At 48.4% G+C, this 57,671-nt stretch carries 59 protein-coding genes and 2 pseudogenes (2 of these 61 cut by a window edge); 41 read left to right on the top strand and 20 right to left on the bottom strand.

Annotated features, from left to right (window positions below; translation table 11 throughout):
• Positions 1-746, bottom strand: partial view of a plasmid segregation protein ParM domain-containing protein gene (gene parM, locus JBO43_RS18190; protein ID WP_202668485.1) — the 5' portion only. Its footprint begins 298 nt before the window's first position; the window shows 746 of its 1,044 coding nt (coding positions 1-746); its start codon is at positions 744-746; its stop codon lies beyond the left edge, outside the window.
• Positions 747-1,067: 321 nt separating this feature from the next.
• Here parM and JBO43_RS18185 point away from each other — a divergent pair, with 321 nt between their 5' ends.
• The 6 genes from JBO43_RS18185 (at position 1,068) to JBO43_RS18160 (ending at position 7,179) form a co-directional block, all read left to right on the top strand.
• Positions 1,068-2,015 carry a metallophosphoesterase family protein gene (locus JBO43_RS18185; RefSeq protein WP_202668484.1) on the top strand — a complete coding sequence of 316 codons (948 nt, stop codon included), beginning with the start codon at positions 1,068-1,070 and terminating at the stop codon, positions 2,013-2,015.
• Complete coding sequence (locus JBO43_RS18180) at positions 2,012-2,833, top strand: hypothetical protein (RefSeq protein ID WP_202668483.1); 822 nt, start codon at positions 2,012-2,014, stop codon at positions 2,831-2,833. Before JBO43_RS18185 ends, JBO43_RS18180 begins: the two co-directional genes overlap by 4 nt.
• Entirely contained in the window at positions 2,830-3,348 is a 519-nt protein-coding gene (locus JBO43_RS18175; RefSeq protein WP_202668482.1) for a hypothetical protein, read from the top strand. Before JBO43_RS18180 ends, JBO43_RS18175 begins: the two co-directional genes overlap by 4 nt.
• A gap of 2 nt (positions 3,349-3,350) precedes the next feature.
• On the top strand, positions 3,351-3,737 hold the full coding sequence (locus JBO43_RS18170; RefSeq protein WP_202668481.1) for a hypothetical protein: 387 nt from the start codon (positions 3,351-3,353) through the stop codon (positions 3,735-3,737).
• A gap of 1,190 nt (positions 3,738-4,927) precedes the next feature.
• Positions 4,928-6,181: an AAA family ATPase gene (locus tag JBO43_RS18165; protein WP_202668480.1), complete on the top strand. Its 1,254-nt coding sequence runs from the start codon at positions 4,928-4,930 to the stop codon at positions 6,179-6,181.
• Complete coding sequence (locus JBO43_RS18160) at positions 6,178-7,179, top strand: ParB family protein (protein WP_202668479.1); 1,002 nt, start codon at positions 6,178-6,180, stop codon at positions 7,177-7,179. Before JBO43_RS18165 ends, JBO43_RS18160 begins: the two co-directional genes overlap by 4 nt.
• Positions 7,180-7,628: 449 nt before the next feature.
• Here the strand turns inward: JBO43_RS18160 and JBO43_RS18155 are convergent, their stop codons facing one another.
• The 10 genes from JBO43_RS18155 to JBO43_RS18110 all read right to left on the bottom strand — a co-directional run bounded on the left by JBO43_RS18155 (position 7,629) and on the right by JBO43_RS18110 (position 17,161).
• Complete coding sequence (locus tag JBO43_RS18155) at positions 7,629-10,307, bottom strand: TraC family protein (protein WP_202668478.1); 2,679 nt, start codon at positions 10,305-10,307, stop codon at positions 7,629-7,631.
• An 8-nt stretch (positions 10,308-10,315) separates the two neighbouring features.
• Positions 10,316-11,260, bottom strand: a complete 945-nt coding sequence (locus tag JBO43_RS18150; RefSeq protein ID WP_202668477.1) for a TraV family lipoprotein — start codon at positions 11,258-11,260, stop codon at positions 10,316-10,318.
• A gap of 9 nt (positions 11,261-11,269) precedes the next feature.
• On the bottom strand, positions 11,270-12,016 hold the full coding sequence (locus JBO43_RS18145; RefSeq protein ID WP_202668543.1) for a thioredoxin domain-containing protein: 747 nt from the start codon (positions 12,014-12,016) through the stop codon (positions 11,270-11,272).
• Positions 12,017-12,117: 101 nt separating this feature from the next.
• Complete coding sequence (locus tag JBO43_RS18140; RefSeq protein WP_202668476.1) at positions 12,118-12,615, bottom strand: transcriptional regulator; 498 nt, start codon at positions 12,613-12,615, stop codon at positions 12,118-12,120.
• Positions 12,616-12,623: 8 nt separating this feature from the next.
• Positions 12,624-13,988 (bottom strand): TraB/VirB10 family protein, encoded by a 1,365-nt coding sequence (locus tag JBO43_RS18135; RefSeq protein WP_202668475.1) that lies wholly within the window; start codon positions 13,986-13,988, stop codon positions 12,624-12,626.
• Positions 13,975-14,439 (bottom strand): plasmid transfer protein HtdO, encoded by a 465-nt coding sequence (htdO, locus tag JBO43_RS18130; RefSeq protein ID WP_202668474.1) that lies wholly within the window; start codon positions 14,437-14,439, stop codon positions 13,975-13,977. Before htdO ends, JBO43_RS18135 begins: the two co-directional genes overlap by 14 nt.
• Before the next feature lie 2 nt (positions 14,440-14,441).
• The gene (locus tag JBO43_RS18125) at positions 14,442-15,659 is read right to left on the bottom strand and encodes a type-F conjugative transfer system secretin TraK (RefSeq protein WP_202668473.1); all 1,218 of its coding nucleotides are present in this window, start codon (positions 15,657-15,659) and stop codon (positions 14,442-14,444) included.
• Between the two features lie 2 nt (positions 15,660-15,661).
• Positions 15,662-16,432, bottom strand: a complete 771-nt coding sequence (locus JBO43_RS18120; protein ID WP_202668472.1) for a TraE/TraK family type IV conjugative transfer system protein — start codon at positions 16,430-16,432, stop codon at positions 15,662-15,664.
• Positions 16,433-16,442: 10 nt separating this feature from the next.
• Positions 16,443-16,760 (bottom strand): type IV conjugative transfer system protein TraL, encoded by a 318-nt coding sequence (locus JBO43_RS18115; protein WP_202668471.1) that lies wholly within the window; start codon positions 16,758-16,760, stop codon positions 16,443-16,445.
• Between the two features lie 47 nt (positions 16,761-16,807).
• Positions 16,808-17,161 (bottom strand): pili assembly chaperone, encoded by a 354-nt coding sequence (locus tag JBO43_RS18110; protein ID WP_202668470.1) that lies wholly within the window; start codon positions 17,159-17,161, stop codon positions 16,808-16,810.
• 243 nt (positions 17,162-17,404) lie between these two features.
• Here JBO43_RS18110 and JBO43_RS18105 point away from each other — a divergent pair, with 243 nt between their 5' ends.
• The 3 genes from JBO43_RS18105 to JBO43_RS18095 all read left to right on the top strand — a co-directional run bounded on the left by JBO43_RS18105 (position 17,405) and on the right by JBO43_RS18095 (position 20,600).
• Positions 17,405-18,505: a ParB/RepB/Spo0J family partition protein gene (locus JBO43_RS18105; protein ID WP_202668542.1), complete on the top strand. Its 1,101-nt coding sequence runs from the start codon at positions 17,405-17,407 to the stop codon at positions 18,503-18,505.
• A 77-nt stretch (positions 18,506-18,582) separates the two neighbouring features.
• Positions 18,583-19,461 (top strand): hypothetical protein, encoded by an 879-nt coding sequence (locus tag JBO43_RS18100; RefSeq protein WP_202668469.1) that lies wholly within the window; start codon positions 18,583-18,585, stop codon positions 19,459-19,461.
• 290 nt (positions 19,462-19,751) lie between these two features.
• Complete coding sequence (locus JBO43_RS18095) at positions 19,752-20,600, top strand: hypothetical protein (RefSeq protein ID WP_202668468.1); 849 nt, start codon at positions 19,752-19,754, stop codon at positions 20,598-20,600.
• Between the two features lie 37 nt (positions 20,601-20,637).
• Here JBO43_RS18095 and JBO43_RS18090 read toward each other — a convergent pair whose 3' ends face one another.
• A complete protein-coding gene (locus JBO43_RS18090; protein WP_202668467.1) occupies positions 20,638-21,459 on the bottom strand; it encodes a DNA adenine methylase in 822 nt (273 codons plus the stop codon).
• A 340-nt stretch (positions 21,460-21,799) separates the two neighbouring features.
• On the opposite strand from JBO43_RS18090, the gene JBO43_RS18085 reads away from it, so the two are divergent.
• The 8 genes and pseudogenes from JBO43_RS18085 to JBO43_RS18055 all read left to right on the top strand — a co-directional run bounded on the left by JBO43_RS18085 (position 21,800) and on the right by JBO43_RS18055 (position 33,494).
• On the top strand, positions 21,800-22,933 hold the full coding sequence (locus tag JBO43_RS18085) for a ParB/RepB/Spo0J family partition protein (RefSeq protein WP_202668466.1): 1,134 nt from the start codon (positions 21,800-21,802) through the stop codon (positions 22,931-22,933).
• A gap of 174 nt (positions 22,934-23,107) precedes the next feature.
• Positions 23,108-24,769 carry a DUF4942 domain-containing protein gene (locus tag JBO43_RS18080; RefSeq protein ID WP_202668465.1) on the top strand — a complete coding sequence of 554 codons (1,662 nt, stop codon included), beginning with the start codon at positions 23,108-23,110 and terminating at the stop codon, positions 24,767-24,769.
• A gap of 14 nt (positions 24,770-24,783) precedes the next feature.
• Entirely contained in the window at positions 24,784-24,972 is a 189-nt protein-coding gene (locus tag JBO43_RS18075; RefSeq protein WP_202668464.1) for a hypothetical protein, read from the top strand.
• Positions 24,973-25,160: 188 nt separating this feature from the next.
• Positions 25,161-27,611: an Ig-like domain-containing protein gene (locus tag JBO43_RS18070; protein WP_202668463.1), complete on the top strand. Its 2,451-nt coding sequence runs from the start codon at positions 25,161-25,163 to the stop codon at positions 27,609-27,611.
• 358 nt (positions 27,612-27,969) lie between these two features.
• The gene (locus tag JBO43_RS23040; protein WP_331251901.1) at positions 27,970-28,401 is read left to right on the top strand and encodes a DUF4165 domain-containing protein; all 432 of its coding nucleotides are present in this window, start codon (positions 27,970-27,972) and stop codon (positions 28,399-28,401) included.
• A 40-nt stretch (positions 28,402-28,441) separates the two neighbouring features.
• A pseudogene (locus JBO43_RS23140) lies at positions 28,442-29,980 on the top strand (Ig-like domain-containing protein).
• 549 nt (positions 29,981-30,529) lie between these two features.
• Positions 30,530-31,240 (top strand): replication initiation protein, encoded by a 711-nt coding sequence (locus tag JBO43_RS18060; RefSeq protein ID WP_202668462.1) that lies wholly within the window; start codon positions 30,530-30,532, stop codon positions 31,238-31,240.
• 2,047 nt (positions 31,241-33,287) lie between these two features.
• A complete protein-coding gene (locus tag JBO43_RS18055) occupies positions 33,288-33,494 on the top strand; it encodes a hypothetical protein (RefSeq protein WP_202668461.1) in 207 nt (68 codons plus the stop codon).
• A 228-nt stretch (positions 33,495-33,722) separates the two neighbouring features.
• Here the strand turns inward: JBO43_RS18055 and JBO43_RS18050 are convergent, their stop codons facing one another.
• The 5 genes from JBO43_RS18050 to JBO43_RS18030 all read right to left on the bottom strand — a co-directional run bounded on the left by JBO43_RS18050 (position 33,723) and on the right by JBO43_RS18030 (position 37,119).
• On the bottom strand, positions 33,723-33,974 hold the full coding sequence (locus JBO43_RS18050) for a hypothetical protein (RefSeq protein ID WP_202668460.1): 252 nt from the start codon (positions 33,972-33,974) through the stop codon (positions 33,723-33,725).
• A gap of 71 nt (positions 33,975-34,045) precedes the next feature.
• Positions 34,046-34,795 carry a methyltransferase gene (locus JBO43_RS18045; protein ID WP_202668459.1) on the bottom strand — a complete coding sequence of 250 codons (750 nt, stop codon included), beginning with the start codon at positions 34,793-34,795 and terminating at the stop codon, positions 34,046-34,048.
• A gap of 58 nt (positions 34,796-34,853) precedes the next feature.
• Positions 34,854-35,618 (bottom strand): hypothetical protein, encoded by a 765-nt coding sequence (locus tag JBO43_RS18040; RefSeq protein ID WP_202668458.1) that lies wholly within the window; start codon positions 35,616-35,618, stop codon positions 34,854-34,856.
• Positions 35,619-35,783: 165 nt separating this feature from the next.
• On the bottom strand, positions 35,784-36,581 hold the full coding sequence (locus tag JBO43_RS18035) for a hypothetical protein (RefSeq protein ID WP_202668457.1): 798 nt from the start codon (positions 36,579-36,581) through the stop codon (positions 35,784-35,786).
• Positions 36,582-36,768: 187 nt separating this feature from the next.
• A complete protein-coding gene (locus JBO43_RS18030; RefSeq protein WP_202668456.1) occupies positions 36,769-37,119 on the bottom strand; it encodes a hypothetical protein in 351 nt (116 codons plus the stop codon).
• A 420-nt stretch (positions 37,120-37,539) separates the two neighbouring features.
• Here JBO43_RS18030 and JBO43_RS18025 point away from each other — a divergent pair, with 420 nt between their 5' ends.
• The 5 genes from JBO43_RS18025 to JBO43_RS18005 all read left to right on the top strand — a co-directional run bounded on the left by JBO43_RS18025 (position 37,540) and on the right by JBO43_RS18005 (position 41,826).
• Positions 37,540-38,010 (top strand): hypothetical protein, encoded by a 471-nt coding sequence (locus tag JBO43_RS18025; RefSeq protein ID WP_202674799.1) that lies wholly within the window; start codon positions 37,540-37,542, stop codon positions 38,008-38,010.
• Positions 38,011-38,057: 47 nt separating this feature from the next.
• A complete protein-coding gene (locus JBO43_RS18020; protein WP_202668454.1) occupies positions 38,058-38,354 on the top strand; it encodes a type II toxin-antitoxin system RelE/ParE family toxin in 297 nt (98 codons plus the stop codon).
• Positions 38,355-38,363: 9 nt separating this feature from the next.
• Positions 38,364-39,545, top strand: a complete 1,182-nt coding sequence (locus JBO43_RS18015; protein ID WP_202668453.1) for a flavin reductase — start codon at positions 38,364-38,366, stop codon at positions 39,543-39,545.
• Between the two features lie 675 nt (positions 39,546-40,220).
• On the top strand, positions 40,221-40,484 hold the full coding sequence (locus tag JBO43_RS18010; protein WP_202668452.1) for a hypothetical protein: 264 nt from the start codon (positions 40,221-40,223) through the stop codon (positions 40,482-40,484).
• A 7-nt stretch (positions 40,485-40,491) separates the two neighbouring features.
• A complete protein-coding gene (locus tag JBO43_RS18005) occupies positions 40,492-41,826 on the top strand; it encodes a DNA methyltransferase (protein ID WP_331251900.1) in 1,335 nt (444 codons plus the stop codon).
• Between the two features lie 575 nt (positions 41,827-42,401).
• On the opposite strand, the gene JBO43_RS18000 is transcribed toward JBO43_RS18005, so the two are convergent.
• Positions 42,402-42,851 carry a hypothetical protein gene (locus JBO43_RS18000; protein WP_202668451.1) on the bottom strand — a complete coding sequence of 150 codons (450 nt, stop codon included), beginning with the start codon at positions 42,849-42,851 and terminating at the stop codon, positions 42,402-42,404.
• A gap of 242 nt (positions 42,852-43,093) precedes the next feature.
• Here JBO43_RS18000 and JBO43_RS17995 point away from each other — a divergent pair, with 242 nt between their 5' ends.
• The 13 genes from JBO43_RS17995 to JBO43_RS17935 all read left to right on the top strand — a co-directional run bounded on the left by JBO43_RS17995 (position 43,094) and on the right by JBO43_RS17935 (position 53,207).
• On the top strand, positions 43,094-43,411 hold the full coding sequence (locus JBO43_RS17995) for a hypothetical protein (RefSeq protein WP_202668450.1): 318 nt from the start codon (positions 43,094-43,096) through the stop codon (positions 43,409-43,411).
• A gap of 573 nt (positions 43,412-43,984) precedes the next feature.
• Positions 43,985-44,770, top strand: coding sequence for a hypothetical protein (locus JBO43_RS17990; protein WP_202668449.1), 786 nt, complete (start codon positions 43,985-43,987; stop codon positions 44,768-44,770).
• A gap of 58 nt (positions 44,771-44,828) precedes the next feature.
• Positions 44,829-45,347: a hypothetical protein gene (locus JBO43_RS17985; RefSeq protein WP_202668448.1), complete on the top strand. Its 519-nt coding sequence runs from the start codon at positions 44,829-44,831 to the stop codon at positions 45,345-45,347.
• 108 nt (positions 45,348-45,455) lie between these two features.
• Complete coding sequence (locus JBO43_RS17980) at positions 45,456-47,873, top strand: phosphoadenosine phosphosulfate reductase domain-containing protein (RefSeq protein ID WP_202668447.1); 2,418 nt, start codon at positions 45,456-45,458, stop codon at positions 47,871-47,873.
• A gap of 86 nt (positions 47,874-47,959) precedes the next feature.
• Complete coding sequence (locus JBO43_RS17975; protein WP_202668446.1) at positions 47,960-48,163, top strand: hypothetical protein; 204 nt, start codon at positions 47,960-47,962, stop codon at positions 48,161-48,163.
• Between the two features lie 51 nt (positions 48,164-48,214).
• The gene (locus JBO43_RS17970) at positions 48,215-48,436 is read left to right on the top strand and encodes a hypothetical protein (protein WP_202668445.1); all 222 of its coding nucleotides are present in this window, start codon (positions 48,215-48,217) and stop codon (positions 48,434-48,436) included.
• Positions 48,437-48,473: 37 nt separating this feature from the next.
• Positions 48,474-49,082 (top strand): DUF6012 family protein, encoded by a 609-nt coding sequence (locus tag JBO43_RS17965; protein ID WP_202668444.1) that lies wholly within the window; start codon positions 48,474-48,476, stop codon positions 49,080-49,082.
• Positions 49,083-49,558: 476 nt separating this feature from the next.
• The gene (locus JBO43_RS17960; RefSeq protein ID WP_202668443.1) at positions 49,559-49,786 is read left to right on the top strand and encodes a hypothetical protein; all 228 of its coding nucleotides are present in this window, start codon (positions 49,559-49,561) and stop codon (positions 49,784-49,786) included.
• Positions 49,787-49,798: 12 nt separating this feature from the next.
• Positions 49,799-50,455 (top strand): hypothetical protein, encoded by a 657-nt coding sequence (locus tag JBO43_RS17955; RefSeq protein WP_202668442.1) that lies wholly within the window; start codon positions 49,799-49,801, stop codon positions 50,453-50,455.
• Positions 50,456-50,718: 263 nt separating this feature from the next.
• Positions 50,719-51,270 carry a DUF262 domain-containing protein gene (locus tag JBO43_RS17950; protein WP_202668441.1) on the top strand — a complete coding sequence of 184 codons (552 nt, stop codon included), beginning with the start codon at positions 50,719-50,721 and terminating at the stop codon, positions 51,268-51,270.
• Positions 51,271-51,562: 292 nt separating this feature from the next.
• Positions 51,563-51,919, top strand: coding sequence for a hypothetical protein (locus JBO43_RS17945; RefSeq protein ID WP_202668440.1), 357 nt, complete (start codon positions 51,563-51,565; stop codon positions 51,917-51,919).
• Positions 51,919-52,212, top strand: a complete 294-nt coding sequence (locus JBO43_RS17940) for a hypothetical protein (RefSeq protein WP_237730108.1) — start codon at positions 51,919-51,921, stop codon at positions 52,210-52,212. The genes JBO43_RS17945 and JBO43_RS17940 overlap by 1 nt, the downstream gene beginning before the upstream one ends.
• 449 nt (positions 52,213-52,661) lie before the next feature.
• On the top strand, positions 52,662-53,207 hold the full coding sequence (locus JBO43_RS17935; RefSeq protein ID WP_202668439.1) for a hypothetical protein: 546 nt from the start codon (positions 52,662-52,664) through the stop codon (positions 53,205-53,207).
• Positions 53,208-53,255: 48 nt separating this feature from the next.
• Here the strand turns inward: JBO43_RS17935 and JBO43_RS17930 are convergent, their stop codons facing one another.
• A complete protein-coding gene (locus JBO43_RS17930; RefSeq protein ID WP_202668438.1) occupies positions 53,256-53,894 on the bottom strand; it encodes a hypothetical protein in 639 nt (212 codons plus the stop codon).
• Complete coding sequence (locus tag JBO43_RS17925) at positions 53,882-54,217, bottom strand: hypothetical protein (RefSeq protein ID WP_202668437.1); 336 nt, start codon at positions 54,215-54,217, stop codon at positions 53,882-53,884. The genes JBO43_RS17930 and JBO43_RS17925 overlap by 13 nt, the downstream gene beginning before the upstream one ends.
• Before the next feature lie 514 nt (positions 54,218-54,731).
• On the opposite strand from JBO43_RS17925, the gene JBO43_RS17920 reads away from it, so the two are divergent.
• From JBO43_RS17920 to JBO43_RS17900, 6 genes and pseudogenes are all read left to right on the top strand, one after another.
• Positions 54,732-55,052 (top strand): hypothetical protein, encoded by a 321-nt coding sequence (locus JBO43_RS17920; protein ID WP_202668436.1) that lies wholly within the window; start codon positions 54,732-54,734, stop codon positions 55,050-55,052.
• 442 nt (positions 55,053-55,494) lie between these two features.
• The gene (locus JBO43_RS17915; protein WP_237730107.1) at positions 55,495-55,758 is read left to right on the top strand and encodes a hypothetical protein; all 264 of its coding nucleotides are present in this window, start codon (positions 55,495-55,497) and stop codon (positions 55,756-55,758) included.
• A 465-nt stretch (positions 55,759-56,223) separates the two neighbouring features.
• Positions 56,224-56,325 (top strand): annotated as a pseudogene (locus JBO43_RS23030) (DUF5431 family protein); the annotation flags it as partial.
• The gene (locus tag JBO43_RS17910) at positions 56,282-56,440 is read left to right on the top strand and encodes a type I toxin-antitoxin system Hok/Gef family toxin (RefSeq protein WP_202668434.1); all 159 of its coding nucleotides are present in this window, start codon (positions 56,282-56,284) and stop codon (positions 56,438-56,440) included. The pseudogene JBO43_RS23030 and the gene JBO43_RS17910, both read left to right, overlap by 44 nt.
• A gap of 635 nt (positions 56,441-57,075) precedes the next feature.
• A complete protein-coding gene (locus tag JBO43_RS17905) occupies positions 57,076-57,306 on the top strand; it encodes a hypothetical protein (protein ID WP_202668433.1) in 231 nt (76 codons plus the stop codon).
• Positions 57,296-57,671, top strand: partial view of a hypothetical protein gene (locus tag JBO43_RS17900; RefSeq protein ID WP_202668432.1) — the 5' portion only. The gene runs 239 nt beyond the window's last position; 376 of the gene's 615 nt are visible here — the first part of the coding sequence; it begins with the start codon at positions 57,296-57,298; the stop codon falls past the right edge of the window. The genes JBO43_RS17905 and JBO43_RS17900 overlap by 11 nt, the downstream gene beginning before the upstream one ends.

Here is a 57,671-nt window from a genome sequence, read left to right as displayed (position 1 = left end):
GCATTACTATTATTAAGATTGACTGATTCAAGCTTGCGGCGAATTTCATCGTATACGATAGAGCATCCAATACGATCATATCCACGCACTTTAGAAATTTGCTCAAGTTTTCCCGTAATACTGGCCACATCAAGCGTAGTACCGCCCAGGTCAACAACCAAGCTTACTTCAAACGATTCAAGCCCATTAATTTCTTCAGCCCGGGTTACAGCAGGTAAAGATTCAGGGAAAACAGTAACTGATAACACGTTGAACGAATGCCGAACACCATTTAAGTAGCGTTCAACAGGTTTCATGAGGTTGTCTTTTTTCCGTTGGATATTTTCATTATTTGTTTCTCCGAGTGAGGTATAGAACTGGCTCAGAGGCAGGGTCACGTAAAGATGCACATCCTGTGGCGTGATCCCTGAAGAATGAAGTGCATGATGCACGTTCAGACGGCTAATTTCATCGTACTGATGAGAAACGTCTGTCGTTTCAAGCGCGTTAGTAGCTTCGCTATGATAGGAGTATTGGCCTAAACCATCGATAAGATAGTTAAACGGGTTTGTCCCCTCATGCTTAACCCGGAATCCCTCAACAAAACTGTTATGTGTCAGCTGAGGCACCAGGTCACCATTCGCATCAAGGCTTACAAATTTCGCTGCTTTACTACCATCATCAATCACAACTTTTAAAGGTTCGGAAACTTGTTCTTTAATGTCCGTACCAGCCATAACGAGTTTTGCTTTTTGTAATTCTGTCATTTCAATTAACCCCGCAATTAGTTTTTTGTGTACGACTTCACAGCAATAGTTATACCTTATTGATTACTTAATGACAACAATTTGGACGCGCTAATTCACTGTAAGTGACTGTTATATTTGAATCTGTCCTTTTTATCTTTCATAAGCGATATATATTGGTTACTTAATGTAACCAGTTTGTATCGCAGGAATTATTGATTTCGAATCATTGATTTCACATTTAAATACTCAAAAATGCTTTAAGCCTTGGATCAACTGACATAGCAAAAAAAAAGCTCATTTTGCTCAGGTATGATTGATGAACTTCAACTAGGGGATGTTATGGCAGACGAGCATGTTCAGACTTTAGACCTAACTAATTTTTCAGGAAGAATTTTTTTTATTGCTGATATATATGCGCACTACTCATCTCTCTGTCATTTACTCAACTCAATTACTTCCGATAGCGATGAGGTTGTTATTTTGTCAACTGGCAACCTTTTCGATTACGGGCCGGAACCACTCGAATTAATAACGGCAATCGAAAGTAACTTTTTCGCAGCACGACATATTCATTTTTTTTCAGCGGCGGGTGCAGGTGAACTCATGCTGATGAAGCTGCTCCCGGAAAACCCCGACAGAAGAAAGTTCTATCCGAGCACTTTTGAAAACGAGCGTTGGGTCAGCCATGGTGGGAGTTGGCATAAAAACATAAATCGATACTATTTAGAAGGCTTGATCACCAGATTAAAGGCATCGCAGCTCCCTATTTTACTGCATGCCATTTTGCCAGGCTCCATCAGTGTTGGAGTCAGTGCTTCAGATTACTATCCTGTTAGAAACTCATTCCAAGACACATATAATGCATTGAAATCATTCAATAATATAAACATAACTAGCTTTCAGGGACAATTTTTCTATGGAATGGATCACTCAATCACTCCAAAAATAATTGAAGGGGTTAACTTGATGGTTCTAGGACGCAACCCAGTAAATAGCATTCGAAAAATTCATGATAAGCCATTAACCAATCAGCCATTAATAGTCGGAAACTCGCTTCATATAAACACAGGTTCGTTAGATTTTGATTCAAACATCAGGGATTCAAAAATGGCCCCGGGTATATCGGTAGAACATAACCCAGCGATTACATTAGTAGAACTAAAGACAATGAATAATCCATCGATAATGTCACATCAAATGACAAAGTTAAAAAATGGGTTAATGAATATCAAATCCACTTCATTAGACATCTTCTCTCCAGATAACCATGTGATGGATCAATTATGATTTTAATTAAACAGACTTGCGCTACACTGCTGGTTGCCTTTGTTTCCATGGTTTCAAATAGTGTTGTTGCCGACGATCAAAGTGCATCGCAACCTAGCACTGCTAAGCCGGTCCCAAAATTATTGACTCTGAAGGCCACCAAAGAAAATGGTGAATGGCTAATTAATGGGAGAAAATTGCCTATATTCAAGACAAGCCTCACTACCGAAAATATTTTAACAATCGAGAATGCTTCCAACGCAAGCTTTCTCAATTTAGTTATTCCCGCTTTATCATATTCAGCCATTGCAAAAAATGGGTTCCTATTTACTGCACCATTGGAAGTGAGTAAGGAGGATTCAGGCTCAAAAGTTCTTTGGCTTGAACCTTTATCAAAACTTACGATTGCATTCAGAAATGACCTTGGTGATACCCCACTTCAGGCAATTGTTGCAGTTACGAATAAAACCAAAAAGGTTTTGGCTATTTTCGGCCCTGATCAAGGCGGGAAATTCAAACTATCTGAAGCAATATCCCAGCATTCCAGCACTGACTATTCCAGTTACGGATTTAGTAAAAAACAGGTAATCCGGCCTAAAGATCATCCTGCCCAGGATTTGCCCACCGTCATTGGAACTGTGTTGGAGGGGGGACGAATGTTTTCTACGAGAACAATTACTAAAAAGCAACAGTTTCAATTCTCCGAACCTGTTTACGTGCTAGAACAAAACAGAGCAATTGGCGGTAGCAAATTTTGGACGAAAGAACTTTTTTCTCACTCCGGTGAAAACGTTTATTTTTTAACAGCCGGTAAAACAATTGTTATTGGTGTGAAATGAAAAAAATCGGATTTATTTTAGCTCTTGCCTGTCTATCCGGGTGTCAGAGCATTGAATCAAGGATTAGCCATCTGCCTTCAATTGATTTTGATTCCGTGAAGGTGGGAAACTCTGCTTCTCACGTGGATGGGAAGGTATCTTTTCAGGTAGCGAGTGCGGGAACTGAAGCCTGGATGATTGTTAGAAATGGCACACGTAATTTCATTGAATTCAGTGGGCTTAGCCTTGCAGGTAGTCGCTGTACGTATTCAAGCAGAAACAAATCGCTTGTGTCGCCTGGTACCGTTGAAACATACAGATTACCGACGCTCGGGCTATTAGGTTTATGTTTCAATAATGAAGATCAATCTCATTTTATAAATCAATCTTTCAGCAATATTTCAATCAAAGAAGAAAGCACTGAATCTCTGCAATTAGACTTTATGGTCTCGTATAACAGCCCAGGTATGCAGCCAACAAAAGCTGTCAAATTCACTCAAACATTTTACTTGAATTTTATTGAACCGGAGAGTTAATTATGAAAAATATACTACTATCTTTGATTTTTGTTGGCTTTCTTGCTCATTCCTATCCATATCAAATAATCTCTCAGCCTGCGGGAGCCCAAGTTAAGAATATTTTAACTAACCAAGTACTCGGTAATACTCCTATACAAGTTGAAGTGAGCAGTACTGAGGCGGGGTCGACATTCGGTGTTTCAATGTTTAGGCATGAGAATGTTGCTATTAAAATTTTCACTGTCCAACCTAGCGCTGAAAATAATTTCGCCGTCGCAGGGCCTGATGTGGCCACAATGGCATTGCCAGGTAAATCACCGTTGAAGGTCACGAACGATGCTAATGCTTCTGTTGTTTATCTTGAGCTAAGACCCTTCATGTCAGAACCTGTTACCAGCGTACAGTAGTAGAACACTATCTGTTGGCGCTTCTAATAGGGCGTCAACAGGTAAATGTAAACTCGTCATTCATATCAAATGCTTCTCCCAAATTATTTTCAAACTGTCGCGTTCACATTAAGCGCACTGACCATTGATTTAACCCCCTTAATCGCCAGCCAGCCCGGGCACATAAAGCACGCTCCCTTACGATTTAACCCCCTTAATCGCCAGCCAGACCGGGCACATAAAGCACGCTCCCTTGCGATTTAACCCCTTAATCGCCATCCAGCCCGGGCACATAAAGCACGCCCCCTTACGATTTAACCCCCTTAATCGCCAGCCAGCCCGGGCACATAAAGCACGCTCCCTTGCGATTTAACCCCCTTAATCGCCAGCCAGCCCGGGCACATAGGGCACGCTCCCTTGCGATTTAACCCCCTTAATCGCCAGCCAGCCCGGGCACATAAAGCACGCTCCCTTGCGATTTAACCCCCTTAATCGCCAGCCAGACCGGGCACATAGGGCACGCTCCCTTGCGATTTAACCCCCTTAATCGCCAGCCAGCCCGGGCACATAAAGCACGCTCTCTTTCGATTTAACCCCCTTAATCGCCAGCCAGACCGGGCACATAGGGCACGCTCCCTTGCGATTTAACCCCCTTAATCGCCAGCCAGCCCGGTCACGTAGGGCACACTCCCTAGCGATTTAACCCCCTTAATCGCCAGCCAGACCGGGCATATAAAGCACGCTCCCTTGCGATTTAACCCCCTTAATCGCCAGCCAGACCGGGCACATAGGGCACACTCCCTTGCGATTTAACCCCCTTAATCGCCAGCCAGCCCGGGCACATAAAGCACGCTCCCTTGCGATTTAACCCCTTAATAACCAGCCAGACCGGTCACGATAGATACAGTACGCATCGATTAAACCACTTAATAGCCACCCTTCAAGACTAAGTGAAAGAAGAAAGTTTGCGATTACTTCCATATTCTACAAAAGCCTTTGTTTCAAATCTTTAAAAAACCTAAACGAAATTACTTAAAACCGAGCAGCAAACGCGATAGCGGTTTGTGCTTTAAACATGTAAACTTTACGCATATGCACTAGATTTACGCTTTATACGTAAACTTTACGCATATGCGTAAAGTTGCCATACTATACGTACTCTGAATCAAAATGCGTTTAAACTCAGTAATAGAGCAATGGAGCCTGACAGTATGAATCTGATTGAAAAAATTGCCCTTGTTGGCCAGCGAATGAAATCGGAACAAATCTCACTGAAAGAATCGTTAACGATGGCTTCACGAGTCAATGTTTCAGATGACAGCGTCGATGGCGTTGACCGACTTATTTATAATCACTGTCTTAACAAAAAAAGCCTTTCTGATATTTTCGGTATGTCGCGAGTGACCTTTAATAAAGTCATTTCTGACTTAGAAGCAAAAGGCGTGGTGAACGCACCCATTTTTCAGAACAAAAACCATCTTTATACACGCTGGGATGTCCAGAATATTATGGAAGCCCTCGATTTCCCGCGATACAGCGATGTGTATACAAGCAGAGCTATCGTGACGCAGAACTATAAAGGCGGGACGGGAAAGAGCACCACATCAGTCGCTCTAGCAGTTGCATCGGCACTGGACCTACAATTGAACGCCAAAGTTTTATTGATCGAGTGGGACCCTCAAGGCTCAATCGGAAGCAATATGATTCAGAACATCCAGGAAGATGATGTTTTTCTCACAATCGTTGATGCCATGCTCGGGATTTACGAAGAAAATTCCGAATATAAAGAGTATCTCGATATGGGTCATTCTGAAGAAGATATAATTCGTAATATGCCATTTACGACCCACCTTCCTAACCTCGATATCATTACCGCATTCCCTACTGATGCCCGCTATAAAGATCACTTTTGGCAATGCTCAAAGGAAATGCGCACTGAACTCTTGTTGCGGTTTAAGGATGTCATACTTCCAGTTCTTAAAAAGAAATATGACCTGATCATTATGGATACACCACCTGAAGACTCCCCGATAATATGGGCTGCTGATGAAGGTGCCGACGGCATTCTAGTTGCAGTTTCACCGCGTGAGTACGATTATGCTTCCACCACTGATTTTATGCTCACTATAAGCGAACGTTTTAAACAGTCTCCAAGCAAAGGGGAGAATCTGAAATGGTTTAAAGTCTTGGCGGTCAATGTCGATGACAAGAGTCCATACGAACGAATCGTCTTGGATAAATTAGTTCGGACTGTCCAGGACCTGTTTATGACCACCAACATCAAAAACTCAGAGGCGTTTAAGGCAGCTGCATCACGTGGACGCTCTGTATTGGATATCAAAAAGTCAGAAGAACTCTGTCCTCCCAAACAGCTTGATATAGCTGAGGACTCTGTTAAAACCGTTTATCATCAATTTATTAATGAGATTAAAAGCTTCTCTGTAAAATCCCGGGAGGATGCATGAGCAACGAACAGCACATTGGTAGTGACAAATCCCGCTACGTCAGCACTCCTAAGCGCACAGAGATAAGACATGCATCTGGACTTGGCTCTCTCAAAACTAATGCACCGGCAAAGAGGTTTTTTAACCTCAATGCAGGAGAGAAGGTCGAAGCCACGTTTGTTTTGGTCCCGGCTGCGAACGTGCAGGCCACCACAGTCGTTCATCCATTAAACCCACGTAATCAGGAAGCACTAAATCCTGATGCTGTACGTGACATTTTGGAGCAAATAAAAGCACGAGGTGTTGATACTGAAGGGATTGCAGTAAAGCAAAATGATGTGTACTTGATAATTGAAGGGAGTCGCCGCCGTTACTGCTGCATTCAGGCAAATAAAGACCTGCCTTTGTGGGTCCTGCCTGAAACCATCACGGAAGACAACATCAGATCTATCATTGCTGCCACCCAAACATCACGAAAATTTTCATACCGGGAAGTTGGTTTGCAGTATTTGAAGATTATGCAGGAAAATAACTTTACTACCAATGAAGAGCTTGCTGCTTTTCTTGGCATGACGCACGTATCTGTTTCGAAGCGAACTCAGGCGGCTCATATTGATTATTCTTTAATTGAGCTTTTCCCTGATTGTGAAGCCATTCCGAATTCGTATTACGCAAAATTATCAAAATTTCAAAAATACATTGAGAGAAACAAATTCTTTATTGATGACGTTGTATCCAAAGTTAAATCTGAATTAAGTCAGACTGGCGACCTTGATATTGATGACGCACAAAGATTTGTCATGGATAGAATTCAGCAAGCAGTAAATAATTTAGATGATGAAAATCCAAAGAGCACATGGACAACTTGTGACCTAGCTGAATTTGAAAACAAAGATAAATACGCGAGAATTAGTACGAATAAAACTGGCCGAAAAGTTAAAATGGAATTTAATAGAATAAGTGCAGATAGTATGAAGAAAATAGAGGAATTCATCAAGTCTGTTTTATTGAACAATTAGTAGATTCATTTTAAAAACCGTGCTTTTGGCACGGTTTTTTTAACCTTTTGCTGTTATTTCGTTTTATTCCTATACAGGCCATTTCAAAGTACTTGTTGTTATTGTGTTTCCATATCGATTACCTAATCTTTCCTATCCCTTTGCACCCCCAACGAATCATCCATTATGGTTCATTTATGTAAACAAACTGGTTACATAATCAGCCAATTTTGTATCCCCATCATGCAGAAGTGCGCCACTTGAACATTTCTCATTCAATATGCAATCACTTTGGTTGCACTTTGTATTCATAATGATTTTGATACGCGTACAAATTGATGCATTAAGCGCAACTGGGATGATATTGGGATTTCAATTATTACCTAAAACCTAAAGGGACTCTGAAAAATGGATAAAAAAACGGCCACTGAAGGCCGTTTATCTATTTTAGCAATGCCATAATGCTAAATTTACTCTGCGACACCAGAGATTTCACGATTGTAGAGGATCTCAATTGCTTCACCATAACTGCAATTGAATTCTTCCTGAATATCCCAAAGTTTTTTTCTGTCTGTAGAATCCGTCGTAAAGCAGAGTTCCATTTTGCGGTCCACATAAAGACGGGCAATTTCCTGGTAGTTTTCAAACCGTACAAGCATTTCGGAAAAAGACCCTTTTACAGTTCGGATATTTTTCATACGCTCATACTCGGCATCGGATGTTGAAAAGTATTTTTTGGCTTTCATCGCTTCAATACTTTCTTTCTCCTGTTTCATGATAATCTTCCATGGTGAGTTTGCAGTAAGTGCTCGTCCCACCGATGAAGAGAAATAGTCCTCAAACGACTGAGTAATACAAATACCTGCACAGTTCGTTTTTCTGAAACGACGCCATGCGGCCTCCAGGAATGAAGAAAAGAACTGGTTTGCGTTGTTACCCGCACCATTTGAGTCATCAGGGCGTATGTACTCCCATGCTTCATCAAGTATGAATAGTCTGCGTCGGCCATCTTTTTTAATAAACATGGCATGTTGTGCAGCTTGAATGATAGACATCAAAACAACTGTTTGGAGGTGAGGTGTGCCCTTTAACTCTTCGAGCTCAAGCACGACGAATCGGCTGTCAAAGTTAATGGGCGGAAGCGTTTCTGTGAATCGGTGGCCATAAATTCCGCCATCGCACCACGATCTTAGCTGATTGCCCAAATCTCGGATACGCTGGTCTTCGTGGCTTAAACAACGTTCAGCAAAACCAGTGATCGAACCAGTTTTCCCTAATTTTTTTGATTCGTTGTACTCTTCGGCAATGAACTGGAGCATTACCGACTGCTGGAAATCACTGATTTGTCCGGTCTCTGACGCCATGATTTTAAGCTGGTTCAGAACCATGATCGTTTGTGAGACTTTGTCTTTCTCTGAGTCTTGTGACGTTTGCTCGCTATCATATTCAGGCGCATTCGCAAAGGCTCGCTCGTCCTGTACTACATCCGTAAGGAATGCGAATGGATTGAGTGTAAAGTCCGGACTTTTACCGAAATCGATAAACTGACTGTTACCGTATTGTTCGGCAATACCCTGGTAAGAACGACCGACGTCAACAACAAATACTTGGGCGCCATCAGGGTCAGTCGAGTTGTAGTCATTGTTTCGAAGATGCTCATAGGCTTGCCTGAAATGAACCAGATTATTTGCCCGTGGGCCTGCCCCGAGATAATTGTTTATCAGATAGGCCGTCCAGAACGATTTACCAGCGCCTGACGTTGCTCCGATGACCATATTGTAACTGGCTGACGTTTTGAAAATATCCAGCCCCATCATTTGCCCCTCACGCGAAACAAGAGACAAGACAGGTCGGTCAGTGTTGCCTTTCCAAGGCCCGAAAATAGGTGACATATGCGCTGCACCTAGATTACTTACGACATCAAATCGGTCCAGATCGTGTATTGTTTTGGGGTCATTACACATCGGCAAACATGACATTAATGATGGGAACACTATGTAAGAGTCGTCTGCGACGTTCACTCGGCTTTCCAGATAAAATGAACGCATCTGGTCAGCAGCTTCACTGACTTCCTCCTCACTATTTCCCATTACAGTAAACGTCAGGTAGTTATGAAGAAGTCTTGCCCCGTCTTCAAGCTCACGTGTCACGGCCATGTAATCATTATCCATGTCTTTTAAACGTGGACAGAAGGTGACTACTGAAGGGATGCTGGCCTGTTTGTTTGTGACCGCTTTATATCGCACATTTTCTTTCTTCAATTTCAATGGATCAGCGAATAAAACAGTTTGAGTTATCATGAAGGGGCTGAAGATTGTTTTCCGACCGTGCAACCAGTTTACTACCAGCTCATACATACAGCCAAAGTTGACGTATTCCGGAAATTTAACCACCGACAATTGCTTAAAATAGCGATGCTCTGTTTTATCGTTGCTCAGTGTCGTTGAAGAAAAGTTTCCTTCAGTCACTTTATACTGGCGACCTGGTACGTTTAACTGTTCGTTGAGCCGCCGGAAGGTGTTGACTTCAACGGCCCCCTCTGACCAACGGGAGCTCTGCCCCGGATTAATCAGCTTATCGATGCAATAAAGCCAGCTTTCGGCATTTGCGCAAAAAGCAGGCATGCCCATTGTCAGCAATTTACTTTTTATGTCGGAATAGAGGGAGTCTATTTTTCGATGTTCCAACTCCGTGGGCAATGCGCCTTTTAAGGGAATTGAGAATGAAATCCAGACTTGAAAATCTCGCAACGAAAGCGAGTCATGGCCCGGTTTGAGAGGTTCATGCATACTTCTCTCAAAATAGTCCAGTTGGTATGCGTTAAGGAGGTCTGTTTTCTCTTTATCATCACCTGTCATTCGTCCCCCACGGACGGAAGACCAGGCGCTTAATTGCAGAGTCAGATCGGGCAGGGCGGTCAGAGATACTTGGCAAATGGTGTCATTCGGGAAATCTATTTTGAACAATTCAGCCAATACGTCCTGCTGATTATCGAAAACACCCGGCGATGGGTTACAAATAAACATAAACCCTAGTCGATTGCCATCGATCAGGAAGTATGGCGTATCAATGAGTTGGTCAAATACTGGGACATATCCTCCGAGTTGGTGGCGAGCCAAACCATCATTATATTTCTTTATTGCTTCCATATTGGACCTCAGAGTTGTCTTACGACGCCATTAGGGGAGACCGCTTGTGTTGCTCTCTGCTGCTGCTGCATGTTCTCCCGGGCTGCATCCTGAACTTCAAGCGGCACAATTCGTGCTGGGTTGGCTGTTGAATTTTTACCGGCGATCCAGGTCTGAGGTTTAACGTTTACGTAAACATATCCGGGCAAGTTAAGCGCGTCATTGTCATCCGTATAAGGTGCGAACGTGATGCGCATGACTTTACCCTGCTGGAGCACAGCGAGAGGCTCTGGTGCGACCACGGCCTGCTTATAACCCTGACTTCTGTATTGCTGTATCTGCCCCGAACTCAAAGTCGGATTCACCGGCTGGCCATTGTTTTTTGAATAGAGATCTCTTCCGGGCGCAATGTCTGAATTGGGGGCAATGTATCGAGGCACAGGAGCAGGCTGATATGGGCGCACCGTTTTATCAACAATTTCAGCAGCCGGATGGTTGTACGGGTTAGCTGATGGCGTTGTGGTTACATAAGAGGAACCATTTTGTACGCGAGCAAAAACTGGCGTACCGGTGATAGGGCGCGGCGAAATCGTTGAGGTTGGCGCTCCATTTTTCAAATTCTGTTCGTACATAACCGGCAACTCGCCAGCAGGTTTCAGTGCCGTTTTGGTATATGTAACGGGCTGGTTTAGTAGTACCGGGGATTTTGGATATTTAATCCCTCCCGGCGGTGTTATTTGGGTAGGGTATTTACCGTCGTTGGCATTGCCACCATTCTTTCCCATATCAGCTTCCCCCCCCGAGCTGAAGAGATCATCCCGGTTGTTTGTCAACTCCATGACTTCGCGGGGCCCCTTACAGATGACACCTTTTTCGATCCCCGGGCATTCCGACTCAGAATTGCCGATACAACCGGTCAGATAACTGGAAGCACCAACGACAAGAAGAGCAAAAATTGATTTTTTAAAGTTCATACCGTGGCCTTATTTTGTATCAAATGGGTTTTTTAGAAGAGGAGTGATGGACTGTTTTAACCAGGCGTCAAAATCCCCAGGGACACCGTTACCCGCCAGGCCGTCTTCACGAACTACTGATGGCACACCCTGCAATTTATATATGCCAGCCAACATTAACGATGCGACTAATGGCTGGGCCTCGCACTGCGCAGCTTCTTTTTGTGATATTAAGCGCTTATTTACTTCGGTTTTATCTCCCATAATCCAGCGTAAAATATCAAGATTGTTTATTTTCCCTTTTTCCTTACTACACCAAAGCTGGCGCAAGTTTTCCTTTACTTCTGGCGAGGGGACCAGAACAATATCAACTCGGTACTTTTCCCGATTTTCGTAGAAATGCTTAACCAGTTCCTGGCAACCGTCGCAGTCGAGGGTAATAAACAGCGCGGCTTGACGGGCTAACTTAGGATTCCCGAGGGGAATAACAGAAGCTGTGTCTAGTTGAAAAGGTGCTTCACTAAGTTTAATGAAATAGCTTTTCCTAATTTCATCTACTGATAAAACAGGTGTTCTTTTGACAATATCAACGAGACTCCCACCTGTAATGGAATAGCGACCGTCTGTGGTAACTGCCATTAGTTGAGAGCGTTCGTCTTCAAAGATATACATGCCACCTGTTGGGATGTATATAGCATCATGAGGCTTATAATTTTTCATCTTTGACAGCATATTAGCCAAATCTGAAGAAACTCCGCCTTCTTTAGCCTTGGACATCAGTGCTGAAGCATCATTGTCATTAAAAACGCTGTCATCCGCCTGCACTCCCAGAGGGGAAAGCAACATCGACATTATCGCCATAGATAAAAGTAACTTTCTCAACGTGCCGCCTCGGTTTCGTCATGGGAGTCTATATCTGATGATGTTACGCTTTGAGAGAGCGTTTCGTTGTCGATATAAGTAACGATTTTAACCGTATTAGGAATTGAATAGGTCAGTGAATAATCAATAACTAAATAACCCTCACTACGATAAAATCGCATTAATTTTGAGAAATATTTCTCGAATCGGGCACTTGGGTTTTCATTATCTCCCGATGGTCGGGTGTTTTTATAAAATTCCTTTTTTAACCCGGGCATATCCAGTACGGCAACTTTGGTTGAGTTTCCAAAAGCCGAAGAAAAGTCGATGCTCTTTATCCCTTTGTAGCCATAAATGCACACCGCTATCAGGACTCCGAACACAATAATCCAGCGAAGTGCCTTTTCCACATCGATTTCAAAAGCTACTTTTTTGGGGATTTTAACACTGCCAATTCTGACATCACTGTCGACGGCTTTAATTTCAGGTAAGTCTTTTTTCTGTTCTTCGCTCATAGATCACCTCAGCGGCTGACTAAGTTCGTAGGGATCGTTGCACCAGTTTGCACGATGAACGTGATAGCACGGCCAGGGCTTACTTCAACAATTGGCCACTGCTGTTCAGCTAAGGAGGTATAGTAGTCAACAAGGCGATTTAACCCCCCAGTAGCTGCACCCGATCCTGCCAAAGCACCCAAAGCACCGAAATTAGGTGTCTGGTACTGAGCCTGTGAATTAGGGTCAATATTGAGGGAAGAGACCTTGCTAGGACTCAGACTTCCTGCCAGTGCCGATAAGCCGCCAGCAAATGCCGACCCGGCAATTGCATTGCCATTTCGACTGATAAGAGTGCCGCGAATGCCGTTTTTGCCATCATTTTCGCTAACTGCATACGCTTCAAGTTTTACATCAAAAGCTTTGCCTTTGGAGTTCACACAAGAAATGGAAGTAGCCCGAATATATGCCCGTTGCGAAGCAAGATCGCCAACAGCGGACCCCATAAGATTGCAGTCCCGTAAATCCATCGTGAAGTTGTTTGGCATAATAATGTCTTTCTTTATGCGCATCGTGACAGGCATGGGTTCAGCCTTAGACGAGAGGCTCGTCGGAGCTTCCAGTCCGTTGATTAACACACCCGTAATAATCGACGTTGCCGGTAAGAATTGTTCGTCCTTTCTGGCAGCATGCCGAGCCTTGCTGTCAATTGGGGTCGTGCCGTCAGCTCCATTACCTCTTTTTGAAGCATTTGAGGTGTTACCATCGACCTTTCCTTCCCGAATCCTGCTCTCTGAAACTGGCGTAACCTGAATGACCCCATCATTACCACTGGTCTTGATTGACCGCTGTGTAATGGTACGCATTGGGTTATTGCGAGTTGGCTCTATTACGCCGTTACCTGAAAATCGGTTGTTGACCGGTGAGTTGTTATTTAGCTGATACGGGGCAGGGGTTTGCTCATTAACCAGTTGCTGAGACCCACGTGGTTCTCTTGAATCAAGGCTACGATTACCGTTACCCCTGTTATTTTGCATATCACTCAGCTGTTGCGTTACCTGCTGCAATTGAGACTGTAACGTAGCCATCTGAGTTTTAGTTTCCTGCTGGGCTTTCTCAGCTTTTTCCCGGTCATTTTTAGCTTCGTTTTGGTCTATACGGTTTTGCTTAATCATTTCGTCATAGACTTTTTTGCTCTCGTCACTGCTCAGTTTATCGGCTTGCGTATCATCGATAAGCATATTAGTGACCATATCTTTTTTCTGTGTTTTGGTCTTTTTCTTTTCGGGTGTACTGAATATTGACTGGCTGATGATATAAATCAACGCCACAATTACCACACCCATCGTGCAGTATCGGAATGATTTATTTTCCCAAGCCTTATTTAGTTTCATATCCCGCTCCGCTTTGAGGTGGTAACAACCGTTTTATTTTAATACTTCGTTCCGCTTGAGACATTTGCGGGACTATATAAGGAGTCCCGGCGTGAACCCAAGTATCATGGCTTTCATGTGAATTCATTACTGAATTTCCGGCATGGTGACCAATTCCATCTAGCTCATTCTCTTTCCGGATTTGGGTTTTGCTGTTCAGAGCACCATTATCATTTCTGCTATTGGATGCAGGGCTTCCAACAAACTTACTTTCTAGTGTCGGGTCATTTAATACGACAATAGGTTTTTGATTTGTTGAATTTGCTACATCTTCTTGCCAGTACTCCGTTGGAATGATTGTCACAGAGGCTTTTGGTACATAAGTCGTTATGTAATAAAGTCGCGTGACACCAAAAACTGCTCCACCGAATGAGAGAAACAGAAGGAGCTTTAAAAAAGCTACTTTTCTCATCCTTATCTCTTAATTAAGCTTGGCCGCGTAGTCACCCGAGATTCACGCTCTTTGAATAATTTATCCCGGACTATATAGAGTTCGGTTTCTTCACCCGGTTGTAAAAATGCCTTGTCAAAAATGGCACTCGCAATAACACCGTCAGTCACACACTGCTGGTCAGGTACGACCTGACTGTAGGGCTGATCATTTTTTACCAAAATGACGTCAATAAGCTCTCGGGCGCCCACTAGGCGCTGGCCAAGTTTTGCGTACATGTTGAAATTGCATGGTGATTGTTCTTTCGCGGGAATTCTGGATAGCCTTTCTTCCTGAAGACTGAAACCTGACGGCACTTCACCAAGCGCTACCGGTGTGAGGATATCGATAACTCTCTGCTTGTGATCGTCTTGTTTAGGGTCACTTTGCTGCATATCTTCTTGTTGGGATTTTTCCAGCATTTCAGCGTATTGCTGTTGGTCCAGGGAGGTTTCTCGTTTCTCCTTCATGTTCGGACTCAACGAAGTCGTTACAGATATCATTGCCCCCGGCACATCCAGCGGTACCAACGTCAGGTTGTAAGTTGATTCAGGGACAGCATCTTCGGACAGCATGATGCCAATGGGCTTGTCGGTATTGGTCGAGATGAAAACATCTCCTCCGTTTACAAAGATGTTGGCATCTTTTTCTGACGTCGATGTACTGACTGAAGCATTTTTAAAAGAGGTTGAAATCCTGTTCTGCAAACCACGGGATACGGGTAAAACAATATTACCTCCCGGTGGCACATTTACGCGCTGTACTTCCCGGTATCTATTCCGGGCTTCCTCGTACAGCTCATCTGCTTTAGAACCTCCACCGGTCCCCTGTACATTTTGCTGGGCAACGGCACGGCCATAGGCATCTAATTGGCCAGATTGCTGCTGTGCTGTATAGCCCGGTAGGGTAGGGTTCTTCTCAAGGGCACTTGTGATCGCACTGACAGCCGGGGAACTGTTGCTTTCTTTAGAAAGTGTGACCGTTGGCAGGTCAGTTGTCGGCTTCGGTTGCTCGGCGGCCTGAGTTTTCGGCGCGATTGATTCAGTCATAGCATTTTTGAATGAGTCAGCTCCAACCGGCATTACAACTGGATTATTGATAGTCGCAGGCAGCTTATATTCATCAGCGTTTACCGCATGGGACGTTGCCAGTAAAATAGCCAAGGCCAAGGTACTAAATTTCGAAGTGTTGGATAATTTCATGACTATTTACCTGTCGACGGTGGCGGGTTATCCAGTGTTGCCAATTGCTCTTTGCCATTAACAGTGATTTTTTTGATGTTTGGCGTACCAGCGTACTGGTTTACGTGAGCAATGCGTGGACGACCGTTTTTCATACCGATCACCCATTCAAACGTCCATTTTGACGATTCTGATTTGTCTGGCACATTTAAAAGCGTTGTTGTTTTTGTGCCCCAGACATAGACCATATCGTTTTTGGGATCAAAGTAGATATCGTTAGCACGGAATGTCTGATCCACGCCACGAGCTTGCATAATACTGATTTGGCTTTCCAGAGCCTCACCTGTCTTAGCCTGGAGTTCCGGCGATAACGAATCCAGAATGTAATTCATTACGAACTGGATATTCTTAGGGTTTATATTCCCAAGCATGGTGCTGTAGAACATGGCCCACTGAGTCTTGTAGGATTCAGAAGCTTTATTGCCAACCAAAGTAACTTCTTCCGTCATATTAGGTGGCGTCACTATCGTGACTGGATTTGTCAAAAAGACGATTTTTATCACTAAAACGCCGATAATTCCTACACAAACCAAATTTGTCGTGACGATCCTGCTGCTGCGCGTAATCAGCTCGCTATAAGCTATACCAGCACCAGACTTTTGGGCTTCAGGACTGAAATTCTTTTTGGCATCAAAAAAGCGGCCTGAAAATAAGGATTTCCCTTCTTTTTTATCATTCCCATCGTCTTTTTTATTAGACCCAAGTGCAGTCTGCAATTTTTTCAAAATATCCAAAACCGACTCCTTAGGAATATAGATTTCTGATAAATGGATCAGTGAAATACCGACTATTGAATACTGATTTACCTGGGAAAAAACCCAGCCACCACATTTTATGTCTGAGAACACCTCTAACACCGAGCTCCGCAGCTTTGTTGTAAGCAATCCAGTAAAAAGCAGCAAGGCAGGTCGCGAGAGTAAAGCACTCGAAAATATTTCCAATAGCTAGTAGTAGAAATGCCACTCCCAGCTTTTTGGCATCCCAGAAAAGAATAAGCAAAGGCATATTTACACGGTAGGGAAACCGGTAAGTGTGTTTTGGGATATTTTGTTGCTCAGACATTTTTTTCCAAAGAGGGGGCACCCCCCCTCATCGCAGTGAAGGGGAGATTAAAGGGCGATACCTGCATCCATAAATGTGCTGATGATCTTCTCGCCATTCGCCATTACCAACATCATGAATGCTGAAACCAGAGCAATGCCCGGGTTCGGCTTGATGATGGAAAAGTAAAAAGCAGAGAACAGCATGGCTGCTGCCATGATTTTACCCGGGGCACCAGTCATACTTTCACTCATATATGCCCAGACATCGCCCAAAGCACCATCATCAGAACCCGCATAAGATAACGAGCAAATGCAGAGACTCATAATAAGGCACAGCACAACTTTCCCGGCCTTTGATTGAATGAATCGTTCAATTGCATTTTTATCGGTATTGATACCGTGATTCAACGTCAGTTCCATATTCACTCCATTAAGTTTATTTGGGATGGGTCTATTGCAATTGAATGATACTTTTTAAATCCCCCTGGCGATTTCACTAAACCCCATCATTTTTCCTGCATAGCACCTCGCATTCTGTCAAGACCTACCATGTCAGCAACAAAAGTAACTTTATGGCTGGCAGGGCATTTTTTGCGATTTGGTGCAGCGGGATTATTAGGTTTCAGATTGCACTTTGTAAGATGGTCAAAAAAGGAGATCAAAATGGCCCAAGACAAGTACCAAATCGTACAGATTGACCCACTTTCTCTTGTCATTGAAATTGGCTTTAACCCCCGCGAGGCGGTTATTGGCAATCTTGGCTATGAGCTGGAGCCCGTCAAATCGACCATAACAGCTATTAAACAAGCGTATAAAGAAGGTCGCCGCGTTGACCTGATTAAAGTTGTTCTGAAAAATGGCCAATATATTGTCCGTCAGGGGCATTGCAGAACCCACGCTCTTAAACTGGCACTCTCAGAAGGCGCAGCCATTCCGAGCATTTCTGTCATATTGCTCGCTTATGATAATGAGATTGAGGAATATCTAGAGAATGTTGATGGCAACCGGAGTAATGGACTTAATCCGGTCAGCCAAGCGCATGCACTATCACATGCAGTAAAAATGGGTTATTCCGTCGAGTCTCTGGCCCAGCGCTATCAGCGGTCAACTACTGCGATTCGTAATATGCTCAAGATCCTTGAAATGCCTTTTGAACTGCAACGCTTAATCAGCATGGGGGAAATTAAAAAAACGTTGGCCATTGAAATTATGCTCAGGTATTCAAACGACCATGAAAAAGTATTGGCGAATCTTAAATCACACCTTGATATTGCTGTTCAGCCAGTCACAACCACAAACCCGGTCAACACCACAATTGTGAGTGACAGCGTATGTGCGGGTGAACCTGTAATGAGTGCCAACAACACCAAAGAGGATAGGGACGATAAAGGTAAGAGCCGGGTTCAGCAGAACGTTACGAAGTCGGTAACGCGTTCTTCATTAGGCATTAAACGACTGTCGCAGAAGAAAACCGAGCGTCTTAAATCTGGATTCCTGTCGCTGACCACTGCACTTACCCCTGATACTTACTGTAATGATTGTGTAACTCAAGTTAAGATCAGTAAACAGCACAAAGACTTATTCTCTGGTTTGGATGAGAAATACGTCACAGATGATGGTAATGAGCTGAATTTGAGTTTAAGCGAGAGCAATTTAAAAATTCTTCTGGCAATTTTAAGTGATGAATCAACTGTCATTGTTATACCTAAATCTAGCATCTCAGAATTAAACGAAATTCGAGACATGCTGATTTCTTCTAATTAGCCTGGGGTGAAAAATGACTAAGTGTAAATTTTCAGTAATTGAAACACACAAGTCTCTCCTTATTACCAAGGAGGCTCTTGAGAAAAATATTGTACTTATCAATGCTGGTCATCGGTTTGATAACAATGAGGGTGGACACAACGAATTTGTTGACACTATTCAAAAGTCACTGTCCATTGTTAACCAACGACTCAAGGATCTCGAAAAATGACAGAGATTTTTTTACCCACGATTACTTTTTAATTCCTTCTTCACTTAAGGTTTATGAAGAAGAAGGACGCTTTTCCGCATACATTCAGCGTGAGTGCCCGAATTGCGTTGTACTCCCTTTACCCAGTAAAGATTGTAGTATTTGCCTTGGTTCTGGTACTGCCGCACCTGAAAAGGAGCAATTGATAAAATTTATCAGCCCAAGCATTTTTGAGGATCTACCGACATTTTTGAATTGCCCCGATCTTGAACACTGGAAGCAGTATAATGCTAAGGCACTAAAGTTACTTTATGAAGATGGATCAGACTTTGCTTCTGGCTTGAAACGTCAACTGGACGCAGGCTTGTTTCTTACCACAAGGCAATTGCAGAGCTTTAAGACCTCGTTTGGTCAAGGTTCTGAAACGCCTATTGTAGTTAGGAAACATGTGGCCGAAACGCCTTTAACTTCCTGCACTGATATTCACGTGATCAGACGTTATAATCCAGGGGATGTAGTTAAGGTTATTATTGCGTTTACAGAAATTAGGGCACAGTATTCAAAATCAAGCGGTTCTAAGTTCTTTACCTATACGGGGATGACTAACCTTGGCGGATTCGCATTCACTGATAAGAGCCAGGATGCCGTTGAGTTGGGTGAAAGCTACACGCTTACAGGGAAAATTCGGCACTTTTTCACTTACGACTCGACTTCCTATGCCATCACATCTGTAGCCCGTCTGACGCGGAATGCAAATACAGCCTGACGTAGCAGGCTGTTATTCTGGCACTGTCGTGCCGACTCACTCACGGTAAACCAGGCTACGCACTATTCTTAACCGATTTTTCCATGCCCCAATAAAACTTTCATTTTTTTAGTCGGCCATTCTATAAATAAAATATTTTTTAAACTGATAATCTAAATAAAACAGACTATTTATTATTTAACACCCACTTGCCTGTAGATCAGACTGCCTGATTTTAAATTCTGATTAGTCTCGGACCAGGACAGGTATATCAGTGCTTAGTGGGGGATAAGATATTAGCGGAGGATGTTATGCAAAAAGATCTCACGTTTGGATTTATTGCCAAATCAATTAGATCTTCTGGTAAGTCTGCTCAGCGAAAAATCACAATCCCACCAGACTCTGGAGTATTCCCGCCGGTCGCGATGGGTAGTGACTTCTCCTCCTCAGTGTCCTTAAACGGCGTCCAGCTCCAGCCAGTATGTCGATATCCATTCTTGCAGTTACTGATGCATGCCCATAATCAGATCCGCGCCAAGGCTCACATTGTTCATGATGACGTTAGTTTTGCCGTAAATATAAAGGCCAATGACTGGCTTAGCCGTTCCCGACTTACATTTTCAGATTATAGTTCGATGCGAAACAGTGAACGCATGGGGTTAATTACCCACGGTAACATTGAGGAGCTGTTGATCTGCCTTTCAACAACGCTCGCTGAATACGCCCCTTATTACAGAAAGCGTCACACGTTCAGTTTTCTATTGGCATTCTCGTATTCTCAGGCTTCTGATACATACACCCTGACTTTCCCCCTTCGGCTGCTGCCGATGATTGATATTACCGGCGATCTCATCCAGACGTATCTGACAGAGCGACTTTTAAAGCGCAGGGCCATCCTCTATCCGCTTTATGACCATTTGCGAAAAGCCAATCGCACTGCGTTTCGGGTGTGTGAGCTGACAAAATATTTAGGCCCGGGCCGTGAGCGAGTCAGAATTATGCCTAATCTCATCTGTCTGGCTGAGATGGGGCTAATCCAGTTTGTCAGCGACGGGAGAGGGGAGTCACGCATCATTGAGGAGCTGGAGATTATCCCTTATGCGCAGCGGGCACTTAACGACGCACTCACAATCGAAGAGATATCTTCCGCAGCTGCCTGAGGTTCATTTTGAATGACGGTGTTGCGGCACCACCGGTCTATTGGAGCACGGCGAGGATTTCTTCTGCGGCCTGTCGGCTACCTGTTGACGAGCCAATTGACCGGTAAACACTCCGTGAATGGATAGTAAATCCCCGCTCTTCATACAGCGCTCTGGTAAATGGCGTATCGCTGTTTGAGACAGCAACCCGGGCTCCTTTGATAACGGCACTCACCAAAAGGTCCGCCAAGCGGGTATGTGCCGCTTTGTCAAAGGGGGTTCCGTCATACGAGACAAAGCTACTTTTGGTGATCTTGTCATAGGGCGGGTCACAATAAATCTGGTCCTGCCCCCCAGCACCAGCCAGCGTTTCTTCGAACCCGGACAGTTTAAGCTCTATTCCCGACAGCCGGAATGAGAGATAATCAAGCTTTGCATTGCTCAGTTTGAAGCTACTTCGCTGGCCCCAAGGTACCGAGTATTCCCGGGCCAAGTTGTAACGGCAAAGCCCGTTGAATCCGAGGCGGTTAAGGGCATAGAAAAGCACAGCCCGCCGCAGGCTGTCGCAAGTGTTATTGAACTCCGTACGCAACGCATAGTAATCAGGTTCCGAGAAGGTGCATTCTGCCAGCTGATTAACCTGGTCACGAAATTCCGCTTTGCTTTCCCTGACGCAGCGATAGAAATTAATCAGGTCGGGGTTACTGTCTGCCAGGAGCGCCTCTGTCGCAAACATGTTGAGAAACACTGATCCGGCACCAATGAAGGGTTCAACCCATCGGCGTTGCTCATCTCTCTGGAAGTGGGTGCGAATGATGGGCATAACCTTTGTCTTGCCTCCGGCCCACTTCAACACTGGCTGATGTAGATTCTGATTCACATTCGCTCCGTATATTGGAAGAGTCAAAGGGTCAGTCACCCAATCATAGCGAAACCAATAAGATAGCTAACAGTTTACAGGGACAAATTCCGCTGCTGCTGGCTCACAAGGTAATTTTGAATTTTTTTGCTATTTTTTTTGAAATTTACAACCCTTACACTAAATCACTCAATTTGTTGATTTAAAACTATTTTTTCATAGTTTTGAGTTCCTCAAAAAGTAACTTTTGTCCCGCCAAAACGTCATAAACCGAAAAAGTGCCTTTTAGCCAACCTTGCAAACCGAATTTTTTATATAACATTTCCCTCATCAAGCCCCCAGAATGATTACCGGAGTTACTATGAGTGAGATTATGACTGAGCTTAAGACTGCTAAATCAACCCCCTTCCCGATGCCGACAATTGCGTGTCAGAACATGACCGGGACAGGGCGTATTATCTCTGGCATTAAGCAATTCCGTGATATGAACATTGATCTGTGTGCAGAGGTTTCTGAGCTGAAAACCTACGCTCTGCATCCCGGTGTCATTCAGGTAACCCCAGGATTCAACTCCCGCGAAATGGGCATGGGTACCGACTTTTACCTGCTGCCGGAAGTGGCTGAGCACATCGCTAACATCAAAGCGGCTTTCATTCGTGGTGACTATGTTGACCCGATCCGCATTCGTTTCATTGACGGCGTACCTTTCGTCCGTCAGGGCCACTGCCGGTTAATAGCTGCACAAACTGCCCTGGCGGAAGGTCACGACATCACTATCCGTGCCACCGAAATCAAAGATGATGAAGTCGGCTGCGAACTGGCCACTATCGACGGCAACCGCGGGATGGCGCTATCTCCTGTGGCACTCGGTGTGTCTTACCGTCGTTTACAAGAAATCGGCGGCTGGTCCCTGGAGCGTATCGCCCAGCGTGAAGGAAAAAGTGCTACGGCTATCAGTGCTCTGATCCGCCTGGCGTCCATCCCCGTGTATTTGAAAACGCTTATTCATGCCGATGCTATCTCCTACGTTGCCGTGCTTGACCTGCTGGATCAGTTCGGCGAAACGGAAGCGATTTCCCGTATTCAGAAGTTAATAGCCGATCTCGAAGAAGCGTCCTCAAAAGGGGTGATTGTCCGTAAAACGCCTCAGGGCCAGGTACGCCTTCGCCCGTCCGACTTCAAGGCACCGCGCATTCCACCTGTCCTGGCCACTCGTGTGGTGGAAGGTGTCAAAGTTCTTAACGGTCAACTGTTGCAGAAACTTAACGCCATCGAGCTGCCGGAGATCTCAGATTCCAGTGCTGATGTCGAAATCCCGGTGACACTGAATCGCAGTACCATTGAACTGCTCATGTCGCTTGCCAGCGAAATCACCGCGTCTGAAAACAAAGCGCTGCGTCGTGCAGAAAAGCGTCAGGCTAAATTAAATGGCGGAAAAGACCCCAGCAATGGCACCCCGGCAGATGATGATAAAAGCGGTACCGAATCCGAGTAAATGAAAACCCCGACCTGTAGCAAGGTTTGTTGTTTGTTCTGACGTCGTTAAGTCCATTTCCCATGCTGTTGTTAGCCCCCTTCGTGGGGCTTTTTTTTTGGGGCGCCGGAGGTTATTAGGTTTTTCCATCGATCTGCTAACCTGGCGGTATACCTTCACTGAACAGGCAACATCATGAACGCACTGGCACTCACCACCAGCCCTCACGCCGCAGAGCCACGCGGCCAGGCAGTACTTTATACTGCGGACGACTTCCCTGAAATGCGGGAAGAGCTCAACATCATTGCGAGCCTGGTCGAAGAGTACAATGTAGACCTCATCGAACTCCGCCGCCTGTCGGACCTGTTCTCAAAGGGAAGTACTCGCACTTTTTACAGCTACCTGTCGGGTTACAACCACCAAATCACGGATAAAGATGCGATCTATGCTGAAAACGCGCTTCGCTCGGATTACTGGAAGCGCGTCATGGCCCTGACAGATGTGCTATCGGTCATGGACGCGGAAAATAAAAAAGCCTGGGATAAGCAGTTCACCGCAGATCGATACTTTAATCCACCGCAGGTTATCCCGGAATTTACCTTGGACGCCGTGACCAGTACCGTTGTCAGCCTGTTAAATGATCGCAACCAGTTCATGCATGAACGGGTCTACGGCGTCTTCAAATCGCTCAGCGTCCACCACAAAACCAACAAAGCGTTCGGTTTTTCAACGCGCATGATCACCACCGGAGCCTGCACTCGGGAGCGGTATCCCTCCGGCAGGATCATCACAGACGTCAGAGAGTCAGGTCTGGAGGCACTTTCCGAGCTACGCGTGGTGTGTGCCTTCTTTCGGGGGGAAAAGCTGATGCCAGTACATGACACCAAAAAACGGGTAGAACAGGCTCTGGAGCATGCGGGGTTCGGTCAGTGGTCCGCATTCGACGGCAACAGCCTGCGTTTTCGTCTGTTTAAAAATGGATCACTCCATATTGAGGTCCACCCGGATATTGCCGGGAAACTCAACAATATTCTTGCCGCGTATATCCCGCTGGCTCTACCAGCGGACCGCTCAGCGCATGCCCGCAAGACGATCAAAGCCTTTCCCGTACTGAAAAACTGCATTGATTTCCATTCCCGGATGCTCATTGGCGATCTGACGGCAGATAAGACCGTCCGCGAGGGTAAGCCAGCCTGGTCAGTCTGGCTCTCTTCCTCGTTGCTGGCGGAGAACGCGGGTAAGAATACCATTGCTGACGTCCTCAGCTTTATGGGGGCGAAGCTCGACCGGCACACCGCCGAATTTGATTTTGACCCGAGTGAGCCACTGCGGCATGTGGCCCGGATGGGTGATGTGCCTGATGTGGTCTCTCACCAGTTTTATCCCTCATCACGCACTCTCAGCGAGTACGTTGACTCGCTTCTTGGTCCCGGCGAGGGTGACACATTACTTGAGCCCAGTGCAGGGCAGGGAGGCTTACTTCAGGCAATCTCTCCGACGGTGGATATCGCCTGCGTGGAGCTCGATGCCCTGAATTGTGAGATCCTTCGCGCCCGTGGGTATCAGGACGTGACAGAAAGCGACTTCCTGGCCTGGTCTCAGAAGAACGCTTCACGCAAATTCAGCTGTGTGGCGCTCAACCCGCCATTTTCCGACCGGCGGGCGCAGCTCCATCTGGCGGCTGCGGCATCACATCTTGCGCCCGGGGGACGTCTGGCGGCAGTGCTGCCGCTTTCCCTGGAAAAACAGGAACTGTTACCCGCTGATGCGTTTGTTATGCAGTGGGGGGAAGTGTTCCATAAACAGTTTGCCGATACCGCTATTTCAGTCCGCGTTCTCTACGTTGAACGCCATTAACCACCGGAGGCACGATGACCCAGCAAGATAAAAGCAGTCGACATGAACTGGAGCAGTGCGACCTAGACGAAGACATTCCCTTTACCATGGACGCCTTTGAACGCAACCGCCCCACCCGCCATAAAGTGCAGCATGTGCAGTTAAGAGGGGAATCGGCGCAATGCCACGATCCTGACAGCAATCACCAGCTGGATGATCTCTGATCCCAGGGAGCGCGTCACTCATCACCGACGCGCCTTCAGCCTCTCATTTTCCCACTTATCACCTGAACACATTCCACCAAAAGTTACTTTTTTAATGCCGCAGTTGGCATTTAAATTACTGACGTAAATGGAAAAGCAAAATGCATGGGCCCTGTAGAATAGGCTTACTTTTATCCCGGGAGTAAACCATGCGTAAAACGATATTGAGCTGCATACTGGTCACAGTGCTTGTCTCATCCTGTTCGGTCAATGCTCAGGTCTTTAGCTTTTCCTTCAAAGACACCAATTCGGCTGACCGCAGCGTGAAGCCTACCGCACTGACCTATCTCAACCCCACCGGCACCATGACGCTTAACCTTATCTCCGGTCTGGATCGCTATGAGCGGATAAAAGTCATCCGCGACAGTGATCAGAAAGTGATGCACTCCGCAATGACGTCGCTTGTCGGCGTGGCTGACCGGGTCACTGCGGCGGACGGGAGCGAGTATTACGGCAAGAACATGGCCCTGCCTGCACTGGGTGAGGGCGGTTATACCATCCTGGACGAAACCCTGGACATTCATCAGGCAGTGATCAGTTCTACCACCTATAAACTGATGCTGGATGTCACCCGGCCCGCATACACCACCTTTTACCCACGTAAGGACGCGGGGTATGGGATGGTGCTGAGCGGTCCCCTGTGGGAGCTGGGACAGGCCGGATCTGGACAGTTTGATATTTTCCTCGACGGGGTGACGGATGCGAATGACATTGGAGCAGTAAGACTGGTTATCAAACGTGCCGACGGCAGCACCGTTTCCGACCAATCCATGAATTACGATCCCGCTAAAGATCAGGCCTTCTACACATGGGCTAAGAATGGGGTTTCCGAGAAAACAATGCCCACCAGCGATTTGAATGAGACCTTTACTTTCAATGTCTTCATTTCCGACAAAGCCGGTAACATCCGCACGGTCCCGCCCCAGGCATTTAAATATGACGATCAGCTAGGGGAGGTCACCGCATTTGCAGTTCACGATTCCCGGTCGGCGACCAGTAACGTTCCCGGCATCGCAAGTGGTTACGTTCCATACAAAACCGGTCTCTCGGTGCTGGAAAACCCTTACCGCGTGGTACTACGCATTCCTAGGACGAACTGGAAGGCTTACCGAAACGGAGGGATAGACGTCACGAATGCCTACGGCGGAAACACAATTATTGCCAGTGACAGTACCTACATTTATCTCGAAGCAAAATTACCTCAGGGTGCGCTAGATCCTAACTTTTTCCGCCCGAACAACACCTACCAATATGGCGGAGGGGATTTAACCTATGTGGGGAAAGAACTCGCATGGGACCCGGCATCATTGAAATCCCCCGCCTGGTTGGGGAAAAAGATCGAACGTCAAAAGGCAGACGGTACCTGGATTGACAGTGTTAACTGGAGCCAGTTCAAAGCCGCAGATCTGCCCATAACATTCAATGCGATCCGCTTTACCGTTGAGGCCCGTCCGTACGCCCAATACATTACCAACGTGACCAACTGCAACATCCCGGCAGGCGCCACATCCTGCACAGTAAGCCTCTCCCGCACTCTGGCACAGAACACTACCGGTTATATGCACGACGGGTTTGCCATCAGAGCCAGTCAGGAGGCCACATACAATACCCCTATGTGGGAGAACATCACGTGGCATGCACAGAAAACCACGGTCACGGGCTACGATTACGACGATAAAACCAACCTGCTGAACGCCTATGTCAACATCTCAGGTGACGGGAGCTACTTCGACCAGGTTAAAGCTAAAAAGGTCTGGCTGAGCGACAGGAACCAGGCGGATAAAGTCATCATGACCGGAACCCAGACATCGCGTAATGTCTCGACCGGAAACAACACCTTCCAGTTCGACATGAAATCCATTCCCGAAGGCAGTTACAACCTCGTCATTAACGCCATCGATACCTTTGACAACGCTGGTTCACTGGCATTCATGACGTTTATCGTGGACAGGACGCCCCCTGTGGTTAACGTCAGCTATGAGGGGAAACCGGTCGATAAAAGCGTCACGGTCATGGGCCTTGAGAACCTACGGATCAACCTCAGTGATACCCTGACCACGCCGAAAATTAGCCGCATTGTGATGCGGGGAGGCCCCACCAACGACTTTGTCGAACTTTCCTGGGCGAGCCTTGGCAACAACGTTTATTCCCTGAATTACCCGCGAATCTTCCCGTCACTCAATGAGGGTGAGACCTACCGGCTCACGGTGACTGCAACCGATGCGATGAACAACACGAAGGATTACGAGTCAGAATTCGGCTACCTGCCGAATAACCTGGTCCGCCTAGATAACCTGCGCACACTTGCCGTCAATGCGAGCCTCAAGACTACAACGGATGTGCCGCTTGCCGTTCTTAGCACCGGGATGCTCCGGCGTAAAGATGGCCAGCTGGCAACCGGGGTCCAGAATGCAATCCTGACGGTCAGGCGTGATGCACAGTACGGGATAAATCTGAACGGAACGGCAGCAGAGCCTGGGGAGAGTAAAAGCCTCGTGCTGGATCTGGGCTTGGGTGATCCCCGCGTGTTTCCTATCTACCCGACAGAGTCTGGGAAAATAGGGACGTCTAACTTCATTATCGAGCTTCCTGAACTCTAAAAGCCAGAAGTAAAGTATGCCGCCCGTAAGGGCGGATTTTCGGCTGGCCCGCATACCGAAATGCGTTAATGAACACTCAGCAAAAGATCTACATGGTTAATCACACAGTTATCCCCCGAAAATGTGGATAACTGTTTATCAGTTCAGGTTTACACACATCAGTTTTCGTAGGAATGCAACAAAATCCGGACCCGTTAACCGCCCGGATGAGCTAGCCATTTCGTTGAAATGTCTCCTCTTAACGGGAGGGAACATGAACGTAAAATTTCTGATGTCAGCAGCTATTGTGCTTGTTGCTGTGCCACTGAGCTCGGCGGCGCAAATCTATAACTAAACCTACACCAATACCCGTGGAGTCGTGACGAATGCTGAACCATCCAGCCTCTGGATGAAACCGTCTCCCCCCATTAAGGTCAGCCTTGACCGTAAAGAGCGCCTGATTGTCACCCGCGACAGCGACAAAGCTGAAGTATTCCCGGGGACCACCGATATCGTTACTGTCAAAGACCGCATCACGGCGGCAGACGGCAGCGAGTATTACGGCAAATCCATCACGCTGCCAGTGCTCGGCAACGGAGCCTTCAGTATTCGAAACGAAACCCTGGATAACAAAGACGAGCTCGTTTCTACCACCACGGCCAAATTCTCTATCGACGTCACACCCCCGACCATTCCCGGTCCCATCACGTGGATTCGGGCAGGCTGGGTCAACGGTAGCGTAGATATTTTCAGCAACTGGGGCGCAACTCAGGCTCTTTCCCTGACCGACTTATTCTCAATATCAAGTTAAGAATGCCAGAACCGGCGCATGGGAGGACTATGTGGACGGTATGACTATCTACGCCAACCCGCTCCAGTTCCGGGTTAAGTACCGACGCCAGGACCATGCCAATTTTAATGGCACCGAGTTTGGCTGGTATGGCAATGCCACGAGCTCCGACAGCAATTTTGCCTACTGGGACTTTACGCTGAGCTATCCAGAAAGCTATCGGTATGCCGATATGCTCACAAAAGCCGGGATATACAGGACCCTACAGTTTAAGAATCTCAAATTTACGCCCTCCAGCGGCGTTGTGCTGGCTCCTCAGTACCTCAGTGGTGATGTCCACCTCAAGAAGGCCAATAGGTGGTCTGGTAGCGATACAGTGCGAATGGTAGCCCCTGACTGTATTGACGCTGTCAAAATCAACGTGGAGCCCCGTACTTATGTCCAGAATGTATCGATCACGGGAGTAGGGGCCTGCTCTGTTGCCGCAGGAGCCTCCTCATGTTCAATGGCACTGAATTATTGCAAAACCAGCGACCGTGGCTATGAGCCAAGCCAGACCATCATCACTGGTACAGGCGCACAGTCAAACTTGGGAGGCCTGAGCTCATATCTCTATTTCTACTGGGACTTCAACCCAACAACCATTGATGAACTGACCGTGAACAGCCTGATAAAATCCGTCATGTTGCAGATAACCGATCAGGATACAATGAACGACTGGCGCAAATTTATGTGGGTGACCGAAGATTTTGCCCTGACCTTGAAAGACGCCGCCGGGAAAGACACCGTGCTAAAACCGGCGAGAACCAGTGTCATCAACTATCAGCAGAAGAACCTCACGTTTAACTATGCCGTATTGCCATCAGGCCGCTACACTGCTGCCGCAACGGTTAAAGACAGCTATGGAAACGTATCTACGGCTACGCTGCCTGGAGGCATTCTGCACGACACCATAGCGCCTGTTGTCGCGATTGACTTTAAAGGTAAACCAGCTTAGGGGCAGCTGGTGAAGGGGCTGGAAAATTTGGTCATTCAGGTGACCGACGATTTGACTAAACCGTCAGTCACCAGCATTACGCTGGATGGTGGGCCAACGTCAGATAAAGTGAATGTCGGCTGGTATCAGACTGGAGCTAACAGCTTTGCTCTTCAGTATCCAAGGGTGTTCCCGTCGAGCGATGATACTGACGCCTACAACCTGATCGTCACTGCCATCGATGAAGCGGGAAACACGACAACAAAATCCAGCCATTTCCGCTATGTGCCTGATAACATGATTGAGTTTAATACCCTCAAAACCCTGGCAGTCGGGCAGGCCCTTAAAACCTCCGATGACAAACCGCTGGCCTACATCCAGTCAAACAGCATCCGGAAGAAAGACGGTGCGCTTCTGACAGGCAATCAGAATGCCGTGCTTTCTGTCCGTCGTGATGCCAAATTTGGTGTGTCAGTGAATGGAGTCAGCGTTGAACCCGGCGAGTCAAAAGAGTTCATCCTCAACTTTGGTATCGGCGACGGTATTCTAATACCTGTATTTCCAAATCAGTCCGGTATAAGTGGTGCAGCAGACTTCATGGTGGAACTGCCCCAGATTTTATAATCTTAAGTATTTTTAGATCCCCTTTTGCTCTTTTCAATCAGAAGAGCAAAAGGGGTATACTTCCTCAATGCCATTCCGCTGCTTGTGAGTTATTTCTACATGAAGGGCTGGTTTCTCAGAATATTGGAATTTTTGACAATTTATTATTCACAGACAGTTGTCAGGACCCTTCTAGCATAGTGCAAGGATCTTCAAGGATCGCCGCACTTCCATCTTGCAGTTACCCACTTATCCACTGGCTTCTTTTTAATAACATTTTCATCCTTTTTAAATTCTTTTTCTTCTTTTTAGGAGGCTGAAACCCGCACCCTGTCTGGCTTCAGAAGGGGTGTTTATGGGGAAGACCTCAAGTAGCAATGGGAGACACCTCAAGTTCTAATGGGGATCACATCAAGATCCTATGGGAAAGGCATCAAGTTACTATGGGAAACAGCTCAAGTTTGATTTGAGTTTTACACAGCTTTCGTTAACAGATTCTTGTCAATGTGATTCAGGCATGTACACTGTGGGTAACTTGAAATTCCCCACAATAAAATTGGCGACCTTAATATGGCGGCGACACAGATAAGAAAAAGTTTAAAGGCTTTGAAAATCAGTCAGTCGAACGAATTGACTGAGGCGGCTTACTATTTGCCACTTCAGGCAAAACGTGCGCTGTGGCTATGCCTTGTTGAATGTTATGCAAAAAAGGACGAAGAGCAGATAGCCGAGACCAACTTTACGATCCTGGTTTCTGATTACCAGGCTCACTTCAACGTCAGTGTAGAGACCGCCAGCCGGGATTTGAAGAAAGGCATTCAGGCCTTATCTGAGAGCAGTGTGACCTTTTTCCCTAAGGGCGGTAAATATGAAGAGATAAAGATGCCCTGGCTGGCACTCTCCGGTTTACGTCGTGGAAGGGGGCAATGGGAGGTTGAGTTCAACCATCACATGATGCCCTATATTGTGGGTCTGACATCTCAATTCACGACGTACGGGCTTGTTGATGTTGAGAAAATCAGCTCCGTCAGAACTATCCGCCTTTACGAAAGCCTCTGCCAGTATCGTTCTACGGGGATTTGGAAAGTAAGTCAGGAGTGGCTTGCAGACCGCTTTAAGCTTCCCGATACACAGCGCCGAAACACTGCGGAGTTGAAGAGAACATTTTTGAATCCTTCGATCAAACGTATCAATACCAGCACCCCGATTCTCACTGAAGTTAGCGATGACGGTAATGGTAATTTCATCTTCACAATACTGCCCAAGAAAGATAAAGCTTGATGCATTTCCCATATATTCGGTCTTACCGACTTGCGAGAAGTCGGTAAGACAAAAGGCACAGCTTTGAAGTGGCAGTTCGTTTAGCTCCCACACAGCGTGGACTCTCAGGTTCTGGAAAATTTCAGACGGTAGTTATCCACTTATCCACCTGCTTCTTTTTAAATCCTTTTCTCCTTTTTAATTCCTTTTCTCCTTTTTAGCAGACTTAATCCCCCGTCGTAACTGGGTTTACAGGTCATCCTTGTGGGAGACACCGCAAGTAACAATGGGAATCACGGCAGTTATCTGTGGGATTCACCACAAGAAAGTATGGGAACCTGATCAAGTTACTATGGGAAACACCTCAAGTAATTTTTTCATTATCCACAAGGTTCATACAACCTGGTCATTGTCCGCAATTCAGAGTATTGCCATTTTTGGTGGCCGTTTCTTCAGGCGTATTTGCATGGTTTTCAGTATGGGAAACGGCTCAAGTAAGTATGGGGATCAGGTCAAGTAGTTATGGGAAACACCTCAAGTTTGGATGGTAAACGTGAGTTTGATCTTGATTTCAACCATTTCTATGCCCTTCGGATGGAATAACTTGAGCTGTTTCCCATAGTCTTGGAACTGGATAAATAATACACTGCATAAATGTTCCTTATAATCATGCAGTTGAACCTGGTGTATGATTTCTGCGCTATCGTTTTCCCTCAAATCCTGCCTGTCTGCATGAATACGAACTTGAGCTTTTCCCCACAATCCAGATCATAAAACGCGCTCTTTGAACGCATTACGACCAGCGTTAAACCCTGTCCAGGCCAGAGACATTAACTTGCGGTGTTTCCCACATTCAGCTCTGTGCCAATAACTTGAGGTATTTCCCACAGACGGAAACCAAAGTAACTTTGGGCGCATCTTACAACTGGCAGAACAAAATGAACTTGATCTGTTTCCCACACTAGCCGGGGCCAAAGTGACTTTGGGGGCTTTTTACAAAAGGTTGGGTAAAAGGAACTTGATAGGTTCCTCCCGGGGCCGAAGTAACTTGATCTGTTTCCCACACCAGCCAGTCCCAAACTAACTTGAGCCATATCCCACACCAGCCGGGGCCGAAGTAACTTGATCTGTTTCCCACACCAGCCGGTCCCAAACTAACTTGAGCCATATCCCACACCAGCCGGGGCCGAAGTAACTTGATCTGTTTCCCACACCAGCCAGCCCCAAACTAACTTGAGCCATATCCCACACCTGCCGGGGCCGAAGTAACTTGATCTGTTTCCCACACCAGCCAGCCCCAAACTAACTTGAGCTATATCCCACACCTGCCGGGGCCGATGTAACTTGATCTGTTTCCCACACCAGCCAGCTCCAAACTAACTTGAGCCATATCCCACACCTGCCGGGGCCGAAGTAACTTAATCTGTTTCCCACACCAGCCATGAACAAAAGAACTTGAGCTGTTTCCCACAACCGGCAGTGCCAAAGTAACTTGATCTGTTTCCCACACCAGCCATAAACAAAAGAACTTGAGCTGTTTCCCACAAGCAGTCGGGACAAAAGTAACTTGCGGTGTTCCCCACAACAGCCATAAACAAAAGAACTTGAGCTGTTTCCCACAACCAGTCGGGACCAAAGTAACTTGAGGTGTTTCCCACACCAGCCATAAACAAAAAACTTGAGCTGTTTCCCACAACTGGCAGTGCCAAAGTAACTTGAGCTATTTCCCACAACCGGCAGTGCCAAAGTAACTTGAGCTATTTCCCACACTAGCCAGGACAAAAGTAACTTGAGGTGTTTCCCACACTAGCCAGGACAAAAGTAACTTGAGGTGTTTCCCACACCAGCCAGGACAAAAGTAACTTGAGGTGTTTCCCACATAAGGCAGAGACACAGTTTGTCTTTCACAAAGGCACGACGGTTTACCGGAAGTGAATTCCATGGTGCTATTGAAGGCACATACAGAAGACCCGCAGATCTTTAGTGTAAGATGGCTACCGCAGAATCGACTGTCCCCTGGAGGGCGATTACCTGCCGCAGGAAATAAACCTCATAAGGCGAACTGACCATGACAAATGAACAACAACGCATAGACCGGGCTATTGAACTGGCCTGTAGGTTTGGCGGTAGGGACGAATTGCATCACCTTCAGTGGGTGGTGGATCAGATGGTTCGGGAGCTGGCGGGCAGTCGCTATGACCAGATAGTGGCTGAGGCGAAAGCCGGTGAAGATGGGGAAAATACATATGCCTGGCACGTGGGTAGTGCTCCGTAATGCTGACATGGCACTGGATTGTCGCCCTGATATGGCACTCAATCAAGACGTTAATGCCTGTCCTTTGACCCGCACTGTTCGTTCCTTCAGGCTCTAAACATCAGCATTCAGTTTGAATTCAGCGCGGTAATGCCTCTCTCTTATCCATGCGCCGCATGAATAAGAGAGTGTGATTATGGAGGAATGCGTCCGAACGATGCGGACGTCTGCCGAAGGACAGCCACCCCCTTAACGCAAAATGACCAGGTCCCGCCCAAAGGCAAAACCATCACCGGCCCTGTCTTCAAAACGAGAGACATACGACTTGCCGTATTTATCGAGGTCTTCAATGGCACTACGGGTAAGCCGACGCGAATAATCGTAGCCCCAGATGTCCCCGTTGCGCTCTTCGAACCTGGAGGGCTTGTAGTGCTTTTTCAGAAAATCATATACCTGCTGAAAGTCGGGTAACGCCTTCGCCTGTAATTCCACGTTGTGCATCGTTCACTCTCATCGCTGATGATGAGCGGGTTTGCTGACCCGCTTCTTTTTCGGTTGCCGTTGTGGTGATGTCAGATCTTTACCATCACTGTATTAACGCGGGTGCCGACGGATTTAAACGTATCGGCAGGTAATTTCTCGATACTGCCCCCCAAATCGGCGATCCGCTTACGCAGTTCCACCGTGAGAGTGTCCTGACGAAACTCGATGCTCGCTGGCATGACGGAGGCAAAACGCCCGCCGGTCTCCAGCATATCAAGTGCATGATTAACATGTTTCACATCTGAGCGTTTAAAGAACGGGGGATTCATCAGAATGACGTTAAATTTTTGCTCAGGCTCCCAGCGGAGGAAGTCCGCAAGGATTAACGTCGCCGTGGAACTAAGCGCCTTATCCGCACTGGCCTGTGCGAATCGATCATCCATCAGCTCAACGCCCGTAATGAGTGCGCCGGGTGCCACTGCCTGCACTGCCCTGATGATCCGGCCATCGCCAAAGCCAGGCTCAAGAATGCGATCATCGGCAGTCGGAGCTGCACCGGCAATCATGGCCGCAATAATGTCAGGCGGGGTAGGGATGTAATTAAATTCATCCTTAGGAATGACAATCTCACCGGTTATCAGCAGCTGGTCGAGGCGCTCACCTGCATCCGAAGGAAAGACATGGGCCTTTTCTTTGCGGTTCCATTTCCCCCCGGCGGCATCGAGCACCTTGTTGGTCTTCAGGTACAGCGCCCGATCCAGCTGAGCGGACAGAAAAAGGCGGTTTTCGTCGGTCCTGGCATGGCCCAGGGCAATCAGTACGTCAGTGGCAATTTGCATGGTATCTCCGGTATCGGGGTGATCACCTGCCGTAGGGTAGGTGATGGCATGGGATTGATTAGTTAAACGGCATCAGCAGCGCAGGTAAGTCGTAAGAAAAGCGGTCTACGGGGGCATCTTCAAAGCGGCTGTCCGTCGCATCAGGGGCAATCACCACGCCGCCATGGGCTGCATGGAGATGGAGGACGCAATCCTGACCGTCGTTGATGTGCAGGGCGGGGACACCCTTATTGACTTCAAACATGAAGCCAAAACACGGCTCGCCATCCGGTCCGCTGACTTCCACTGACAGGTTTTCACCCACCGTGGCGCTCACGGTATAAACCTTGCTGTCCTCTTCAGGCAGCGCCTCGTCCTGTAGCCGCCAGTCCTGCATGGTCAGCACCATCTCACCCGGTGTGACCGGGGCTAGCAGCTGGCGGAGTTCACGGCGCACGGACTGGCACATTTCAGGTGTCGGGATGGTAGACTCGTCCTGGCCTTGCTCGACCCAGCCTTCCGTATCCACGTACATCCACACGTTTTGCTCGCGTGATGGCAGGCATTCATTTTCCTGCACCACCAGATACGGGGTACTTTCAGGGACTTCCAGATACCGGACCGGCTTACCGCTGACCAGGCCACCATCGGCTGAAGTGCCGTCGGTTTCCGGTTCAGTTACGTCAGAGATATAGCCTCCACAGTGCGTGGCCACGACTTCCCCCAATTCGAGAAACAGGGAACGGTGTTTTTCCGGGGTATCCAGCTCGCCCAGTAATTCCGGTTTTAATAACAGACCTGCGATAATTTCAGTCAATTCCTGAGGGCTTACAAATTTAGCCATGATATATACATCCACTCTGTCTGCTTTCGATGTCTCTATTTTATCAAGGCGTGTTTCCTGGCTAATAACCTCTGAATAAAAAATCAAAATTAATTAACTTCAGGGAGTAATAAAAAAGGTCCGAATTAATTCGGACCCGGAGTAATTTAATTCATAGCGGTTTGGTTAATTAACATTGTGCGTTAAGGACTCGGCCGTCCGCACCAGCAATCCGGAGCGTCCGTAGGTAAAGCAATCGACGGGGGCGAGGGTAAAGCTCGTGTCAGCTGACCCGGTCGCCAGTACCAGACCTTCGTGGGCGGCGTGGATGTGCAAGCTCGCAAGCTCGGTATCGCCGGGGTTAATATGCAGGGATGGTGTATCATTTTCAATCGTCAGCACTGCGCCAAAGACAGTCCTGCCTTGATGATTCTGTACCGCAATCTGCGCCACGCCGCCGAGTGCGGCGCTGACCGTAAAAATCTTCTCTTCTGGCAGAGTGTCGCCGCCGTCATGCTCGTTATCCTGCATCCGCCCGATGTGCTGTTTGAGATTGCACTGTGCCGTATCGACGGGAATCAGCAGACGTTGCAGGCCGGTTCGAACTTCACGACATTCCGCCCGGGTCGGGAGCGCATCCGTTGAGGTATCTGGCGTACCACGAACTGCATCCACCCAGCCGTTTGCACACATGTAACGCCAGACGTTGTGGGTCAGGGAAGGCAGGGACGCATCCGGGCTGACAATGAGATACGGCGTTGTTTCCGGGCATGACAGATAGGGCTGACTCTGCTCTTCTTCCGCTCCCTCCGGCATCATGACACCGTCAATTTTTCCGCCGCAATGGCGGGCCACGACATGGCCCATCTCCGCAAGGAACGCCTGGTGATCACCCGGCTCAGCAAATGCCCCGAGGCGTTGAGGGTCCACCAGCAATCCACTCACGATTTCAGCAAAGTCAGAAGGGGTTAAAAATTTAGGCATGTTGTGATCTCCGTTTGTCAGTTAATGACACGCTAGCATTTTCGTTCTTCAGCCTAATAACCCACAGGACATAAATATTAATGAAATATTAAATCCAGATCTGTCTTATTTTATTGGGGCTATGCGTTTTTATTTCAGGCAGGCGAATAGGTGAATAACGGGCAGGTTGATTTCCTGCCCGAGACATTCAGCCGAACTGACGTTCAAGCGAAGCTGAAAGTGCGGTGGCTTTTTTCAGACACGGCTCAAGGCTGAGGGAGTTATCGGCAATGACATCCCAACCATCATTACCGTAAATGAATTGCACAAAGCCCAGACGCGTACACGGTGCGCCGGGGACGTCTGCCGGGGAATAGACTGTGAGGATGTCCTGGTCGGTGGAGAACATCGCCGCGAGAATGGCCTCGACGTCATCGGACTTCGACAGCACCGTGGCCTCACCGTCATTCACGGAAACACAAAAACCCGCAGCGGTAATGCCGGAAACGGCCTCCCGTGCAATCTTCTGCTCTGCCTGCTGACGTTCATCTGTACTCATAGGGGGGGTCTCCGGGTTTATCATCGTTGTTATCCCGGCCATAAACTGGCAGGGCGGTTAAGGCAACCGGAAAGAAGACTTCTTTTCCCGGCACGGTATCGTGGCAGACGCTCATGCGGGCAGTTATTCCATGTTGCCGTCTAGCTTCTGATTATTAGTGATATGGACGATTTTGCTTATATTCTAGGTGCGTCATATTAGACCGCTAAAGATATTACTCTGATATTAGTTATAAATTATGTTGGCGATGTCCTGCAAGTCGTTTTTGATATTTATTTTGGTTTGCGAGTGGTAATTAAAATGGCCTGATTGAGTTTTAATTCATTTGTAATTTATTCGATTTATTTCCCCTTCGGGTTATTAGATTTTGAATGTGTTCTGTCATTCTGTATCTATCAAGACGGATACCGGAGTGAAAAAATGACTAAGTATTTTGACCGCAGCGGCATGGAAGTCTCTCTCTCTGCCATCCAGTGCGTTAATGATGTAAAGGGCACAGCAGAATATACCTACCGGGTTGTCTGCAATAAATGCAACGGGCGTGGTGAGCGTAATCACTTTTATAAAAGTCGTTGCATGGTGTGTAATGCAACGGGCTACAGCCTGATCACCACCCGCACAGCCTACACGCTGGACGCACTTCGCCGCAGCTACCCCGCCGCAGCCCGGAAAGTGGCTGATGCGGAATTCAGAGCGAAGCAGAATGCAGTACAGGCGCGGTATTCCCAGTTTTCAATCTGGTGTGAGACCCACCAGAACTTGCTGGATGCACTGACGGCACACACGGTAAAGAACAACTTTCTCGACAGCCTGAAGCATACGCTGTCTCGTCGTCACCCGCTGAGCGATAAGCAAATTGCGGTAGCGGAGAAAATTCTCGGATTAAAATAATCCGGCGTTTTAGTGCTCATTCATAAGTTTACTTTACGGAGGTTAATATGATCCACTCATTCAAAGATAGTCGTCTGGAAAAATGCTTCCGTAAAGGGAAAGGCCAGGCCGGTATTCCGTCGGATATTACCAATGCCATTTTGAGTCGACTGAAAATGCTGGATGAAGTTTGCTCGGAAAAAGAACTGGCTTCCAACAGTCTCCGTTATGAAAGATTAAGAATGACCTCAAATCGTTATTCTTCTATTCGCGTAAATTCAAAATATAGGCTATTTTTTGAATGGCAGGACGGAGCGCATAACGTGCATTTATCGGCACATGACTACAAATCGCTCATTCACTGAGAGTATATAATGAAATTATATGGAATTTCAGCAGCGGATATTAAAACGGATGCGTTGTTTTATATTCAGGCAAGTTCTCGCCAGCAGGCGCAATACGTTTTTTCGCAGGTATTGCACACGACGGAGTTCAGTCGCTGCAAGCTGATGGGGCAGACCAGCACCAGGGTCATTCCTTCCATTAGCCGTGCCACGTTGTCACTGCAACCCTGGGCGCAAAACCCGCTGGTCAGCTCCCGCCAGCTCGCCATGAACACGCACGGACTGTCGCTGACCGGGACAGTCTCGGCGGCGCAGATGGCAAATATTGTGGCTTTCTGTGATGACCTGAACCTGCCGCTCAGTGAGTCGTCCTCCGATCCGGCATGGGCAACGCACGTAAATGCGCAGTGCGCCCGTCTTAATCCACCCCGGCTCTATCCGATTCAACTCGATGCAGAGTCCGCCAGACCGTTCCAGATTTATGTCGTCGCGCCCGCAGGTGATGAGTCCGCTGTGGTGATTGATGCAGTGATGCGGGAGTATTTCCCGGAGCGTTACTACGAGCTTACCGGGGACAAGCTTCTGCTGAATAAGCCGCCGCTCATCACCCTGGAGTCTTTCCGCTCTGATACCGGCGAGGCCATTCTCGAACTTGGGTTCACCAGTCAGGGTCTGATGCTGACAACCACTGTCTGTAAAGAGCAGCTGCGGCGTGTCCTGATCCTCTGTGAGGATTTTGGCGTACAGCTTCAGGGCAGGGCAGGGGCAAGCTGTCACCCGGGGATCAGGAACGAGCTTCGCCGCCTGGCTGTAGTGGGCGTCTATTCCCGACCGGGAGCAGCCGATGACCGTAGGGCTTATGCTTCTGGTGAAGAAAAAGATTTGATCTCTGGGCTACTGAAAAAGGGGCTGGAGGCCACGGATCTGCCTCCAGCCCGTCACGGCGTTACGTTCAACGGGGTCATTTATAACGCCACACCTTCCGGCGGCACGACGGGATTTTTGTATCTGTCCCCTGACTTCCCGGAAGGGCAGTTCATGATGACGGCGGAAGTCGTTAATGCAGGACTGACCACCAATGGTGTCCGCTATATCGAAACCATCGACGGATTTCGCTTCATCCTGACCGCTTATGCCCGCCAGAATATGGACTCGCTGCTTTCCGAACTGGCGGCTAACAAGGAATACTTCTCACTCTATCGCTGGGCATGATCTGGTTTGCCTGGAGCATCTCCTGCCTGTTCAGGAGATGCTCCAGGCTATCAGAAAAATTTTTCGCGGCAAACGCAGACTGAAGATTATTAATACGCCGCAATGACACCGTTATTGTTACGAATTCATCAAAAATGCACACGTTTTATTCTCCTGAAGCTGAAAAAATGAGCACTCGCTCCCGTTAAACGGAACGCTGTCGGTACGAAAAGATGCGAACTTCCCGATCACGGGGTTGGACGTCACGGGGGCTCCGGGAGAAACCAAAACTATCACTTTTGATATGGGGCAAGGTGAGGAGCGCTTCTATTCCGTTACTCCCGGAAAAAGTGGTGTGACTGGCTTATCCGAGTACGCTCTTGAGTTCCCGCAGTTGTAGTTATGACGCGGTGTCGTTAAATCGGCACCCTGCTAACCTGACCTCGCCACGCATTCCCGACAGTACCGTTTCCGGGCACGTGCAATCTTCACATAATCCCTTTGCCTCATGCACTGACAGCAGTCGGGAAAGTAACTTTTTTCTTTTCTGGCGCTGCATCTATCCCGGTGTCTGCTGAATTTATCTGTTCTGTATATTTTCGAATATCTTGAGTGCAGGTTATTAGCCTGCAAAGCCAACCTGGTAAGATCATTGTTAATAACGCGACTTTAACCCTGACACCCTGAGAGGCGACCATGCTGAACAAACACTTTGCAGTAAACCTGTGTATCGTAAACGGTGAAGTTGAAAAATCTTCTCTGCGCGTAGTGGATGCGCAGAATGAGCAGGACGCCACCCGGCTGGCGCTCCTCGCTGAGTGCCATTCCGATGCCGACTTCGGGGTGGAATGGGAGGGCGAAAATAACCTGTCGGACATGTTTGGTGAATATTACTACAGCATGAAGAGCTGCGTGGAAATCTCCCCTGAGCACGCCGACGTGCTCCGCATGTATCTCTGAAGTTGTCGTGCCCGGTGCCAGTCCGGGCATTTTACTGCCCGATCATCAGACCGGGCACGGTTTTATTGTCCGTCGATGCCGTGAGTATACGATGAAAGAAATCACGCCAGAACTGATTGCCCGCCTCTATGAAAAGGCCGATGCCCCGGTCTCCAATGACGAGCTGTATGCGCTTTTACAGCAGTCCACCGGCCTGAGCGATGCCGAACTGAAGGCACAGAAGTCCTTTGGCAGCAGAGAAATGAAAACCAGCGCCGTCAAACATAAAGTGCGCTGGTATCAACAGACGCTTCGCAAAGCCGGAGTGATTGAACACGTTCCAGGTGATCGGGGAGTCTGGCGTTACGCGCTTAAAACCGAAAAGAAGCTGCACGAATGCTGGAATAAAATGGCACTGGTCGGTTTCTCAACCGACTTGGGGGTCGCCATCTATGGTAATGCTCAGCAAGTGTTTAACCGGATAGATGAGCCGGTGACACTGTGTGTTACCTCGCCACCTTACCTGTTACGACACGCCAGGGCATACGGAGCCGGTACCGGCAGGGGCGAACAGGCGTATATCGACTTCATCTTGCATACCCTGGAGCCGATTGTTAAGCGGCTGGTTACTGGTGGGTCAATTACTCTCAATATTACGCAGGATGCTTTCAATCCGGGCAGACCATCCCGGTCACTGTACGTGGAAAGGCTTACCCTGGCGCTGTGTGAGAATCTGGGACTGGAGCTAATGGACAGACTCATCTGGATAAACCGTGCCAAGCCGCCATCGCCGACGCACTGGGCGTGTAAGCATCGGGTACAGCTCGCAGTCTCCTACGAGTGTGTGCTGTGGTTTACCAACGACGCGATGCGGGTAAAATCAGATAACCGCCGGGTGCTGCAACCCCATTCTGAAAAGCATCTGAAGCTGCTGGACGCCGGAGGAGAGCAGCGGGTGACAAGCTATGGTGACGGCGCATTCCAGCTTCGTCACGGCTCTTACGGGGTAAAAACAGACGGGGCAATCGCTAAAAACACCTTACAGTTTGGCAATGCCTGTGCCGATACGCGGTTGTGTCACAAAGTCGCCCGTGAAACCGGGATGCCGCTGCACGGCGCGTCGTCACCCACCCGGCTGGCCTCATTTCTAATTGAGTTTCTGAGCGAGCCGGGCGATCTGGTGGTCGAACCATTTGCCGGTCTCTTTAAGACACCGCTTGCCGCTGAACGCCTCGGTCGGCGCTGGCTTGCAACCGAGAAAATCATGGAGTGGCTGGCGATTTCACGTAATTTGTTTCTCGGCGCACCGGGGTATCAGTCCAGTCCGTTGCTTGATGCCCTGGTGCTTGATTATCAGAAGTGATTGACCGGACGCGTTCCGCATTGCCTGATGGGGGCAACCAATCAGGTACTGGGCTGCTGTATTTCAGCCACCAGCCGCTGTAGAGAAGGCGACATCAGGCGGATGCACTCTTATTTTTGATTATTCTATTCTGGTGTGGACTCGAACGTGATTTTTCCTACGCGCACACCATTTTCTATCCTTAGAAGGAATTCACATTCAAGATGGTGTTCGCCAATCTCTATTGACAATACGTTATCACTGGCTTCGATGTTATCAGCGAGCTTCCTGAGTTTATCAGCAGCCCTACGTTGATGTGACTTTACTAGTTCTTCCACATAATTCTCCTAGCGCATGAATGACCACTGGGTATTTATACCCTAAGTCGGCTTTGATTTAGCCCATTTCTGGTGCCCTTTCGCCAGCTTTTCCGCCAAACCCTCAACCGAGAAAATCACGGAGTGGCTGGCGAATTCCCGAAATTTGATTCTCGGTGCGACGGGGTATCAGTCCCGTCCGTTGCTTGATGCCCTGGTGCTTGATTCTCAGATGTGAGTGACCGGACGCGTTCCGCTTTGCCTGATGGAATCAACCGATCAGGCGCAGGGCTGCTGTATTTCAGCCACCAGCTTTTGTAGCGTCGGCGACATCAGGTGGATGCGTTCAGGGGAGGTTTTTTTAAGGACGCGAATAAGCGAGGCGTTATAAACAGCGGAACGACTCATGCAGCCGGTAAGAAAACGGTCTGACTTGCGCAGCAGCCGGTGGGTGCGCAGAGTTTCGGGTAAGTCAAAAATATATTCCAGGAAATGCAGATTTTGCTTCAGCCACGTATGAACGATGTTAATACTGACGGCACTGACAATCTGATGCTCTTCCGGCGGTAGCAAAGGCGGATTTTCCTGGACGATTTCATAATCTGGAACGTGCTTATAAATCAGATCTTCAGGGTTGTCGAGATACCGCACAGATTTTCCATCCACTTCAATTCTGAGCTCTGGGTCGAATGGCTCAAACGTCTTTCCTTCCCATAATTCTGCCTGCATGACCTGGGCCTCCACGTATTCGACGATTTAATTATTTGTCATGCAACTCTATCAGATGGATGTTATTTGAACGTGAACATCTCGCCGGTTTTTCCGATATTACGGTTAATTGCGGCAAATTTCGTCAATGGTTATTAGCTCGCGTACCTGTTTTGAGATAATCAGTGCAGGCGTTGCCCGGTTGACTCAGTAAACCGGAATAGCGAGGAATTCAGTCAAAATGGCGCAGACAGGAGGCGAATATGGCCATGCAGGAATTGATCACTAAAGTCACTCAGGATTTCATCCGGGAAGACGGCTCACAGGCTCGGATTGTGGCACAGGAAGCATATGGCAGCGGCCTAACGCGCTCCGTTGATTACTATGTGCTGCGTCGGACTGATGACAGTGCGAACTGGACGCTATGCAGCAAAAAACCGCATCCGGAATGGCGCACCATGTCGGTGGATGATTACCTCCATCACGGACGTTCAGAAGTGCTTCGTACCGTGTCGCAGGGGGAAATTTTGCGCCTGCTCAGTTTGCTCGGGAAACCCCTTGATTATCTTGAGACTCATTAGCCTGGTGCGGACAATATACAGCCGGTAAAGAAAAGGGGGGCTGAAAGTCTGTATGCCAGCAATCAGCCCCTGATAATCTCTATCCGGTAAAGTAATAGTTATAACCATGTTTCCATTAAATCGATCTGAACTGCCCTCCAGATTAAGAGGGATTTTCCTTTATCTCTTCTTCACGAGCTTTGCATCTGCCTCCTCCCCTGCTGTAAAGGCGTTATTCACTATATCTATATTCGGTTCAGGCCAGCACAATTCTTGTGTGCCGAATGCAGGAAAGAATTTGCCGCTACTCCTGGGGCTGAAGTATCTTATCGTCGGTCTATTGTAACCATCGCGTTTTGCCGTTCAGAACGGCGACGTTATTTACTTAATTTAATCCCCGTCTAATATAATTAACGAATCTCTTTAACAGCACCATCATTAATCCGGGCAAGACTTATTTCTAGTTATTTTTAGAGCGCATTAACCTTCTTGGAAATATTTCAATTGTTTTGAGTTCTGGTTATTAGCCAGTGAGTGCATTCAGATATGATTAATTCATCGAAAGCAAATGCATTTACATCAAAGGAATTCACCATGGCAAATAATTATACTTCGGCATCCTTTCTAATCCCCTGCAATGCCGAACAGGCGGCAATGGTTGAAACTGCCATTAACTTTATTACCGAAGGTTCTGTTAAAGAGGGAAATGCTTTACTCGAAAAGTCTCCGGAGTCGCTGACCCTGCTCGAAAAGCTGATTGCGCGCATTGTGCTTGAACATCCTGAAGTTCACAGCCAGAAACCTTCCTTCTCACAACCAGATTGCCCGGATGAAAACCTGCTGATGGAACTGGCAACTGAAATTACGCCCAACGGGCTGGCAGTCTTTCATGAAGAGTCCATTGACGTGGATGTCGCCATTGGCCTGACACATGCTGTCCTCGCTGTCTTTGAACTGCCGGACATGGTGGAAATCAGCGCGGCATTCACCTGTGATAAGCCACGGCTTGATGAATTCGGCGGCATTATTGTTTTGGTCACTGCTCGGGGATACCAGTATCTGGATCGCTACCGTTTCACTCAGACGATGCATAAAGCACATCAGGACGGTCTGAAATACGCTCTGTGCAGCATTGTGCATCATAACGGCAGTGAAAAGATCGAAGCTTCTTATTTGATGGCCTGCAAGTCCACCGATGATGCCCGTGCCGTGGCGCTGTCGAAGCTTGGATCGCTTCCTGATGTCATTCAATTGAATGGATATTTCTCCCAACCAACCAAAGGCAAAGGGGTCTATCTCAAGCTGGACAAAGTGACCGAACTGACGGCCTTTGAATTCGACGGAATTCGTCGAATCCTTCCGTCTATCGACGCCCTTTAATCTGCCACTTGCTAACCCCTTAATCTGCTCGCCGGTTGCGGCGGGCACAGGAGAGCTTATGAACAAGCTTATTGTGTCTACCGTTTCTAGCGTCAATGAATTTGCCTCCGGGTATCCGGAGCTGGTCAGCCTTGTGATTGATGATGCGCTTGCCTCTCGCATCCGGAAAGTGGCGGTCCTGGTGAAGGAGCACAACCTGCTGCTGGCAGAGCTGAATGAATTTGGTGCAGTCTGGTCTGACTGTGATGAAGATACGGCGCTTGGGACCCTTCAGGCCGAGCGCCTTTCCGTCCTGGATAGTGAGCAGCAGGTGGCATTGAGCGCGTTAATTGAAGCGCAGGGCAAGCGGGTGGATGCCCACTCATCCGGGTTTTTGAATCGGGCTTTATGCTTGCCGCCGTTCCCCGCCACTGCGGGGATGATATGGCACTGCACACCCCGACTATTCCGCTGGAAGCCCTGGACAACCCAGTATATTTATTTAACGAAGTCAATTATTCGTAATTTCAAATCTGGCTATTATACGGGCGGTGTTCGCCCGTATTATTTAAGAGTTTTAATTAACATTGATTTTTAAATATGACGCCGACGGATTTAATTATTTTTTATTTAATCCATTGCTTTGTTTTGCGCCGGAATATTAAATAATCCCATCACACAGATCGATTAATTGTGGGCAATAATTATGTACACTGAATCCGTATTAAATAATGTGCGTCAGACAACAGACCATTTTGTTAATCCGGCGGCGAATGCGTCGTTATGGGTTGAGGATAAATGGTCTGCTGTCTGGCAGACGCTGCAAACCAACGCGGATCTGAACTACACCGATGCCAAAGAGCCAGTCAGTATCGCAGAACGCATTGGGATTGCCACGGCGTCGATTTATGAGGCCATCACGCTGGGCTGGACGTGTTCCGTTGGCTTTAGCGGCGGCAAGGACTCCACCGCCGTGCTCCACCTGTTTCTGATGGCGCTGGTACGGGCCGTCCGCAACGGCACGAACGTCAGCCAGTACCACTTCATTCAATCCGCCGATACGCTCATCGAAAACCCGGAGATGCACTACCACGCCACGCAGGTACTGGACGCCCTTCAGGCGTTCATTGATGTGCAGGGCCTGCCGGTGACGATCCTCGTTGCCCGTCCGTCTCTGACCCAGAGCTGGGTTGGGCGCGTCCTCACCGGACGCGGATTGCCGACGTACACAAACTCGGCGTCCCGCCTCTGCTCCAACGATTTCAAGATCTTGCCGATGCGACAGGCGAAGGCCCGTTATCTGAAAGGCCTACCGGCATCGGTGCGTGAGAAAGTCTGCCTGATGCTGGGCTCTCGGGATGCAGAAGGCCACCAGCGGGCCGGTAACATTGCCCGGATGGGGGGAAAGGCCACGCGAGTGACTCGCACCGCCCACGGGGGTGAACTGTATCCGGTCAAGGAGTGGAGCACGCAGGACATCTGGACATTTCTCACAGCCAGCGGCTCGGATGCCCGTTTCCCGCTGCCGGGTTTCCAGCCGGATAATTTCGTCCTTGCCGAACTGTATAAGGATGCGACCGGAGAATGTATCTGGAGCCCGGAGAAAACGTCCTCTTCGGCGTCTGCCTGCGGAGCACGTTACGGCTGCTCACTTTGTACCGCCATCGGTATCGACCGCTCGATGGAAACCCTGATCAACACCAATCCTGAGAAGTACGGGTATCAGGGCGGACTGAACCGGCTACAACGATACCTGACCAAGATCCAGTATGACTGGAGCATGCGGGATTACGTCGGACGCACCCTGTTTGAAGGCGGATTCATTCGCCTACAGCCCAACGTATTTTCTTCCGGGCTGACCGAACGGTTATTCCACATCTGTTGCAGTCTGGATTATGCCGAGGACCGACGGGCGGCGGCTGTGGGTGAGAAGCTGCGTTCAGGCGAGCTGCCCGATACGCCGCACCAACGGCGCATGAGCGCCCCTCAGTTTCGTCTGGTGGAAGAGCAGAGCGTCCTCTATGTGGATTTCCTCTGGTCTCTGCACTGCTATAACCCGGAGCCGTTCCGGGCCATCGCTATTTACCGGCGGGTATGGGAGCGCGGAGAGCTGGATCTTCTAGAGGATGAGCCCGTAATCTCCGCCGTCCCCCGTACCCCGATGCCTGCACCACTGTGGCTGCGTGTACCGGGATGGCAGCAAGAGTGTGATACCGACGGTCTGACCGATCCGCTCACCGCCTCCGTCTATTTTGAGGGTGAGCGGGATGAACGGGCGGCACGAACGCTGGCTACGGCAACCGGGAAAAAGGCCATTGTGGCGTTTGATGAGGAGGAAGAAGTCACCGTCGATGCCGATGCGGCTGCATGGGTCATCTGGCATGAGTACGACGACTTACGCCAGCGGGTGTCCGAGGGTGGTCTGTCATCATGCTACGCGGCGCACTACCTATTGCGCTACGGGGCAGTCCGCCTGGCAAAAGGGAAGGGATCGCTTTACCACAAACTGGCTCAGCGGGGTCAACGCTATCAGCGGGTCGGGCTGACCGCGAAACGCAGTCTCCCAGCAGTGCTTGACAGCCAGCAGTACCTGGTGCTGAACGATGCCGCATACCGTGACCTGGTGGCACGACGCATAACACGTCAGATGAAGAAATGGCGGTTCTGGAGCAGCGTGGCGCTGTGCGCAGAACTGCATCAGTCCAACCACACGTCCCTGGGAAACGCGCTGACACAGTCACTGTTGCGGGAAGTCCGCGAGGCCGACACCGCCGCTGCCGCTGTTCTGACGGAACAACTGACCGACGCCATTTTAACGCACTGCCATCTGCGGCTACAGGGGATCGCTGGCGCTCAGCGCCCGCCAGAAGACCGTCGCTATTTCAGACTGAGCCGAAATCAGTCACTCGCCACGGTGCGACACTGCCTTCAGGCTGGAACGGAGGATGCCTTTACCGGAGCACTGTGGAACCTGCGTCTGCTGACCCAGCACGGACGGACGATTCGCACTGGGTTTCGCACTCTGGATGCACAGCCAGTTGCGCTGGCCACGTTGTTAAAACCACTGATCAGAAGGCTTATCCGGCAGCGTCTGGCAGGACTGACCCGCACGGCGTTGCGATAGCAGCGATATGAGTGGTTATCGCAGAAAATCAGCATGAATAGTTGTGATGTAATTGTGATGCATTTTAACCCGTTAAGGTAAACGATATGAAAAGTTACTTTACTCCTCTGGTTCGCGGTGTGCTGTTCTTGTGTCTTCTTTTGCTCGGGCTTCGCATTTTTTCGACGGCAACCGACGCAGTTTCTGACCCGGTCTTTTACAGTCTGGTCGTGCTGTTCATTGTCCTCGGGACGCTGGTAGCTCGGGCAGCGGAAGGTAAAAAACCAGCGAACGACACCGCTGAATCTTAATCAAAAGCCTCCTGATGTCGGGAGGCTTCTTACCCCAGAAGGAAAAACATTATGTGCGCACCTGAATCCCAGATTGTGGCTATCTTCAGCTCCCGGCATGATAACCTGGAGGACGCGGCGAATGCCGGGGAGCTCTATTCGGTCGATATTGAGTACAACATGACCCTCAACGATTTATCACGCCTGTGTGAAGCCATTGCCAGTGCTGTGGGTGTTCCCGGCGGTGTGAAATACGGGTTTATCAATCAGCCTGAACCGGAAGAACAGGTGTAATTCCCCACGTCGGACTGATTCTGAACAGGAGGTTATCGTGTATCTGCATCTCGTCCCCAAAATTTTGCACCCCATGGCCAACCTATGCACTCTGGAGTCCATATCCGTGCCGGAGCTGTCGCTCAGCCTCACGACGCAGGAGCTGGCCACCATGAAGCCGTATGCCAACAAAAGCTACTGCGTGGGCATGCTGAAGGGCCGCAAGGCGCTTAACGGCTTTCTGGTGAAATCCCCCCGACCGCTGACTGAGTTTACGATGCAAGCCGTCTGGGCGATTGAGGGCTTTGGCAAACTCTCCTATAACCTGACAACCTACGTTGACGACGATGAGTTTGATCTTGTGTCACATGATGTACTGCTGGCGGAAGCCTACTACCAGGTGGGCGAGCCGCAAGGCCGACGGGTTCACCCGGACTATGCCGATCTGGCCCCGGTCGATATTGCACCGATAATGGAGTCACGCCTGTTGCGTCAGCCTGATCTGGTGAATGATGTTTGGGAGCATTACGCCTGGGGGGAGCTGGTGCGTTCCCGTATTGCTGGGTTCCGGGCGATGACCATGTCTTCAGATCGCCTCAGCCATGTGCGACTGGGGCCGGAAAATCGCCTTCCCCAGGTTGCGAATGCCATCGTCATCAGCGTGTGAAAACGCCGTAAAGACGGGGCAGGATGGCTGGCCCGGTGGTCACGAAATTTTTCGGGTCCGCCGGATTATTTGAAAATCAGTTATCCCCGATAACATCACTTTCCCATAAACTGGGCGCTAACTGACTGGCGTAAGGCGGATTTCGGGAAAATGTGCAAGCCTTAACACCCGAATTCGCCGCTGGTAGGGCGGGTAAAAATCATATCAGAGGTCTTTATGAACGGTACAGAGGACGCCAGCATTCCTACAGTAGCAGAGCTGACGAACGGGGTATTACCCGGTCTGCTGAGGAATGCAGAGGCAATGATCTGACAAAGCAAAGCACGGATGTGGCCTACTACTCTGATACCAGCAAGCAGGTGGGACTTACCGGGAGCGGGTTGCTGTTGCTCGGGGCAAGCATTCTGTTGTGGGTCAGGCAGATTCGCCGTCGAGTGATTTTTCTTAAGGAAAATTTCGTACATAGAGGTTAAGTTATGATTGAGCAAAATTTTTTTATTAAAATGCTGGCACTCACAAGTCGCGCTACCTTGGCAAGAAGAGTAGGTAAATTTCTGGCTATGTTGGGCATTCATTTAGTCTTGATTGGCATTGTGACTAAACTGTTTTCTCCGACCTTTTTACCATCTAAATCGACTTTTTCATTAGATGTCCCTGAGTCAATTATCCGCACCGAAGCGAGCACGCCCGGAGCTTCGCTTTGAATAAATTCCACTATGGATGTAATAAAGGTGGTTTGGGATACGCAACCAATATATAACGCATTAACAATACCCCAAGTTTTACTCGCGTGTTTTATGCTTTACTTTGCAATTTCAAAGCGTGAATTTGGTGGCATTTTCCCATTAAAAGTAATCATGATTGTATTACTCTTTTTAACTCCTAAGATATTAGGAGTTCTTGCTGATGGTGGTGTGATTAATAGAGGTGAAGGTGCAGAAAGAAAAATTGAGAAGTTACTCGATGACAACAATTACGTGCACCTTCTTGATTATATTAAAAGCTCAAATCCCAAAGCGAAACCTGGTTTTCTACCATTTGATTATGTTGTAGCACAGATAGGAATAAAAGAGGGGAAGCCGGATATTACTGCTATTAAAAAAGTGATTAATGGCTATAATACTAATGTTCCTTTCGCTAATGTACCGGGGCAAGTTCGCTATGCGCTGGAGATGGTAGCTTATAATGAAATAATGTCGAGTGGTGCAAAGCATTATAAATCGAAGCGGTTCTCCATATCTGCATTTCTTTCCAAATTGGGGGCGTTATCCGCATTCATGGGAGCTGGGGTTTTACTGCTGGGTGGGGGATTGTTATGGTTGTTCAGGCTGCTAACCCGTCGAGTAAACCTTATGAAGACAAATTATTATTGAGGGCCGCAGTCTGCTAATAATGCGGGATGCTGTGAATCATCCAGACCTGTTTAGGTCGGGATAATTCACAACTTAATGCCAGTCCTCTTCGTCGTATTCAACTTCAACATTAGAAGTACAGGCATATAGATTACCCACGTCCTGTTTGAGTAGCCTGGTTTAATTTACTTTGGGCGTACCTGGTTTATTAGCCACTGGTTTGGATTTGTTATGCTGCCAGTGCAGGCATTGATGCCTGCCCGTTTAACAAAATTGGACAACGTATGGCCCGCACAGACATCACTCAGGCAAACCGCATTCGTGCATTGCACCGTTTTTCATGTACAACCAAACCCATTTGCATTGAAAGCTATATTCACTGGCTAAAGCACGGAGCGCTGTTTCTTGATGGGGATTATCAGCGTGATTACGTTTGGGGTGCGGCTGAGCAACAGGCATTTCTGATGGCGGCGATCCAGGGCTTTCCACTGGGCCACATCGCACTGGCCAAAAAATCGGACTGGGGTGTTGTGGACGGTCCGTATATTGAAGTGGTGGATGGCAAGCAGCGGATTACAACGCTTCGGCTTTTTATTACAGACGCTATCCCCCTTATGCTTTCGGAGGGGCCGGTCATGTGGTCAGAACTGACCCGTGGCGAGCAGCTGGCGTTCGGCCACGCGTCACTACCCGCAATTGAGTTAGGCAATGCAACGCGGAGTGAAATCGTGGAGTATTTTGCCATGGTGAATTTTGCCGGGGTGGCACAAAGCATGGAGCACAAAGAATACATTCACGCTCTGCTTAAATCGCTGTCGGCTGACGTGGGGCAATAACCCGCATCCGGGAAAAAAGTAGTTGGGCCAATCCGGGGCAGGAAAAGCTACTTTTCTTATCCGACTCAGGCAGTAATTCAGCCTGTGGCTAACGTATATCAATTTTCGCGCCTGACCGGTATTTTTCAATACTAATTAAAATAGATGGATGTGAATTTTCTATTTTGTTCTTAAGCCCTCATGACTGCGGAAAGAATATTTCTATTGTTATTGTCATTTTATTTTCCGGCCGATTATTAGCCTGAGGAGACAACCCTTTAAAATAGTGAAAAGCCCACTAAAGGAATAAAAGATGACCCCGGAACTTTTCGCTTACAGTCAGCTCACGACCCACCAGCAGGCCGTTGCCCGGGCCAGTGTGATTGCCGTGGAATATGCCGCACTACAGACCAGCATGAAAGTAGCGAAGTATGACTTTCGCCGAGACCTGAATGCCGTGATTAACAGCGCTCACCACATCCCCCGACTGCTTTACCGCCAGACCGTGATTAAACGCCTGCGGACCGATCCTGCGCATCTGGATGCCGTGATTGAGTCGAATCAGTGTCGCTTTTCCCGTGACGGGGCGATGTATCTCTTCATGAAGAAGCCCTTTGTCAGCGCTGATCCACAACAGGCTACGGTGCAACAGCATCCGGAGGAAAAATAATGTCTGTATTCAAACCGAGCACCGTACCACGGGATCGCAGAGTCATTTCCGACCCGAACCGGGCGGCAGTGCGGATCATCGCAGACTACATGCTGCGGTTTATGCGTAGTAACCCCGATGCAAAACTCTATGAGGCCATGGGGCGGCTTGAAACGAAGGTTGTCCAGTTTACCGTGGATGGCTGCGATGAAACCACGCTGCGGGTATCCCTCGCCGCCGCGTTGCGGACCCACACCCGTGCGGGCCTGATTGAGGCATGCCACCAGCTCACTGCGGCATTTACTGATGCCTGAACCGGCGTACTGACCTGACACCGGGCCACTGCCAGCGATGACAGGTCAAACACAGAGGACGCACAGGCGCTCAACAACACTCCACCGTTGCGGTTATACTGCCATCATCTGAAACCCGTCTGCGGTGCATTCCGTCACCGTACCTTGCAAGGAAGAAGCCATGAAAAATCTGAAGTGGCCTGAAGGTCCCGTTATTTCGGCGAACTGCCCAGTCTGTAACTCGGTAAAGGACGTGCAGATTGAGATGGTCAGAGAGATGGGCTTGCCCGGAAGGCCGGATGAATGCCGGGTATGTGGCTGCGAATTCGATCTGGACCACACCGGGAAGACTACCCCGCTAATCGCCCATCCAGCCCGGACAACCCAAAAAGGACGGATGCTAATGGCACAAGAGTTCGAGTTAGAACCGGATTGCGACGAGCCTTCACGGTAAGGGCGGAGGACATGTAATGACATATTATAACGGACGCTGGCATCTCTATAACGAGGCCGAACGTCGGGCTTATGGCGAAACCCAGCGGCAGAAGCAAGGTGATATATGGCATGCTGCATGGCTCAGTAAGTCCGGACTAAAAGACCGCCTATGGACCGATAAGGCTATTGCTACGTTTCTGGGTCAGCCGAAAGAAGCAGGTCCCGTGAAAGCCTGGCGTCGTCAGGGTGTGACTGGTGCCGAGTCCACGGCGGCCTTTAAAGACTGGATGCAGGGCCGCTGCCGTAGCCTGGTGAAACGAGGTGTGCTGGAGGAAGAGATTCTCAGCATGACACTGACGACACCACAGCGGGAGCTGCTGGCGAGCATTGCGGCAGGAGCAAGTATCCGGCGTGTCGAAGAGAAGCCGGAAATCTATAAGTGGTATCGGGGGAACAAATCCTGTACCAGGATAGTCCGCCAGCTCAAATCACTGGGGCTCATAAGCTACTGGAGCCAGACCCGACTGTCGGGGGAAATGCGCATCACAGCTGAAGGGCTATGTGTGCTGGCTTTCTCCTGAACGATGTGATTGCGCCATCCCGTACGAATGGAGGGGTTAACGTACTTTTTAAACAGGGCGAGCAGCCAGGGCGATATTACTTTTATCGGTATAGGCAGGGACAAAGCCAATTTGCTGAAGAATTTTCTGAGAAATAACCTGGTTTGGATCTCCCCAGATAGTGCCGCCAGCGAGTTCCAGATTTTCAATGTCGCCGATATAAGCCTCTGGCTGGCCATCAATCAGACGGTATTCCAGATGACTCCCGCGTACCTGCATCACATTGATCTGCACAGCGTCATCCTCAGCCATTTGCAGCCAGATAACCATCCCGCCAGAGGTCTGATGCGTATCGCTGAGCACCACGCCATAATGGCTCATGATCAAGCGGTAAACGTGCTGTGAAAGGTGTACCTGGCGGTATTCAACGTCAACAAATACGCTTGTAACCTGCGGAATGCGTCCGGGTAAATCGTCTGGTGGTGTAAGTCCGAACTCCAACAGGTAGTTGGCAGCTACCGAGTTGGTTTTTATATGCCGTAGATAAAGACGAGCCATTTCTCCGCCGTCATCCTCCAGGATAACTTCGTATTCATCGCCGCCATCATCTTTGATATTCGCTAATTTCTGGTAGGACTGGCCTGGTTCGTCAAGATCGTCAGGCCAGAAAAGCTTTTTGTTGTGTTCTGCAATGACTAGTGGTGACATGCCAATGAGCCATGTTCAAAGTTTTTCAAAAACTCCATGGCCCGGCGGCTTAACCCAGCCAGATCCTGTCCTTTAAATGAAGTTTCAGCTTGCTGATCAATGCACTCTTTATGTCCATCAGCCTCGAACTGCATAATGACGACTGGAGCAATACGCTCACGGCGGCCAGCATCATGCCAGTTCTCATGGACGACAATAAAACGAGGGCGTTTTACGCGGTCCATGAAAGACCGAATTTCAAAGCTTCCCTGAACGCCAGGTACACGCAAGTAGCCCAAAAGCGATGAGCTATCAGCGATAGTGAATCGAGAATGCGTAATCATATTCACCTCCAGTGTTCAAAGTATTCTAAAGTATTCAGGTGTTTACTGAAAACCCTCGTCGTACAAGTGGTTGTCAGTTCGAGTATCATATTAATACTACACTATTTTGCAACTTTTTTGATTAGGATTTAGCCATAAGGCGGCGTGTAGAGGGGGCTCTCTTGAGTCCTGCCTGGCGGCAAAGGCGCGGGTCAGCATCCTGAACGGTATTTTCCAGTGATTTGCTGGATAACGACATCTTGGTCCGTGGAAAAACGATGCGCCTGCCTGGTTACCCACCAGTTTATGGTGAACAGAGGGGCGAAGTCGCATCCGGGAAAAGAGAGTACTGGCACTTGTTCTTTTATTAACTGATCTCTGGGAAGATTTACTTTTTATTTCCTGATTAATTATAAATGCGTCCATATTAATGAATTAAAATGGAAATAAATTATTTACGCAATCTCTTCTCTCAAGTTATTAGCTGGAAAAGTAACTTTAGTATTATTACTCTACATTAACCGAGGGCGATAATATGCACATTGAACACGTCGTAAATTTTCTTGGAATACTCTCCACATGGCTTGAAGATAATATTAATTGCGACTCAGACCTTATTTTCGATAACGACGTCGACAACACCACGTCCGAAGACATCTATCCGGCGGTGGTCACCGCTCAGGCTATTCTCGCCAGGGTGAATTCGCTGTCTGGCGGGGATGTCACGGCGTGTTTCCAGAGTTTGCAGAATGCTGTCGATTCGCATGGGGCATTGTTGCCCGAAGATGTTGCCACGCTGCTCGCAGCGACCCGCCTTCTGGTACTGTCAGCTCAGGAACAGGAGCATGCAGCATGAACACTTCACAACTGAAGCCAAAAATTAACGATGCCGTTTTTCGCCGATGGAATGCTCAGCGAGGGCAGCGTAACGGCCGGGGCGGTCGATATAAACGCATGCCATCGCGTAAATGCATAAGCAGCTGGGTTGTAAATCGCATCATTGATGAGATTCTAGCGGAGGAAAAACATGTCTAATTCACTAATGACGCCAGAACAGATGCTGACTGGCATGCAGAGGCCCGTATTGCTATGGATGGGGATGATGGGAGCATGACCATCCTTTTGCGTGGCTTCACCACACCGTAGCGTCTGGTGCCAAAGAATTGCGCCTAAGTATCACTGCAACGGACGTGAAACTGCTCAACGCGTAGGGTTAATCAGGCGGCAGATCCGGTTAGCGTCTGCCGCATCAATATGGGGCTTCAATGACTGCACCTGCCTGCTTTTCGGGACTCACCATGGCTCAGGTTTATGTTCTGCGTCGGATGGCATCCGGAACAAAATACGCGATTAATGGGGACTTCCGACGCGCACTGGAACTGCGCACGTTTATGGGCCGACCGGATGATATCTGCTGTCGCAGCACCCCGGTGCTGTTTCGCCTGGGGCTGACAGAAATAGAGGGGCGACCATCTGTGCTGGAAAAGGGACGCTACTACCGCCTTAAGCTGACTCCGTCCGGGCTTGAAGCACTCAGGGCGAATGCGGACAGGTCATCATAAACTGGCGCCAGTCTGTTTTACCAGGCTGGCCGGATACCGGCATTCACGGATACGGCCAGTTTAGCCGTGAACGAATCCATGCTGTCAGGCATTTCCATTCCTGCTTTACCTCCAGCTCCCACCAAACCTTCTCCTCCAGCGTGGCCCGGAAAAGGATCACAGAAGAAAACGGGTCCTCTTACCCATGCGAAGCCGTTGTCGACAGGAGGTGGCAACCGGCAAAGAAAATCTTTCGAAAATTCCAGATGAATAGTCGGGCAACAGAGGGAACTTCGACCGCGAGTCGTTTCGCCAGACTAAAGGCAAGATTCTGATTTATTTGCTGAATAAGTATTAGGCGTGAGAAGCAATTGGGTATAATGGCTTTGGTGCTGGAGGCTTTATGCTCCGGTCTGCGGTTTACTGTTGGTTGTGGCATAAAGAAGAAAGCCCCGAGTAATTTTTCAATTAACCGAGGCAATCCGAATGTCTAGACAACATGATGTTAGCCTCTTACCTGCCATTTGGCAAGGAGAAGTAGACCATGAAACTGCCGCAGATAACCGTTCTGTTGTGCGTACTGATAGTGTGTATCACGCTGCTGGTATTCACCTGGCTTACCCGAGCTTCGCTCTGCGAAGTACGGCTTAAAGACGGAGGACGGGAATTTGCTGCTGTGATGGCCTACGAATCCGGTAAGTAGCTGGGAGCGGGGGAGCGATCCCCCGCTTTTCGGTCGCGATGTTGGCTGGCTAAATCCTTGCGGCACCTTTTGAAAGGGCTTCTCTTCGGGGAAGCCCTTTTTTCTTGCGCTATCCGATGTCAAACGGCAACGGCGTTCATCCGGGAAATAAACAGGGAGGGGGGCGGCGCACCGTTACACCGGGGGCATTGATGCGGACAGGGCAAGCTCGACTGGCGCGGGCGGGTAAATTCGGCGGCGTCAGGGTTACCCGTCCATATATTTAACCGCCGCCCGGTAAAAGCCCGGACCCACGTGCAGGCCTGTCATAAACTACCTTTTTTCCGGTTGCCAGCCCTCTCTAATTCGCCCACACGGCTTATGGGGACATCCGGGAGATGAAAATCTGTCCTGCTCCAGACCGGTATCCCTGATCCAGACGCCGACAGCCCCGAGTCAGCCAGCATTAGATAAATCCGCCTTCATCCTTTTTACCAGCAAAATAAGGTCCTTATCCGGAAAAAGTCTCTTCGTCATTACAGTAAGATCGCCGGAGCAAAACGATTTTCCCTCATTCCCTGGCGGAGATTTGCCGCATATTGGGTTTCGGTAGCATAAACAAACAGGTACCTTTAACCAGAGAAGGCGCACAAAAAATGCAAAAGCTAGCCGACAAGAAAAATGACGCAATGGGTGATCTGCTTGACGAAGTGATGGGCCGACTGATCGAGTTTTGTGAAAATGAATTCCGGCGTCTGACGGCAAATGCGACATCTGGCATGGGGGTTCCCATTAATGACCCACTTCTTGATGCAAGCCGTCCGGAAAGCGAGGTTGCCACAAGGAAATACCGGTTTACCAGAGGGGCCATGGTCAATGTGGGTTGAGGTTATCTGGTCAGTTGCTGCAATTGTCGGTCTGATCGGATATTTCCTTATCAGGAATAGCGTTATTCCGGCCAGGCTGCTGCTTGAACGGGCTCTGGTGGCTACGGGGGGAATAGTCAGCGGTAAGGATGAATTGCAATCGGGCGGTGCGGTACAGCAACTGAAGCTGGTGATCACTGCTGATGCGGGATGCCATTCCCGGGATATCGCCCGATGCATCCGTTCCCGGGCAGTGCTGGTAAGACAGCTGCCTTTACCGGTACCGGGTGGCGATCTCATGGAGCGCAGTACCATGGGGCATACCGGGCTCGATGAGCAACGGGCCGTGCTAACGGTAAACCTGTCTGACATTCCGAGCGTGTATC

It is taken from the genome of Lelliottia jeotgali (genome assembly GCF_016771845.1).
GTDB classification, from domain to species: domain Bacteria; phylum Pseudomonadota; class Gammaproteobacteria; order Enterobacterales; family Enterobacteriaceae; genus Enterobacter; species Enterobacter jeotgali.
Note: the sequence above shows the minus strand (reverse complement) of the source record. Positions and strands in the feature narration are given on the sequence as shown.

Bases quoted from the DNA above. Each gene is read 5' to 3' on its own strand.
- JBO43_RS18170 (WP_202668481.1), top strand. From the start codon at position 3,351: ATGAAAAATATACTACTATCTTTGATTTTTGTTGGCTTTCTTGCTCAT.
- JBO43_RS17960 (WP_202668443.1), top strand. From the start codon at position 49,559: ATGATTGAGCAAAATTTTTTTATTAAAATGCTGGCACTCACAAGTCGC.
- JBO43_RS18165 (WP_202668480.1), top strand. From the start codon at position 4,928: ATGAATCTGATTGAAAAAATTGCCCTTGTTGGCCAGCGAATGAAATCG.
- JBO43_RS18160 (WP_202668479.1), top strand. From the start codon at position 6,178: ATGAGCAACGAACAGCACATTGGTAGTGACAAATCCCGCTACGTCAGC.
- JBO43_RS18050 (WP_202668460.1), bottom strand. From the start codon at position 33,974: ATGCACAACGTGGAATTACAGGCGAAGGCGTTACCCGACTTTCAGCAG.
- JBO43_RS17930 (WP_202668438.1), bottom strand. From the start codon at position 53,894: ATGTCACCACTAGTCATTGCAGAACACAACAAAAAGCTTTTCTGGCCT.
- htdO (WP_202668474.1), bottom strand. From the start codon at position 14,439: ATGAGAAAAGTAGCTTTTTTAAAGCTCCTTCTGTTTCTCTCATTCGGT.
- JBO43_RS18075 (WP_202668464.1), top strand. From the start codon at position 24,784: ATGACCCAGCAAGATAAAAGCAGTCGACATGAACTGGAGCAGTGCGAC.
- JBO43_RS18095 (WP_202668468.1), top strand. From the start codon at position 19,752: ATGCAAAAAGATCTCACGTTTGGATTTATTGCCAAATCAATTAGATCT.
- JBO43_RS17985 (WP_202668448.1), top strand. From the start codon at position 44,829: ATGAACAAGCTTATTGTGTCTACCGTTTCTAGCGTCAATGAATTTGCC.
- JBO43_RS18155 (WP_202668478.1), bottom strand. From the start codon at position 10,307: ATGGAAGCAATAAAGAAATATAATGATGGTTTGGCTCGCCACCAACTC.
- JBO43_RS18030 (WP_202668456.1), bottom strand. From the start codon at position 37,119: ATGAGTACAGATGAACGTCAGCAGGCAGAGCAGAAGATTGCACGGGAG.
- JBO43_RS18150 (WP_202668477.1), bottom strand. From the start codon at position 11,260: ATGAACTTTAAAAAATCAATTTTTGCTCTTCTTGTCGTTGGTGCTTCC.
- JBO43_RS17915 (WP_237730107.1), top strand. From the start codon at position 55,495: ATGGCTCAGGTTTATGTTCTGCGTCGGATGGCATCCGGAACAAAATAC.
- JBO43_RS17935 (WP_202668439.1), top strand. From the start codon at position 52,662: ATGACATATTATAACGGACGCTGGCATCTCTATAACGAGGCCGAACGT.
- JBO43_RS18185 (WP_202668484.1), top strand. From the start codon at position 1,068: ATGGCAGACGAGCATGTTCAGACTTTAGACCTAACTAATTTTTCAGGA.
- JBO43_RS18025 (WP_202674799.1), top strand. From the start codon at position 37,540: ATGACTAAGTATTTTGACCGCAGCGGCATGGAAGTCTCTCTCTCTGCC.
- JBO43_RS18055 (WP_202668461.1), top strand. From the start codon at position 33,288: ATGACAAATGAACAACAACGCATAGACCGGGCTATTGAACTGGCCTGT.
- JBO43_RS17910 (WP_202668434.1), top strand. From the start codon at position 56,282: ATGAAACTGCCGCAGATAACCGTTCTGTTGTGCGTACTGATAGTGTGT.
- JBO43_RS18040 (WP_202668458.1), bottom strand. From the start codon at position 35,618: ATGGCTAAATTTGTAAGCCCTCAGGAATTGACTGAAATTATCGCAGGT.
- JBO43_RS18115 (WP_202668471.1), bottom strand. From the start codon at position 16,760: ATGTCTGAGCAACAAAATATCCCAAAACACACTTACCGGTTTCCCTAC.
- JBO43_RS18000 (WP_202668451.1), bottom strand. From the start codon at position 42,851: ATGCAGGCAGAATTATGGGAAGGAAAGACGTTTGAGCCATTCGACCCA.
- JBO43_RS17920 (WP_202668436.1), top strand. From the start codon at position 54,732: ATGCACATTGAACACGTCGTAAATTTTCTTGGAATACTCTCCACATGG.
- JBO43_RS17955 (WP_202668442.1), top strand. From the start codon at position 49,799: ATGGATGTAATAAAGGTGGTTTGGGATACGCAACCAATATATAACGCA.
- JBO43_RS17925 (WP_202668437.1), bottom strand. From the start codon at position 54,217: ATGATTACGCATTCTCGATTCACTATCGCTGATAGCTCATCGCTTTTG.
- JBO43_RS18020 (WP_202668454.1), top strand. From the start codon at position 38,058: ATGATCCACTCATTCAAAGATAGTCGTCTGGAAAAATGCTTCCGTAAA.
- JBO43_RS17945 (WP_202668440.1), top strand. From the start codon at position 51,563: ATGACCCCGGAACTTTTCGCTTACAGTCAGCTCACGACCCACCAGCAG.
- JBO43_RS18105 (WP_202668542.1), top strand. From the start codon at position 17,405: ATGGCCCAAGACAAGTACCAAATCGTACAGATTGACCCACTTTCTCTT.
- JBO43_RS17950 (WP_202668441.1), top strand. From the start codon at position 50,719: ATGGCCCGCACAGACATCACTCAGGCAAACCGCATTCGTGCATTGCAC.
- JBO43_RS18045 (WP_202668459.1), bottom strand. From the start codon at position 34,795: ATGCAAATTGCCACTGACGTACTGATTGCCCTGGGCCATGCCAGGACC.
- JBO43_RS17990 (WP_202668449.1), top strand. From the start codon at position 43,985: ATGGCAAATAATTATACTTCGGCATCCTTTCTAATCCCCTGCAATGCC.
- JBO43_RS18015 (WP_202668453.1), top strand. From the start codon at position 38,364: ATGAAATTATATGGAATTTCAGCAGCGGATATTAAAACGGATGCGTTG.
- JBO43_RS18175 (WP_202668482.1), top strand. From the start codon at position 2,830: ATGAAAAAAATCGGATTTATTTTAGCTCTTGCCTGTCTATCCGGGTGT.
- JBO43_RS18035 (WP_202668457.1), bottom strand. From the start codon at position 36,581: ATGCCTAAATTTTTAACCCCTTCTGACTTTGCTGAAATCGTGAGTGGA.
- JBO43_RS18140 (WP_202668476.1), bottom strand. From the start codon at position 12,615: ATGAGCGAAGAACAGAAAAAAGACTTACCTGAAATTAAAGCCGTCGAC.
- JBO43_RS18085 (WP_202668466.1), top strand. From the start codon at position 21,800: ATGAGTGAGATTATGACTGAGCTTAAGACTGCTAAATCAACCCCCTTC.
- JBO43_RS18110 (WP_202668470.1), bottom strand. From the start codon at position 17,161: ATGGAACTGACGTTGAATCACGGTATCAATACCGATAAAAATGCAATT.
- JBO43_RS17940 (WP_237730108.1), top strand. From the start codon at position 51,919: ATGTCTGTATTCAAACCGAGCACCGTACCACGGGATCGCAGAGTCATT.
- JBO43_RS18010 (WP_202668452.1), top strand. From the start codon at position 40,221: ATGCTGAACAAACACTTTGCAGTAAACCTGTGTATCGTAAACGGTGAA.
- JBO43_RS18080 (WP_202668465.1), top strand. From the start codon at position 23,108: ATGAACGCACTGGCACTCACCACCAGCCCTCACGCCGCAGAGCCACGC.
- JBO43_RS17970 (WP_202668445.1), top strand. From the start codon at position 48,215: ATGTGCGCACCTGAATCCCAGATTGTGGCTATCTTCAGCTCCCGGCAT.
- JBO43_RS18060 (WP_202668462.1), top strand. From the start codon at position 30,530: ATGGCGGCGACACAGATAAGAAAAAGTTTAAAGGCTTTGAAAATCAGT.
- JBO43_RS18125 (WP_202668473.1), bottom strand. From the start codon at position 15,659: ATGAAATTATCCAACACTTCGAAATTTAGTACCTTGGCCTTGGCTATT.
- JBO43_RS18070 (WP_202668463.1), top strand. From the start codon at position 25,161: ATGCGTAAAACGATATTGAGCTGCATACTGGTCACAGTGCTTGTCTCA.
- JBO43_RS17905 (WP_202668433.1), top strand. From the start codon at position 57,076: ATGCAAAAGCTAGCCGACAAGAAAAATGACGCAATGGGTGATCTGCTT.
- JBO43_RS17975 (WP_202668446.1), top strand. From the start codon at position 47,960: ATGAAAAGTTACTTTACTCCTCTGGTTCGCGGTGTGCTGTTCTTGTGT.
- JBO43_RS18135 (WP_202668475.1), bottom strand. From the start codon at position 13,988: ATGAAACTAAATAAGGCTTGGGAAAATAAATCATTCCGATACTGCACG.
- JBO43_RS17995 (WP_202668450.1), top strand. From the start codon at position 43,094: ATGGCCATGCAGGAATTGATCACTAAAGTCACTCAGGATTTCATCCGG.
- JBO43_RS17980 (WP_202668447.1), top strand. From the start codon at position 45,456: ATGTACACTGAATCCGTATTAAATAATGTGCGTCAGACAACAGACCAT.
- JBO43_RS18180 (WP_202668483.1), top strand. From the start codon at position 2,012: ATGATTTTAATTAAACAGACTTGCGCTACACTGCTGGTTGCCTTTGTT.
- JBO43_RS18145 (WP_202668543.1), bottom strand. From the start codon at position 12,016: ATGTCCAAGGCTAAAGAAGGCGGAGTTTCTTCAGATTTGGCTAATATG.